Origin of the sequence: Gordonibacter faecis (assembly GCF_030077735.1) — a bacterium.
GTDB classification, from domain to species: domain Bacteria; phylum Actinomycetota; class Coriobacteriia; order Coriobacteriales; family Eggerthellaceae; genus Gordonibacter; species Gordonibacter faecis.
Window position 1 is genome coordinate 1 of sequence record NZ_JASJEU010000018.1, and the last position, 57,671, is coordinate 57,671.

38 protein-coding genes (1 of these 38 running past the window's edge) are annotated in these 57,671 nt (G+C 58.8%); 8 read left to right on the plus strand and 30 right to left on the minus strand.

The window, feature by feature from the left end:
- Nucleotides 1–662 precede the first annotated feature (662 nt).
- The gene (locus QNJ86_RS08945; RefSeq protein ID WP_283832267.1) at nt 663–2,438 is read right to left on the minus strand and encodes a DUF6020 family protein; all 1,776 of its coding nucleotides are present in this window, start codon (nt 2,436–2,438) and stop codon (nt 663–665) included.
- Between the two features lie 110 nt (nt 2,439–2,548).
- On the opposite strand from QNJ86_RS08945, the gene QNJ86_RS08950 reads away from it, so the two are divergent.
- Complete coding sequence (locus QNJ86_RS08950) at nt 2,549–2,782, plus strand: helix-turn-helix domain-containing protein (protein WP_283832268.1); 234 nt, start codon at nt 2,549–2,551, stop codon at nt 2,780–2,782.
- Between the two features lie 233 nt (nt 2,783–3,015).
- Here QNJ86_RS08950 and nagA read toward each other — a convergent pair whose 3' ends face one another.
- From nagA to QNJ86_RS08975, 5 genes are all read right to left on the minus strand, one after another.
- A complete protein-coding gene (nagA, locus tag QNJ86_RS08955) occupies nt 3,016–4,140 on the minus strand; it encodes an N-acetylglucosamine-6-phosphate deacetylase (RefSeq protein WP_283832269.1) in 1,125 nt (374 codons plus the stop codon).
- 150 nt (nt 4,141–4,290) lie between these two features.
- Nucleotides 4,291–5,028 carry a glucosamine-6-phosphate deaminase gene (gene nagB, locus QNJ86_RS08960; protein WP_283832270.1) on the minus strand — a complete coding sequence of 246 codons (738 nt, stop codon included), beginning with the start codon at nt 5,026–5,028 and terminating at the stop codon, nt 4,291–4,293.
- A gap of 99 nt (nt 5,029–5,127) precedes the next feature.
- A complete protein-coding gene (locus QNJ86_RS08965; protein WP_283832271.1) occupies nt 5,128–7,272 on the minus strand; it encodes a cytochrome C oxidase Cbb3 in 2,145 nt (714 codons plus the stop codon).
- A gap of 153 nt (nt 7,273–7,425) precedes the next feature.
- Entirely contained in the window at nt 7,426–8,052 is a 627-nt protein-coding gene (locus tag QNJ86_RS08970) for an adenylate kinase (protein WP_283832272.1), read from the minus strand.
- Nucleotides 8,053–8,185: 133 nt separating this feature from the next.
- Nucleotides 8,186–9,628 carry a helix-turn-helix transcriptional regulator gene (locus QNJ86_RS08975; protein WP_283832273.1) on the minus strand — a complete coding sequence of 481 codons (1,443 nt, stop codon included), beginning with the start codon at nt 9,626–9,628 and terminating at the stop codon, nt 8,186–8,188.
- 339 nt (nt 9,629–9,967) lie between these two features.
- On the opposite strand from QNJ86_RS08975, the gene QNJ86_RS08980 reads away from it, so the two are divergent.
- The 4 genes from QNJ86_RS08980 to QNJ86_RS08995 all read left to right on the plus strand — a co-directional run bounded on the left by QNJ86_RS08980 (nt 9,968) and on the right by QNJ86_RS08995 (nt 13,418).
- Complete coding sequence (locus tag QNJ86_RS08980) at nt 9,968–12,217, plus strand: molybdopterin-dependent oxidoreductase (protein WP_283832274.1); 2,250 nt, start codon at nt 9,968–9,970, stop codon at nt 12,215–12,217.
- 2 nt (nt 12,218–12,219) lie between these two features.
- Nucleotides 12,220–12,552, plus strand: coding sequence for a 4Fe-4S binding protein (locus QNJ86_RS08985; RefSeq protein WP_283832275.1), 333 nt, complete (start codon nt 12,220–12,222; stop codon nt 12,550–12,552).
- A gap of 69 nt (nt 12,553–12,621) precedes the next feature.
- On the plus strand, nt 12,622–13,011 hold the full coding sequence (locus QNJ86_RS08990; protein WP_283832276.1) for a SpoVA/SpoVAEb family sporulation membrane protein: 390 nt from the start codon (nt 12,622–12,624) through the stop codon (nt 13,009–13,011).
- A gap of 11 nt (nt 13,012–13,022) precedes the next feature.
- Entirely contained in the window at nt 13,023–13,418 is a 396-nt protein-coding gene (locus QNJ86_RS08995; protein ID WP_283832277.1) for a SpoVA/SpoVAEb family sporulation membrane protein, read from the plus strand.
- Nucleotides 13,419–13,845: 427 nt separating this feature from the next.
- Here the strand turns inward: QNJ86_RS08995 and secY are convergent, their stop codons facing one another.
- The 19 genes from secY to QNJ86_RS09090 form a co-directional block, all read right to left on the minus strand.
- Nucleotides 13,846–15,129, minus strand: coding sequence for a preprotein translocase subunit SecY (gene secY, locus QNJ86_RS09000; RefSeq protein WP_283832278.1), 1,284 nt, complete (start codon nt 15,127–15,129; stop codon nt 13,846–13,848).
- Complete coding sequence (gene rplO / locus QNJ86_RS09005; RefSeq protein WP_283832279.1) at nt 15,123–15,572, minus strand: 50S ribosomal protein L15; 450 nt, start codon at nt 15,570–15,572, stop codon at nt 15,123–15,125. The genes secY and rplO overlap by 7 nt, the downstream gene beginning before the upstream one ends.
- Before the next feature lie 234 nt (nt 15,573–15,806).
- Nucleotides 15,807–15,998, minus strand: coding sequence for a 50S ribosomal protein L30 (gene rpmD, locus QNJ86_RS09010; protein WP_283832280.1), 192 nt, complete (start codon nt 15,996–15,998; stop codon nt 15,807–15,809).
- Nucleotides 15,998–16,525: a 30S ribosomal protein S5 gene (gene rpsE, locus QNJ86_RS09015; RefSeq protein ID WP_283832281.1), complete on the minus strand. Its 528-nt coding sequence runs from the start codon at nt 16,523–16,525 to the stop codon at nt 15,998–16,000. Before rpsE ends, rpmD begins: the two co-directional genes overlap by 1 nt.
- A gap of 15 nt (nt 16,526–16,540) precedes the next feature.
- A complete protein-coding gene (rplR, locus tag QNJ86_RS09020) occupies nt 16,541–16,909 on the minus strand; it encodes a 50S ribosomal protein L18 (protein ID WP_283832282.1) in 369 nt (122 codons plus the stop codon).
- A 39-nt stretch (nt 16,910–16,948) separates the two neighbouring features.
- Nucleotides 16,949–17,491: a 50S ribosomal protein L6 gene (rplF, locus tag QNJ86_RS09025; protein WP_283832283.1), complete on the minus strand. Its 543-nt coding sequence runs from the start codon at nt 17,489–17,491 to the stop codon at nt 16,949–16,951.
- A gap of 19 nt (nt 17,492–17,510) precedes the next feature.
- Complete coding sequence (rpsH, locus tag QNJ86_RS09030; protein ID WP_283832284.1) at nt 17,511–17,909, minus strand: 30S ribosomal protein S8; 399 nt, start codon at nt 17,907–17,909, stop codon at nt 17,511–17,513.
- 107 nt (nt 17,910–18,016) lie between these two features.
- Nucleotides 18,017–18,202 carry a type Z 30S ribosomal protein S14 gene (locus tag QNJ86_RS09035; protein WP_041239446.1) on the minus strand — a complete coding sequence of 62 codons (186 nt, stop codon included), beginning with the start codon at nt 18,200–18,202 and terminating at the stop codon, nt 18,017–18,019.
- 66 nt (nt 18,203–18,268) lie between these two features.
- A complete protein-coding gene (rplE, locus tag QNJ86_RS09040) occupies nt 18,269–18,814 on the minus strand; it encodes a 50S ribosomal protein L5 (RefSeq protein WP_283832285.1) in 546 nt (181 codons plus the stop codon).
- A 270-nt stretch (nt 18,815–19,084) separates the two neighbouring features.
- Complete coding sequence (gene rplX / locus QNJ86_RS09045; RefSeq protein ID WP_430623045.1) at nt 19,085–19,405, minus strand: 50S ribosomal protein L24; 321 nt, start codon at nt 19,403–19,405, stop codon at nt 19,085–19,087.
- Nucleotides 19,406–19,421: 16 nt separating this feature from the next.
- On the minus strand, nt 19,422–19,790 hold the full coding sequence (gene rplN / locus QNJ86_RS09050) for a 50S ribosomal protein L14 (protein WP_283832287.1): 369 nt from the start codon (nt 19,788–19,790) through the stop codon (nt 19,422–19,424).
- A gap of 48 nt (nt 19,791–19,838) precedes the next feature.
- On the minus strand, nt 19,839–20,099 hold the full coding sequence (rpsQ, locus tag QNJ86_RS09055; protein ID WP_283832288.1) for a 30S ribosomal protein S17: 261 nt from the start codon (nt 20,097–20,099) through the stop codon (nt 19,839–19,841).
- Between the two features lie 26 nt (nt 20,100–20,125).
- Nucleotides 20,126–20,320 (minus strand): 50S ribosomal protein L29, encoded by a 195-nt coding sequence (gene rpmC / locus QNJ86_RS09060; protein ID WP_283832289.1) that lies wholly within the window; start codon nt 20,318–20,320, stop codon nt 20,126–20,128.
- Entirely contained in the window at nt 20,321–20,743 is a 423-nt protein-coding gene (gene rplP, locus QNJ86_RS09065) for a 50S ribosomal protein L16 (protein WP_283832290.1), read from the minus strand.
- Nucleotides 20,744–21,457: a 30S ribosomal protein S3 gene (rpsC, locus tag QNJ86_RS09070; RefSeq protein ID WP_283832291.1), complete on the minus strand. Its 714-nt coding sequence runs from the start codon at nt 21,455–21,457 to the stop codon at nt 20,744–20,746. It abuts the gene before it with no gap.
- A 5-nt stretch (nt 21,458–21,462) separates the two neighbouring features.
- On the minus strand, nt 21,463–21,804 hold the full coding sequence (gene rplV, locus QNJ86_RS09075; protein WP_283832292.1) for a 50S ribosomal protein L22: 342 nt from the start codon (nt 21,802–21,804) through the stop codon (nt 21,463–21,465).
- Nucleotides 21,805–21,817: 13 nt separating this feature from the next.
- On the minus strand, nt 21,818–22,090 hold the full coding sequence (gene rpsS / locus QNJ86_RS09080; RefSeq protein ID WP_087192272.1) for a 30S ribosomal protein S19: 273 nt from the start codon (nt 22,088–22,090) through the stop codon (nt 21,818–21,820).
- A gap of 23 nt (nt 22,091–22,113) precedes the next feature.
- On the minus strand, nt 22,114–22,944 hold the full coding sequence (rplB, locus tag QNJ86_RS09085; RefSeq protein ID WP_283832293.1) for a 50S ribosomal protein L2: 831 nt from the start codon (nt 22,942–22,944) through the stop codon (nt 22,114–22,116).
- A 286-nt stretch (nt 22,945–23,230) separates the two neighbouring features.
- Nucleotides 23,231–25,234 (minus strand): YgiQ family radical SAM protein, encoded by a 2,004-nt coding sequence (locus tag QNJ86_RS09090; protein ID WP_283832294.1) that lies wholly within the window; start codon nt 25,232–25,234, stop codon nt 23,231–23,233.
- A gap of 179 nt (nt 25,235–25,413) precedes the next feature.
- Between QNJ86_RS09090 and QNJ86_RS09095 the strand changes: the two genes are divergently transcribed.
- The gene (locus tag QNJ86_RS09095) at nt 25,414–26,304 is read left to right on the plus strand and encodes a DUF5996 family protein (RefSeq protein ID WP_283832295.1); all 891 of its coding nucleotides are present in this window, start codon (nt 25,414–25,416) and stop codon (nt 26,302–26,304) included.
- Nucleotides 26,305–26,352: 48 nt separating this feature from the next.
- Here the strand turns inward: QNJ86_RS09095 and QNJ86_RS09100 are convergent, their stop codons facing one another.
- From QNJ86_RS09100 to QNJ86_RS09110, 3 genes are all read right to left on the minus strand, one after another.
- Complete coding sequence (locus QNJ86_RS09100) at nt 26,353–27,270, minus strand: diacylglycerol/lipid kinase family protein (RefSeq protein ID WP_283832296.1); 918 nt, start codon at nt 27,268–27,270, stop codon at nt 26,353–26,355.
- A 208-nt stretch (nt 27,271–27,478) separates the two neighbouring features.
- Nucleotides 27,479–36,286 carry a leucine-rich repeat protein gene (locus tag QNJ86_RS09105; RefSeq protein ID WP_283832297.1) on the minus strand — a complete coding sequence of 2,936 codons (8,808 nt, stop codon included), beginning with the start codon at nt 36,284–36,286 and terminating at the stop codon, nt 27,479–27,481.
- A gap of 657 nt (nt 36,287–36,943) precedes the next feature.
- Nucleotides 36,944–44,653 (minus strand): leucine-rich repeat protein, encoded by a 7,710-nt coding sequence (locus QNJ86_RS09110; protein ID WP_283832298.1) that lies wholly within the window; start codon nt 44,651–44,653, stop codon nt 36,944–36,946.
- Between the two features lie 779 nt (nt 44,654–45,432).
- Here QNJ86_RS09110 and QNJ86_RS09115 point away from each other — a divergent pair.
- Together QNJ86_RS09115 and QNJ86_RS09120 are read left to right on the plus strand one after the other, a co-directional pair.
- The gene (locus QNJ86_RS09115; protein ID WP_283832299.1) at nt 45,433–46,017 is read left to right on the plus strand and encodes a hypothetical protein; all 585 of its coding nucleotides are present in this window, start codon (nt 45,433–45,435) and stop codon (nt 46,015–46,017) included.
- Nucleotides 46,007–46,162, plus strand: a complete 156-nt coding sequence (locus tag QNJ86_RS09120) for a hypothetical protein (protein ID WP_283832300.1) — start codon at nt 46,007–46,009, stop codon at nt 46,160–46,162. Before QNJ86_RS09115 ends, QNJ86_RS09120 begins: the two co-directional genes overlap by 11 nt.
- Before the next feature lie 259 nt (nt 46,163–46,421).
- Here QNJ86_RS09120 and QNJ86_RS09125 read toward each other — a convergent pair whose 3' ends face one another.
- Both QNJ86_RS09125 and QNJ86_RS09130 read right to left on the minus strand, forming a co-directional pair.
- Entirely contained in the window at nt 46,422–55,349 is an 8,928-nt protein-coding gene (locus tag QNJ86_RS09125) for a leucine-rich repeat protein (RefSeq protein ID WP_283832301.1), read from the minus strand.
- Nucleotides 55,350–56,001: 652 nt separating this feature from the next.
- On the minus strand, nt 56,002–57,671 hold the 3' portion of the coding sequence (locus QNJ86_RS09130) for a hypothetical protein (protein ID WP_283832302.1). It continues 295 nt past the right edge of the window; 1,670 of the gene's 1,965 nt are visible here — the last part of the coding sequence; the start codon falls outside the window, past its right edge; its stop codon occupies nt 56,002–56,004.

Below are 57,671 nucleotides of genomic sequence, written 5' to 3' on the forward strand. Positions count from 1 at the left end.
TACACCGCCACGACATCGTTTCCCGGTCCGTCGCTTACATGCGGTATATAGTCGGCATAGTAGCACGCGATTTGGGAATGTGAAGTGTCCCCAATCTTCCCTAACCCCGGCAGAAGCGAGCCAATACTTCCCTATTCCCGCAGGTAGAATATGCTCTCTACCCCACAACAAGCGATATCTCCAAAACCTCCCCGCCTCCACACTTTCTCCATATAATATGACGCGCTTTCGCGAGTTGTCTTCAATGTGGGACATGTTTGCACGCCGTCCAACCAGAGCAACAACAACGAAGCCCCTAGCCCCCTCTTGTCATCCTGAGTGAGCGAAGCGAGTCGAAGGATCCCGTGCGGCGGCAGCTGGGAGACTTCCTGCTGGCGCCACACGGGATCCTTCGACTACGCGCCTACGGCGCTCCGCTCAGGATGACAAAGGGGATCGGGAGCCTTTCTGTTGTTGTTCGGGATGAAGGTCGTAGCTCATTCGTGCGCAGCGCGAAAAAACGCAGGTCATAATTACATTCTCCGCCTTCGGCGGAGAGGGCGTTTCATGAAGCGCCCCTACGAAGGTTACCTTTTTAGTTATGTTTATGATACTTGGAGGAGCCCGCGTCGTAGTGATAGGGGGGGCATCATCTCTTGGCGTAATCGGTAGCGCGAAGCGCGTCACACTTTTGGTGGCGTGGGTGGTTCCTTCTCCCCTTCTCTTGGTGCCTTTATCGCGAAGAGGGTTACAGCTACAAGCAGGGGGACGGCGGCGATGAAGGGGTAGACGTAGCGAGCGGCGGCTGTTGGGGAGACGAGGATGATGAGAAACGACACCAGGATGGGCGTGAGCACCCACAGGTGGTGCCGGGCTTTGTAGATAAAGAGGCTGGTCACCGCCGCAACCAGCCAGCCACCGTAGAGGCCGGACGTGAAGAGGATGCCCAGCGGCATTGAGGCCATGAGGTCATACATCCTGTTCATCACCTGGGTCATGGCTTTGCAGAACGGCGGGGAGTCCAGCACGATGTTGGCGGGGCCCTCGAATTCGGCCATCTCGGGGACGCAGAAATCGCAGGATAGGGACGGGAGGTCGTAGGTGCGCACGGGAGCCAACAGCGGGTAAATGAGGTTGAGCGCGGCTTCCGCGTAGATGACGGGGTGGCGCACGCCGAGGGCTGCCCACGTTACCAAAAACGCGCCGATTTCGCCCGTGGTGGCGGTTTGGATGAAGCGCTTTTTCACGGGGTCGGCGAGCGTGGGGTTGAGGTCTTCGGCTGCTTCGCGCACGGGCAGCACCGCCTCGATGGACGCGCGTTCTTGGGCGGATAGGTCGTCGGGGCGCTCGGCGTAGACGGTGGCAACCTGCTGGAGCGGCAGGCTGAGCATTTCTTGCTTGCCACCAGGTACGACACCGAACGCGGGATATGCCAGCGCGGGCACCAGGACGGCGCAGACCACCCAGGGGACAAGCGTGACCAGGGCGGTTCGCACGCGCTGTCCGCTGCACGCGCAGATGAGCGGCACGGCCGAGAGCAGCATGAGCCAGCCGCCCGCCTTCTTGGTGAGCACGCACAGGGCGCACGCAAGGACAAGCACCACCAGGTAGCCGCGCGCGGGCAGTTCCCTTCCCTGCACCCGCGCTCGGAAGAATTCCACGTAGCAGAGGAAATACACGGCGAAACAGGGTGCGAACAGCATGTCGTTTTGCAGGGTGACCGCGTTGCGCGGGATGGCGGGCATGAGCGCAACGAACAGCAAGCACGCGAGGCGTATCGGTGCCGGTACGCCCAGTTTCTCGCCATAGCAACAGCCGACGGCCAGGGCGGCCGCCGTTGCGAGGCAGAGCAGCATTGCATAGAGCCAGAAACCCAGCTGCTGGGAGCCGAGAAACGTGCCGAGGCGCCAAAAGAGGCCGTACACCAACGTGGTGAACACGGGTTTGTGGTCAATGAACTGGGCATTGTATACCTGGTCGATGCCCATGGGTTGGTAGCTCACCGGCGCGGGCGTGGCGAATTGGAACAGCTGCCAGACGCTGTCCCAGTCGCCGTAGCAGGGAAACGCGAATGCAATCCAGGGAAGCCAGAGAAGCACGATGACGCCCGTTGCGCGCGCCACGCCACGCGGGGTGAATGAGAGGTCGAGCACACGCAGTGCGCGCGGCGTTGCGGTGCTCGCGCGGCGCAGGAGCGAGGGGGCGGCTCGCGCGGCTGCGTAGAGAAGTGCCGCCAGCAGCAGGCCGAGGGGGATGGCCGCCGGTACGGCGCAGACGAGCGGTGAGGGCACGGGGATATCGCTTGAGGTGAGCGGGCGCGCCAGCAGGTCGGCCAGCGCATACGTATAGGCTAGGACGAAGCCGAGCGAGAGCGACCACGTGAGGCGGTACCGCGAACACGGGATGCGTTCGGGAGCGCGCGCCTTGCGTGCGTGGGTCGTGCACCACTGTTTGGTCATGGGATGGCTTTCTGATTTGCAAACTTTTAGTTTGCATAGTACCACCCGTTTGATAAATTGCAAACTCTCTGTTTGTAGAATATGCTTTCATCAGGGGTTATTGTCTCTGCATGCAAACGGAAAGTTTTCAATCATTTCAGAAGATGCTCGGTGCACGCATCCAGAGCATTCGCAAGACGCGCAAACTCTCACAGGAGGAAGTGGGCCACCTGCTGGGTATGGATCGCGTCTCCATCGGCTACATTGAACAGGGCAAACGCGCGCCCAAGTTGAGCACCTTGCACGCGCTGTCAAAGGTGTTCGATGTCGATATTCGCGAGTTTTTTGATTTCCCGGGGAAATGAAACGAAGGGCGCGCAGAGTGCGCTCTCTTTGGGAGCGATGTTTCGGCGGGACTCTATCCTCGTTTTATTTTCGCGCTTTGCGCGAAAGGGCGATTCGTGAATCGCCCCTACGAAGTTTACCTTTTAGGTAATATTTATGTGTGAAGGTATTACATTCGTCATGATGTTAGAAAGGGCAATACCTTGTGGCTTACTAGATAGTGCGTAAGCGCGTCACATTTTGCGCCAGCGCGTTACGCCTCGAGCAGCTTGCCGCGGAGGATGATGTGGCGTATCTCTAGGTTCTCGTCCAGCACTACGGCGTCGGCTATGTGACCGGGGGCGAGGGAGCCGCGGTCGCGCAGGCCCAGGGCGCGCGCGGGGTTCGTGCTGGCGGCCTTTATGGCACTTGGCAGGGGAACGCCCATATCCTGCACAGCAATGCGCACGCAGGACATGAGGTCGGTCGCCGAACCCGCAATGGTGCCGTCGGCCAGCGTGGCGCGGTTGCCGCGCACGGTGACGTTTTGGCCACCCAGGTCATATTCGCCATCATCCAGGCCCGTGGCGCGCATGGAGTCGCTGATCAGAATGATGCGGTCGTCGCCGAACGCGGCCATAAGCAGGCGCACCATGGCAGGGTGAATGTGCACGCCGTCAGCAATGAGTTCCGCCGTCACCTCCGGGCAGTCGAACGCGGCGGCAATGGGGCCGGGCTTGCGGTGGTGCAGCGGGGGCATGGCGTTGCACAGGTGCGTCATCTGGCGCGCGCCCGCCTCGATGGCAGCGCAGGTTTGGTCGTAGGTGGCCTGCGTGTGCGCCACCGACACGCGTACCTCGTCCGCCACGGCGCGAATAAACTCCAGCGCGCCTTCCACCTCGGGCGCCACGTCCACCAGCTTCACAAGACCCTGCGCGCGCTCCTGCAGCCGGCGGAACATGCCCTCATCCGGTACGTGCAGGTAGGCGGGATTTTGCGCGCCAATGTTGTCGGGCGAAAGATAGGGGCCCTCCATGTTGATGCCCACAAGCGCCGCGCCGTCAGCAGGCGCGCTGTAGGCGGTGGCCGCGTCCATGAGCGGGCCCAGCACGTCCTCGGGATACGTCATGGTAGCCGGGCAGATGGCAGTCACGCCGCGCGATGCCTCAAAGCGCGCGATGGCGTTCAGCGCCTCGGGCGTGCCGTCGCAGAAGTCAAAGCCCGCACACCCATGAAAGTGCAGGTCAATCAACCCGGGAATCACGTAGCAGCCCGTCGCGTCCACGACGGCGCCCTCCCCCGCCGTGCCCGCAGCCAACACGAATCGCCCGTCTTCAATGGCAACGTCCCGTTCGGCAAACTCGTCGCCCGTAAACACCTTTCCGCCCGTGATACGCATGCTGCGTCCTTTCGCATTCATCCCGCGCCCCAGCAGCGCACTGCCACCGGAAGTCGTTTTCTCCACCATACCAGCACGACGGCCCCGGTGAAACACCAGGGCCGTCCTCATCATCGTTTCGTCAAAAGACGCCGTGCGCCCGGGCGCGCTTTACACCAGGTCGCGGCAGAGCTTGCCCGCCTCCGGGTCCACGATTACCGTCACGTCGGGGTGGAACTGCAGGATGGACGCCGGTACCTGCGGCGTCACCGGGCCGAAGAACGCGCGCTTCACGATGTCGGCCTTGTGCGCACCCTCCACCACCATGAGGATGGAGCGCGCCGCCATGATGGTGCCGATGCCCATGGTGTAGGCCTGGCGCGGCACGTCGTCGATGCAGTCGAACAGGCGGCTGTTTGCCTGGATGGTGCTCTCCGTGAGGTCGACGCAGTGCGTGGTCTTCGGGAAGGTGTCCTCCGGCTCGTTGAAGCCGATGTGCCCGTTCGGCCCCAGGCCCAGCAGCTGCAGGTCGATGCCGCCCGCAGCCTCGATGGCTTCCTCGTACGCGGCGCACACGGCGTCCGCGTCGGGGTTCGCGCCCTCGGGCACGTGCGTGCGCGCCTGGTCGATATCCACCTTGTCGAACAGGTGCTGTTTCATGAAGTAGCGATAGCTCTGGTCGTGCTCCGGCGCGAGGCCGCGGTACTCATCCAAGTTGAACGTGGTCACGTCGGCAAACGACAGCTTTCCCGCTGCGCAATCGGCCACCAGTTCCGCGTACAGGCCGATGGGCGTGGTGCCCGTGGCCAGGCCTAACACGCACGCAGGGTCGGCGCACACCCAGTCGGCGATGTGGTCGGCGGCGCGACGGCTCATGTCCTCGGCGCTGTCGGCAATGATGAATTCCATGGAACCTCTCTTCTCTCGCATGCGGTTAGTGAAAGGCCGCGCCGCAACTGCGGCGGAACCGTGAGCGCTCCCCGACGGGCGCGCGTGTTTACTCGTTCGCTACGTCCAAAACTGCGCTGTCTCGATGACGTTCTGATACGCCCACGGGTACACGTCGGAGTACCACCCCGTCTCGGGCACAAAACACACCAAGGCGCTGTACAAAACCGATATCGCCACCAGCGCAAGCAGCACTTTCATCAGCAGATTCGCCGTCTGCGAGCGCGGATCCAGGTTTTCGTTCACAATGAAGGCCAGAAGCACCACCGCCGCCAGGAACATGAAGCTGAAGTCGGCGAAGTAACGTTGCAGGATGCCGGCCATTTCCGCGTCCAGCAGCGCCACCACCACGCCCGAGGCCAGCAGCACCACGATAACACCCATGATAGTGCGCGTGGAGCGCTGGCGCACGCGCAGCGACAAAATGCGCTTCGCGAACGGCAGAATCCACAGAACCGGCAGGCACGCCAGGATGCCGCCGAACGTGACTTCCTTGATGGTTTGCCCCATGTAGGTGGTGTCAAACGGCGCCGGCTGCACGAACGGGAACACGCCCGTGACGCTGGGCGGTTGCAGGAAGTACGCGAACAGCGCGGGTGCCAGGCGGCCCAGCTTCCAGCCGCGCTTCGTCATGTCGTTCACCGTGAGGTTGTAGTTCGCGCCGAAGTCGGTAAGCGACCCGAAGCGCGCGTAGTTGTACCCCATGAGGCCTGCCGCCACCACCACGTACGGCGCCACGAGGCACGCGAACTCGCGCGCGCCGCGCGGCGTGAACAGCCGCCGCTCAGATATGTAGGCGCGCCAGAACAGCGGGAACGCCAAAAACGACAGCACCACCAGCTGCGGACGACATCCTACCACCAGCGCCATGCAGAGCGACCCGGCCAGGTACCACTTTTCCGGCCCCGACGAGCGCGCTGCTGCCACGCGTCCGCGCATCCAGAAATACAACCCCCACACCGAAAACGCCAGCCCCAGCATGATGGGCAGCGAATAGAACGTCGGGAATTTCAGCAGATACAGCACGCCGCAACACATGACAAGCGGTATCTGCAACAGCAGGTAGAGGCCCAGGCTCACGCGCTTGAAGTGGTAGCGCGCGAAGCGGTCAAGCAGCGCCGAGCACCCCAGCACAAAGGCAATGCACGCCAACAGCACCCCTATAGCCGTGGGGAAGTTAGCTCCCGTGAGCAGGTAGAACGGTAGGTAGAACAGCACTACCGGCACCACGCCGAAGTAGACGTAGTAGTGCCCGTCGTGATACGCCACGTCGAACAGGTACGGCTCGCCCGTTTCCTTCTGCGCCTCGTCGCGCGCGCCCTTGTCGTAGGGGTCGGACATGTCCTGGAGCCACTGAGGCGGCTCTTCTTCCAGGTAAAGTTGCCCGTGCGCCATGGCCTTCGCCAGCTCCGCGTACTGCTGGGCGTTGTCGCCGCCCACCTCGAACACGTTTACAATGCTGTGGCCATCCCACGAGCCGTTGTTGTAGTCCTTCGTGGCCACGCCCACGAGGTTCGACCCTATGAACAAAAACGTTGCCATGAGGTACACCTCGATGACCACCGCGGCGATGATGGCCGCCTTCGATTTGCGCGGTTCGTCCACAATACCAATGCGATAGATGGCCGAGCGCGGCCGGAACGCGAACGCCAGCGCCAGGATGCCCACCGTGGCAAAGAAGCGCCCCGTGTTGAAGTCGAACGGATGGCGCGCGTTGATGCAGATGTCCGAGAGCTTGATGGGATAGCCCACGTCGTCGCCCACGATGTCGATGCGCAGATTGTTGACCAGGCCCGAGGTGTTCAGGTTGATGTACTCACTCTGGTCGGACAGCGTGGACACCGCCACATCGGGCACGCCCACCGTGTACTCGGTGGAGTCGAAGTAGGTGTGGTGCGCGTCGTCGGTGAACTGGATTTTCACCGTGAGTTCCTGCGCAGGCTGGCGGTAGTCGAAGTTGAGCCACACGTTGTGCACCTCAACGTTGAGGTTCGAAAACTCCAGCGTGTGGTTCACCGCCGTAAGTTTGTACTGCTCGTCGGCCGTTTCTTGCAAGTTGAGACGACTGTTTAGGCTGATGGTGTTGTAGTTCGCCGTGAGAAAGTAGTTGATGTTGAAGACGAACGTCTCCAGCAAAAGCGCAATGAGCACAAGGGCGAACGCGCTTTTCACCAGGTGTATCACCGCCGGCCGATGCGCCTGCATAAAGCGACCGTAAGCGTAAGATATGTTCTGTCGAACCGTAGGCATACTGGTTACGAATTATACGGCACGAGGGGGCGCGCAGCAGCCAGAAAACAAAAGCGGACGAACTGGATGTCCGTCCGCTTTTGCAGGTTTACGTAGTTCCGCGAACTGCTAGAGGCCGAGAGCTTGCTTCACGTCGGCGTACACCACGTCGGGGTCGCGGTCGCCGTCGATGGTGACCAGCAGATCGCAGCCGCGATAGTAGTCGATGAGCGGCGCCGTGGACTTCTCGTACACGTCGAGGCGGTTGCGCACCGTGGCCTCGTTGTCGTCATCGCGCTGGTACATTTCGCCACCGCACTTCGGGCAGGTCTTATCCGCGGCGGTACCGATGTAGTTGCAGTCACGGCACATGCGGCGCGAGGTGAGGCGCTTCACGATAACCTCGGAGTCCACGTCCACCAACAGCGCGGCATCCAGCGGGCGCTCAAGCTTCGACAGCTCGGCGTCCAAGGCCACGGCCTGGGCAGACGTGCGCGGGAAGCCATCAAGGATGAAGCCCTTCTCGGTGTCCGGCTCCTGCAGACGCTCCGTCACAAGGCCGATGATGACGTCGTCGGGCACAAGCTCGCCAGCGTCCATGTACGACTTGGCCTTCTTGCCCAGCGGCGTGCCAGCCTTCACGGCAGCGCGCAGCATATCGCCCGTGGAAATGTGCGGCGTGCCGAACTCTTCCACCAGCTTGGCCGCCTGCGTACCCTTACCAGCGCCCGGCGCCCCCAACAACACAATGTTCATGTGATTTCCTTTCAACCTGTAATCGGTAAGTAGTATTGTAGCAAACCCCTGCGCACAGCAATCATATTTCAGAAGAAAGACAGCGAGCGCCGGTGCCGAAACCCTGTTTCAGGCGCGCAGTGCGTACGGGAACTCATCGCTCATCGCGCACTTTCAGCAACTCTTGTCGCGAATTCACACCCATTTTCTGGTAAATGTGGTAGGTATGGGTTTTAACCGTATGCGGCGACAAAAACAGCTTTTCAGCCACCGAGTTCGTGTCATAGCCTTGCAAGAGCAACACCAGCACCTCACCCTCACGACGTGACAGTTCGTACTCTTCGGCAAGCACCTTTCCTTTCGCCAGATTGCTATCAGCCGATGTGATTTTCAACCCATCGTCTTTTAGTACGTCACCCGGCGTGTCGCGCGGCATGACGTCAATCTTCCCGCTGGCAGCCACCATGACAAACAGCAGCACTGCAAGGAAAAACGGCATGACGAAGGCATAGTCACGCGACAGATCGAAGAAATTCATGAGTGTGAGATCAATGGCACCCGCCGCCACCATGCCTGCTTGGATATAAATCCTCCCGCGCGTGATATTTTTGATGGGAACAAGATGCAACTTGTCGGTGAGTTCAAACAGAAAGCAGAACGTGGCCGCATCAAACGCAGTCAGCAGCATGAGAAGCAACAAATACATGATCCACTTCATGGGGCCTGATACACCCGTCACCACCATAAGAATGAGGGCAACGGCGGGTAGCAGCACCGTAATAAACGTGTCGAAGGAAAGCGTACGCTTTGAGCGAACATCGACCACAAGAAGGCCCACCACGCCCAAAGCAAGCGCCAAACCGGTCAGAGGATAGCTGACATAAACCGGCAGGTCGGGAGCCATACAAGCGTAGATACCCACACCAAAGACCGCCCCGTAAATAACAAGAACCACGTTACTCTTCCTGAGAGAACGTGCCACTTCTTGCGTCAGAGGACGCTCATGGCCCGATGGCTCTGGGCGGAACTGGTGCGTGAATACATAGCAAACAAGTGAGAAAAACGCCAAAAGCAGCGCGATGAACATACCCGCAGACGCTGCCACCAGGGCTGTGAGCACAAAGAGAGCAGCACCTATGATGATAGACAGGTACAAATAGCGGCGGATAAGCTTCATATCCAGATACATGAAGGCTTCGGCCCACAAGATATGGAATGCTCCCTGCCACATACCCGCAGCAAGCATGGCCACTGCACTGGGCCACCCTCCCGCATTCACTGATCCGTCAAGGGCGCACGTGACCACCATGAGTGCAAGTGCCCCGTAGGCACCAAGCGCAAGAGGAATGCGGAAGCGCTTGGTACCCAGACGGTCAAACAACATATACAGCACCACTTCGAACACGACGATGCCGGCAAGATACCCTATACGACCCACATCGCGCTGGAGCGATGAGAGCGAATCTAGCGGCATAAAAATAAAGCTGTACGCAATGATATACATGACGGCCCAGCACAGACCGAACCCAGCGACCACGAAAGGCGCGCAGTGGTGATACGCGATCCCGCCCGCTTTCGCTTGCGCCTTTTCCGACATGAGCGCCCCCCTTTCGACGACTACAGCCACCCCTTCCGAGTCGGCTGCGCTACCGTCGCACCGCGAATGCGCTTCATTATACGATTCACACACCGGCGCTGCCGAACAATTACAGAGAGTGCATCACTGTATGGGAATCTAAGCTGCATATTACCTGATCATACGCGCGTATGAATTTCTTCATACTCACTTTGAGCGATACGACAAAACGTATGAAGAACCCTTTTCAACCAGAACGAGCGAAGCCTCACCACCTGAACCGCACCTAGAATCGAACACGCTTTGCAAGCACTGAGCAGAGCGAGACGAGCGAAGAAGAAGGCACGCGGAAGGAGCAGCATGAGCAAAGACGGATACAATCTCGTTGAGCACGAGAAGCCGTACCGCTACGACGAAGATGGCCTGCATGTCACACGCGGGAGTGCCTGGTCAGGGCCAGGATGTCACATTGGGTGCGGTGTGCTTCTGTACACCGACGATGAGGGCAAGCTGGTTAAAGTTGAGGGCGACCCAGAGAACCCTTACAACAAGGGGCGCTTATGCAACCGCTGTTTGGCGCTGACCGAAGTGGTGTACAACCCCGACCGCGTGACGACGCCGCTCGTGCGCGACCCGGCGCGCCGCGGCGAGAACGCGTGGGAGCCCGCCACGTGGGACGAAGCGCTCGACCTCGTGTATGAGAAGTTCACCGAAATCAAGGAGAAGTACGGCGCCTGGTCTATCCCGTTTGTGCAGGGCACGGGTCGCGACATCGCCGCGTGGATCACGCGCTTGGCGTGGTCGTTCGGCAGCCCCAACTATATGTTCAACATGTCGGGCATGGCATGCTACCTGCCGCGCGTCGCCGGCTGCGCCGCCACAACCGGCAACTTCTGGGTGGGCGACTTCTCCCAGCAATACCCCGACCGCTACGACAACCCAGAATGGAAGCCTGCCGACTACATCATGGTATGGGGTAACAACCCTCTCATTGCGAACTCTGACGGATTCTATGGCCACTGGATGGTAGACGTCATGAAGCGGGGCTCGAAGCTCATCGTCGTTGATCCGCGCCTGACGTGGCTTGCTCACAAGGCAGAATGGTGGCTGCAAATTCGCCCCGGTACGGATGCAGCACTCGCGCTGGGCATGCTGAACGTCATCATCTCCGAGGACCTCTATGACCACGACTTCGTGGATCGCTGGTGCTACGGCTTTGACGAATTGGCAGAGACCGCTGCCGCTTATCCGCCCGAGAAGGTAGCGGCCGTCACCTGGGTGCCCGAGGAAAAGATTGTTGGCGCCGCACGCACGTGGGCGCACGCTGACAGTGGCATCGTGCAGTGGGGTTTGGCGGTAGATACCACAAAAGAGTCGTTGCCCGCTGCGCAGGCTATCGGCGCCCTGTGGCAAATCTGCGGCTTCTGCGAGCGCCCCGGTTGCATGATTGTGCCCCCTGAGATTCTGGCCTATTCCGGCGGCTTTGGTGGCGAACTGGTGACGCCAGAAATGGACGCGCATCGCATTGGCCTGGACAAATACTCACTCTTGAAGTTTGGCTTCCAGGTGGCATCGTCTGACGAGGTCATGAAGACACTCGAAACGGAGAAGCCCTACAAGTTGCATGGCGCATGGCTACAAACGTCGAACTTCCTCACCTGCACCGCACCCGATCCAGAGCGGTCGATGAAGGCATGGCGCACCCTGGATTTCATTGTGGTGGTAGATCTATTCATGACCCCCACCGCCATGGCGCTGGCCGACGTCTTCCTACCCGCTTGCACCTACGCCGAGCGCGACGGCATTCGCGTAGGCGACGGTGCACAGCGAGGCGAGACCATCAACAAGGTATGCCAGGTGGGCGAATGTAAATCCGACATGCAAATTAACTTGGAGCTGGGGCGCCGCTTCAACCCCGAAGCGTGGCCGTGGAAAGATGACAAGGAAATGTTCAGCTCCGTTATCGAATGCACCGGCTACACGTTTGAAGAGCTGCAGCAGGTGGCTCCGGCCTACATCCCCTTCGAGTATCATCGCCACGAAAAGGGGTTGCTGCGCCCCGACGGACAGCCCGGCTTCAACACGCAAACGGGTCGCATCGAGCTGTGGTCAACGTTCTACAACAACGCCGGCCTCAGCCCTGTGCCGTACTTCGAGGAGCCCACGGAAAGCCCTGAGGCAACGCCCGACCTGTACGAAGAATACCCCTTTGTGCTTACCACCGGCGCCCGCAACTGGTTCATGTTCCACTCCGAGCATCGTCAGGTCCCCCACCTGCGTGCCGGTCGTCCCTGGCCGCTTGTGCAAATCAACCCGAAGGCCGCCGAGAAGATTGGCGTACACGATGGCGAGTGGGTGTGGCTGGAGAACAGCCGAGGACGCTGCAAGCGTGTTGTGGAATGCACGAACATCATGGACGAGCGCGTAGTCATGTCCGATCACGGCTGGTGGTTCCCTGAGGCTCCTGGCGAGGAAAAGGATGGCTTATTCGGCATGTTTGATTTGAACGTGAACAAGCTTCTGAACTCTTACGTGCCCGGCAAATCGGGTTTCGGCGCCAACTACAAGTCCATGCTGTGCAAGATCTACCCCGTGAAGGACGGTGAATAACCATGACGGACTACGGAATGCTCATTGATTACGAGTGGTGCACCGGTTGCCATACCTGCGAAACCGCTTGCCAGATGGAGCACCATTTGCCCGTGGGACAATTCGGCATCAAGCTGGCCGAGGTTGGCCCCTATGAGTACAGTCCCGACCAGTGGCAACTGGCCTACGTACCCATCCCCACCGATCAGTGCGACTTTTGTGCTGCGCGGCTGGCCAAGGGGAAACTTCCCAGCTGTCAGCATCATTGCCAGGCGCAGTGCCTTGAAGTAGGGCCGCTCGATGAGCTTACCAAGAAGGTAGCCACCAAGAAGAAGGTTGTGCTGTTCCACAACTAGCACCAGTAGCGTTCGCGGGGCCGCGCCAACACCTGTGCGCGGCCCCGCCGTTTGAAGGGATGGAAATTCATGAGCAAAGTGAAGGGATGGGTACTCGCTTTTGCGGTTGGCGGCCTGTATGCCGTCATCGGTCAAATCATCTGGACCGCTTTTGCCGGAGCCCTGGGAGCCGACTTCCCCTATCTGGGACAACTCACGTTACTGGGTATGGGTGTAGTAGCACTTGTGTTGTATATCCCAGGTATTCACCAGCGAATTGCAGCAGTAAGTGGCTTCGGCTCAATCTTGCCGTTCAACGGCTTCGCCGGTGGTGTCGCAGATGCGTACGAAGGTGCCGTTGCTGAAACTGGTCAGGCGAGCAAAGGCGTGAGTGCGGCCATCAAGCTGGTGCTGCTTGTTATCGGCATCGGCGGACTTGTAGATGTGATTGTTGGCGCAATCGCGTTTTGTGTGGCGTAGAAGGGACTCGTATGGAATTCATCATGGCGTTTTTGGTTGGTGGCGCTCTTTGCCTCCTGTTCCAACTCATCTTGGACGTAACGAAAGCTCCCGTGCCCTACATTCTGCTGGTTGGTCTTGCCGTGGGAGGTATTCTTACGCCCTTTGGCATCATGGACGTGTTAGCCAACTGGGGAGGTGCTGGCTTTACCATCATGGTAGTAGGTGCGGGACAGGCGATGTGCGCAACAACACAGGCCGCGCTTGCTGGCAATCCCTGGCCACTGTTATCCGTCATTGGGGTGTTTTTGGTTTTGACCGTTGTCGGGCTTGTGTGCGGAAGTTGCCATCGCGCGCTGCACCCTTCGAAAGCTTCGGCGAACGCAGCTGAAACAGGGACTCAGCAGGCAGCTAAGAGCCACCTGTAGAAAAGAGACACGACGCTCGCATCGCGCGTCGTGTCTCTTTCTGCGCCACCTACGAGATCGAGTAGACAAAAGTTTTGTTTGAAAGGATTGCCTATGTCGTGCGGATACGCCTGCGTGGGCTGTGGTCGCTGCCGCGGCACACCACGCAAACTGAACATAACCACCGTATGTTTCCGCTGCGGTCACGACAACCCCAAAGGTTCCACCCACTGCGAACACTGCGGCCTCGAACTCCCCCGCCCTCCAAAGCCGCCCACAACTCCTCAAACACCGAAGCCGTAGAGAAGAAAAACCTCCTCTACGGCTTCGGCCGCTCTATAAAAACTTCTGCACTGTTTCCCAGTAAAACCAAAGCTATTCAAAGCCTTCACGCATAAAAAACGCCCTGATCGGTGTGTTGATCAGGGCGTTTACTTCTTACGGAAGGCTACTTAAAGAAGCCGTCGTAGTTGTGCATCTTTAGTTGGCTCTCCACCTTGCTCATGGTGTCGAGGGCCACGCCTATCATGATGAGGATGGACGTACCACCGAATGCCTGGATAAGCGTATTACCGGTGAAGAAGAACACGATGGACGGAACCACTGCGATGGCGGCGATAAAGATGCCACCCGGCAGCGTCACGCGGTGCAGCACGTTCTTGATGTAGGTAACCGTTGCCGTGCCCGGGCGCACGCCGGGGATGAAGCCGCCCTGCTTGCGCAGGTTGTCGGCCGTTTCCTCCGGGTTAAACACCATGGAGGTGTAGAAGTACGCGAAGAACACAATCAGCAGCACCGTGAGAATCCAGTTAATCCAGCCCGTGGACATGGCGTTCGCCACGTTCGTCAGCCACTCAATGTTGAAGAGGGCCGCCAGCTGCGCCGGGAAGTAAATCAGGCAGCTTGCGAAGATGATGGGGATAACGCCCGCCGCGTTCACCTTCAAGGGGATGTACGTGGACTGGCCACCCATCATTTTGCGACCCTGCACGCGCTTGGCGTAGTTCACCGGGATGCGGCGCTGAGCACGCTCCACGAAGATGATAGCCGGGATGCAGGCCAGCACCACAAGGATGATGAGCGCCGTAATGGCAATGCCCATGCCCAGATCAGCCGTCAGGTTAATGGACGAGAAGATGGCGGAGGGCACACGCGACACGATGCTCACAAAGATGATGAGCGACATGCCGTTGCCAATGCCACGCTGCGTGATAAGCTCGCCCATCCACATGATGAACGCGGTACCAGCCACCAGCGTGAACACCACAACGAAGTCGGTCAAAAGCTCGGGCACCTCGGTGCTGAACACAACGCCGTACGCCTGCGACTTGAACAGGAACAGGTAGCCGATAGCGTTGATCAGGCCCAGGCCCAGCGTCAGGTAACGCGTTACCTGCGTGATCTTCTTGCGGCCCGACTCGCCCTCCTTCGCCCAGCGACCCACCGCCGGGATGACGCCCTGCATCAACTGCATGATGATGGACGCCGTGATGTAGGGCATGATGCCGAGCGAGAACACGGAGAAGTTCGACAGAGCGCCGCCCGTGAACAGGTCGAGCATCGTCATGGACACGCCACCGCTCTGCGTGAACTGATTCGCGAACTCGTTAAACGGGATGCCCGGCACCGGCACGTACGCGCCGAAGCGGTACAGCGCGAGGATAGCCAGCGTGAAGAGAATCTTCTTACGCAGCTCCGGTACCTTGAATGCATCGATGATAGAGCTTAGCAAGGCTCTTCGACCTTTCCTCCGGCTGCCTCAATTTTCGCCTTGGCCGAGGCAGACACCTTATCAACCTTGACCGTGAGGGCCTTGGTGATGTCGCCATCGCCGAGCACCTTCACCAGCGCGTCGGCATGCTTGATGATGCCCTTGGCCTTCAGGCTCTCGCCGTCCACCACGTCGCCGGCCTCAAACTTCTCGTCGAGACGGCTCACGTTGACGGGCAGGTACTCCACATGGTTGATGTTCTTGAAGCCCGGCAGCTTCGGCAGACGACGCGCGAGCGGGGTCTGACCACCCTCGAAGCCAACGTTCTTGCCGCCACCAGCGCGGGACTTCTGGCCGTTCATACCGCGGCCGGACGTCTTGCCCGTGCCAGAGCCATTGCCGCGACCGACGCGCTTGCGCGCCTTGGTGGAACCTTCTGCCGGCTTAAGATCTTTCAATTCCATGGTGATACTCCTTTAGATTCGCTTTTCCGGACTCCTGTCCGGCGCTGGCAGCTCGCCGCCAGCTAACTACCAAAAACAGCTTGATCGACGCTGCGGATACCCGCAACGCCAATCAAGCATTGTACCTTATCGAAACGAACCTCGGTGAATATTTTCAACACCCCACAGGTTCGTCAACACCTCACCGATTCGCAGCGTCGACAAAGTACGGCGACCGTAAGGCCGCCGTACGATTTAGATCTCCTCTACCTCGACGAGGTGCTTGATCTTGAAGATCATGCCGCGCACGCTGTCGTTGTCAACCTGCTCGACCGTACGGCCGATCTTGCCCAGGCCGAGCGCACGCAGGGTCTTGCCCTGGTCAGCCTTGCGGCCGATGGAGCTTTTTACCTGGGTGATGCGCAGCGTCTTTTTCGCGTCTGCCATTACTCCTTCTCCTTCCAGCCGTAGATCTGCGCGACGGACAGGTCGCGGCGCGCAGCCACTTCTTCCGGGCTCTCCATGTTCTTGAGGCCCTCAGCGGCGGCCTTCACAATGTTCATGGCGTTGCTCGTGCCGAGCGACTTGGTCAGCACGTCGGTGACACCGGCGAGTTCCATGATGGCGCGCACCGGACCACCTGCGATAACGCCGGTACCAGGCGTAGCCGGCTTGATGAGCACGCGGCCAGCGCCATAGACACCCAGAATCTCATGCGGCAGCGTCTTCTCGGGCGTCAGCGGCACGGTGAACATGTTCTTCTTCGCGTCCTCGACACCCTTCTTGATGGCGATAGGCACTTCCTGCGACTTGCCCATGCCCACACCCACGCGACCGTTGCCGTCGCCGACAACCACGAGCGCGGTGAGCGCGAAACGGCGGCCGCCCTTGACGACCTTGGACACGCGGTTGATGTAGACGACGCGCTCCTGGAGCTCGGGAACCGCGGCGTCGTTTTGCTGTTTACGAGCCATAAGCTATAACCCCTTCTAGAATTTCAGGCCGGCTTCGCGAGCTGCATCGGCCAGAGCCTTCACGCGCCCGTGATACAGATGTCCGCCACGGTCAAACACAACCTCCGTGACGCCGTTTTCCTGCGCCTTCTTACCGACGATCTCGCCGAGAGCAGCAGCGCCTTCAACCGTAGCGCTCTTCTTGCCCGTCGCCTTGAATTCGGGGCCCAGCGTGGACACACCGCACAGCGTCTTGTGAGCGACGTCGTCAACGATCTGGACATACATATTATTGTTACTGCGCGTAACGCACAGACGCGGGCGAACCGGCGTGCCGGAAACCTTGCCACGCACGCGGCGATGGCGGCGAGCCAACCCGGCTTGTTTCTTCTGAAGCTTGTTCATGATTATCCCTTCGATCTCAAACCGTGTAGAGGCTCAACGTTAGTCGCCCTTGGCGGCCTTGCCCAGCTTGCGACGCACGAACTCGCCCTCGTAGCGAATACCCTTGCCCTTGTAAGGCTCCGGCTTGCGCCACTTGCGAATGTTCGCGGCCACCTGGCCAACCTGCTCTTTGCTGGGGCCAGACACGATGATCTCGGTTTGGCTCGGGACCTCAAACGTGATGTTCTCCGGCGCCTCCACCAGCACGGGGTGCGAGAAGCCGAGCTGCATCTCCAGGTCCTTGCCCTTGAGCGCGGCACGGTAGCCAACGCCAACAAGCTGGAGCTTCTTGGAGAAGCCGTTCGAAGTGCCCTCAACCATGTTCGCGATAAGCGTGCGCACGAGTCCGTGATAGGCCTTGGCCTCGCGGGAATCGTCCGGGCGCTCGACGATGATCTCATCGCCCTCGCGCTTGATGATCATGATTTCGGGGAAGCTGCGGGTGAGTTCACCCTTGGGGCCTTTAACCGTCACAGTGGTGCCATCAATAGTCACATCAATGCCAGCAGGAACGGTGATGGGCTGTTTGCCGATACGAGACATATCTACCTACCTCCCTTTCCTACCAGATGTACGCGATGACCTCGCCGCCAACGCCCTTTTTGCGGGCGTCGCGATCGGTCATCACGCCAAGGCTCGTGGATACGATTGCAGTGCCAAGTCCACCGAGCACGCGGGGCAGCTCGTCCTTGCCAGCGTAGATACGCAGGCCGGGCTTCGAGATGCGCTTGATGCCGCGGATGGTTTTGGCCTTCTTGTCGCCGTACTTCAGTACGATTTCCAGCGTTGCACGAGGCTCGCCGTCAATGACGTCATAGCGCTGGATATAGCCCTCTTCCTGCATGATGCGGGCTATCTCGACAAGCTTCTTGCTCGACGGCATGGACACCGTCGGCTTGCCGGCAGAGTTTGCGTTACGCACGCGCGTAAGCATGTCTGCGATGGGGTCGGTCATGGTCATGGTTTGTTCTCCTTTGGTCCGTGATGAGCCGCGTGCACGGTTCGTCGGCGCCCATAACGCCTCCGCCTTCTACACGGGCACACCCTTAAGCGTGCAGGTCGTTCGGCTTACCAGGACGACTTGGTCACGCCGGGCAGTTCGCCTTTGTTGGCCAGCTCGCGCAGACACACGCGGCACAGGCCAAACTTGCGGTAGTAAGCACGGGGACGTCCACAACGCGTGCAGCGGTTATGCTGGCGCGTCGAGAACTTCGGCTCGCGCTTGGCCTTGGCGATCATCGATTTCTTAGCCATGCAATTCCTTCTTTCCTATCCTCGACCCGCGCGCCGGCGCGGGTACAAGTTCGAACGGGGTGTGCCCTACTTCTCCTTGAAGGGGAAGCCCAGGGCGGACAGAAGCGCGAAAGCCGAATCGTTGTCTTCGGCCGTCGTCACGAACGTGATGTCCATGCCGCGCGTGCGGTCGATCTTGTCGTAGTCGACCTCGGGGAAGATGAGCTGCTCGGTGATGCCCATCGTGTAGTTGCCGCGACCGTCGAAGCTCTTCGGCGAGATACCGCGGAAGTCGCGCACACGGGGAAGGGCGGTGGCCAGCAGGCGATCGAGGAACTCCCACATGCGGTCGCCACGCAGCGTCACCTTGCAGCCGATAGCCTGGCCCTCGCGGACATGGAAGCCAGCGATGGACTTCTTGGCGCGCGTGATGCAGGGCTGCTGGCCCGTGATGACGCGCATGTCAGCCATGGCGGCGTCGAGCAACTTGGAGTCGGACGCAGCAGCGCCCACACCCATGTTCACGACAATCTTCTCCAGGCGCGGAACCTGGTTGATGTTCTTTACGCCCAGCTCTTTTTCGAGCTGCGGCACAATTTCGGTGCTGTACTTTTCCTTCAAACGAGGAGCCATGTACTCTTTCCTTTCGATGAATTAAACGCAGGATTTCCGACCCTGCGTCCCTCGCCGCTCAAAAAGCAGCAGGGGTCATAATACCACTAGTCAACGCGAACTTCACTGGTCGTTTGTAACGTCAGCGAGGGCGGCTGTGGTGCCCCGAATTCGCGGGATCGCGAAGGCGAAGCGTACTTTGGTACGTGAGCCTTCGTGATCGTGCGAAGGCGGGGTGCCACAGCCGGCCACAGCGTCGACCAGTTCCGTTGGCCGTCAGGCCGACGGAACCTATTTAATGTCTTTGCCGCACTTCTTGCAGACGCGGGTCAGCTTGCCGGCCTCGTCGCGCTTGCGGCTCACACGCGTGGGCTGCTTGCACTCGGGGCACACGAGCATGACATTCGACACATGGATGGGAGCCTCAACCGTGGAGATGCCACCCTGCGGGTTCTGCTGCGTGGGGCGCAGAGCCTTCTTGATCAGGTTGACCTTCTCCACCACCACACGCTCCTTCTGCGGAAGCGCGCGCAGTACGACGCCCTCTTTGCCCTTATCCTTGCCGGACAGAACTTTGACTTTGTCGCCCTTCTTGATATTCATACCACTCATTTTACGCACACCTCCCCTACAGCGTTTCCGGTGCCAGAGACACAATCTTCATGTACTTCTTGTCGCGCAGCTCGCGAGCGACGGGCCCGAAGATACGGGTGCCGCGCGGAGCTCCATCGTTGTTGATAAGCACGCAGGCGTTCTGGTCGAACTTAATATAGCTGCCGTCGGCGCGACGAACTTCCTTCTTCACGCGCACGACGACGCAGCGCACGACTTCGCCTTTTTTGACGTTGCCGTTCGGCATTGCTTCCTTCACGCTGCAGATGATCACGTCACCGAGGCCCGCGTAACGGCGCTTGGAGCCGCCGAGGACCTTGATGCACTGCACCTTGCGAGCGCCGGAGTTGTCGGCCACTGCGAGCATGGTTTGCATCTGAATCATTGCTGTAACCTAACTTTCCTCTGACGAGCATGCATGCGAACACGCAGGCTATTTGGCCTTTTCCACGATCTCGATCAGACGCCAACGCTTCATCTTGGACAGCGGACGCGTCTCCATGATGCGCACGGTATCCCCAACGCCGGCTTCGTTGTTCTCGTCGTGGGCGTGGAACTTCTTCGTGGTGGTCATCATCTTGCCATACACCGGGTGCGGCTTGCGCTCTTTGACCTGCACGACGCACGTCTTATCGTTCACAGCGCTCACCACGACGCCCTGGCGGACCTTGCGGGAGTTACGATCTTCACTCATGTGTGTATACCTTCCTTATCCGCGCTCTAGGCGTTCAGCTCGCGGGCGCGCATCTCGGTTTGGATGCGAGCGATTTCCTTCTTAACCTGACCCACGCGGGCGGTGTTATCGAGCTGGCTCGTGGCCATCTGGAAGCGCAGATTGAAAAGCTCCGCGCGCGCTTCTTTGAGTTTCGCCTGCAAATCGTCGGCAGAAAGCTCACGGATCTCTGCTGCTTTCATTTATTCCTGCCCTTCCGTTTCCTTGGAAACAATCTTGCACTTGATGGGCAACTTGTTGATGGCGAGACGGAGCGCTTCTTTGGCGGTCTCCTCGTCGACACCGGCGATCTCGAACATGATGCGGCCGGGCTTCACCACGGCGACCCAAGCCTCGGGGTTGCCCTTACCGGAACCCATGCGGGTTTCAGCAGGCTTTTGCGTGATGGGCTTGTCAGGGAAGATGGTAATCCACACCTTACCGCCACGCTTCATGTGACGGGTCATGGCAATACGAGCAGCTTCGATCTGACGGTTGGTGATCCAGTGGGATTCAAGAGCCTGGATGCCCCACTCGCCGTGATTCAGACGGGTGCCACCCTTGGCCTTGCCCTTCATGGAGCCACGCTGCACCTTGCGGTGCTTAACGCGCTTAGGTACGAGCATTTACTTCGCCCCCCTCTCGTTGCGGTCGTTGCGACGGGAACGGCTCGGACGGGAGCTACCCTCAAGCGCCGGCTGAGGCGCCTTCTGGCCGGGGAGCACTTCTCCGTGATACACCCACACCTGCACGCCGATGGAGCCCATCGTCGTGGCAGCGGTGGCGAAGCCGTAGTCGATCTTCGCGCGCAGCGTGTGCAGCGGCACGCGGCCTTCGCGATACCACTCGCGACGGCTCATCTCCGCGCCGCCCAGGCGGCCGGAGCACTGGATACGGATGCCCTTGGCGCCCGACTTGCGAGCGGACTGGACAGCCTTGCGCATGGCGCGACGGAAGGCCACGCGGCCCTCGAGCTGCTCAGCGACGGACTGCGCGATGAGCGCGGCGTCAAGCTCGGGGCGCTTCACCTCAACGACCTCGATGGAGACAGGGCCGTTGGCCACTTTCTCCAACTTCTTGCGAAGCGAGTCGATCTCGGCTCCCTTCTTGCCGATGACGACACCCGGGCGGGCCGTGGTGACGATGACCTTGATTTTGTCGCCAGCGCGCTCGATCTCAACCTTGGAGACGGCGGCACGGGCGAGGTACTTGTCCAAAAACTTCCTGATGGCCAAGTCGTTTGCCAGGTTCTTAGCGTAATCCTTGTCGGCGTACCAGCGGCTGCGCCATTCCTCGGTGATGCCAAGGCGGAACCCGGTGGGGCTTACTTTCTGACCCATGCGGCTTATGCCTCCTCTCGCGGTGCAACGATGATCGTGATGTGGCTCGTGCGCTTACGGATGCGCGACGCGGAGCCCTTGGCGCGCGGACGGATGCGCTTGAGCGTGGGGCCTTCGTCAACGAAGGCGGCCTTCACGATGAGCGACTCCGGGCGCACGTGGTGCTGGTGCTCAGCGTTCGCCACGGCGGAGTTCAGCGTCTTCTCGACGGCCTCCGCGACACCGCGGTTCGTGAACGCGAGGATCTCGCGGGCCTGGATCACGGACTTACCGCGAACCTGATCGACTACGATACGCGCCTTGCGGGGCGAAACGCGGACATAGCGTGCAATAGCTTTAGCTTCCATTGTTCACCCCTTCTTATCGCTTGCCCTTGTCGGCGGAGTGACCCTTAAACGTGCGGGTCGGGGCGAATTCGCCCAGCTTGTGGCCGACCATGGATTCGGTGACGTATACCGGCACGTGCTTGCGGCCATCATGCACAGCGATGGTGTGGCCCACCATCTCCGGGAAGATGGTGCTGGCGCGCGACCAGGTCTTAACGACGTTCTTCTCGCCCGCAGCGTTCATCTTCTCGATACGATCAAGAAGCCGCGGCTCGACGAAAGGACCCTTCTTCAAACTTCTACTCACTATTACTCCTTAACGTGCTCGCGCTACTTCTTGCGACGGCGGATGATCAAGCGGCTCGAAGCCTTCTTGGGATTGCGGGTACGATGGCCCTTCGTGGGAACGCCCCACGGGGTGACCGGGTGACGACCAGCGGACTTGTTCTTGCCCTCGCCGCCGCCGTGCGGGTGGTCGACCGGGTTCATAACGGTACCGCGGACGCTCGGGCGGATGCCCTTCCAGCGGTTGCGGCCCGCTTTACCCACCTTGATGTTGGCATGCTCGGCGTTGCCGACCTCGCCCACCGTGGCGCGGCACGTGATGAGCACGCGGCGCATCTCGGAGGACGGCATGCGCAGGATGGCGTAGTCGCCTTCCTTACCCATGAGCTGGATGCTGGTGCCAGCGGAACGCGCGATAGCGGCGCCCTTGCCCGGCTTCAGTTCCACAGCGTGAATGAGCGTACCAACGGGAATGTTGGCCAGCGGCAGAGCGTTGCCCGGCTTGATGTCGGCGTCAACGCCGCTCATGACCGTGTCGCCCACACGCAGACCCTTCGGGTGCAGGATGTAGCGCTTCTCGCCATCGGCATAGTGCAGAAGGGCGATGCGAGCCGAGCGGTTCGGGTCGTACTCGATGGTAGCGACCTTCGCGGGCACGCCGTCCTTGTTGCGCTTGAAGTCGATGATGCGGTAGCGGCGCTTGTTGCCGCCGCCCTGATGGCGCGTAGTGATACGGCCATTGTTGTTGCGACCCGCCTTGTTCGACAGCGGCGCAAGCAGAGACTTCTCCGGCTTGTCCGTTGTAACTTCGGCGAAGTCCGAGACCGTTTGGAAGCGTCGGCCCGGGCTTGTCGGCTTGTACTGTTTGACTCCCATTACTGTCCTTTCTTTGGATCTTTGCTCGCACGCCTCTCCGTACCCCAAAGACCCCTTGTCGCTTCGTGGATCCCGATTGCCGCTGCGCCCTGGGGAGGCTTGACGCAGGCGACGCCGGTTTGCCACGCGTCCGGGTGTATCCATGCATGACCAGACGCAACCGAGAATTATAAACCCCTCGAAGTCATCTATCAAGAGTAGATTTATCCACACAACTTGCGCACAAGTTGAGAGGGGGGTGCGGAGGGGGAACGCTTCTCCCCCTCTTCCCTCTTCCTTACACTATTTATATATGGTTGCGGCGCTTGTTGGGGCGTGGCTTGGCGGAGCGGGAGTTGGACGGAGTTTTTGTTCCGTCTTTTTTGGGCTTGGTGGGCTTTCCGCCTGGGGTTTTGCTTTTGGGTTTTGGCTTGCTTGGGCGGGGGGCGGCGGCTTTGCCGGTGGCTTTTTGGTGGGTTGAGGTGTCGCGGGTTTTCGCGTTGGCGGGTTTTTGTGGGCGGATGAGGCACTCGGGGCCATAGCCTATGAGGTCGGTGCGGCCGGCTTTGCGCAGAGCCTCCTGCACGAGGGCGCGGTTCTTGGGATCGCGGTATTGGATGAGCGCGCGCTGGAGCGCTTTTTCGTGCGGGTTTTTGGGCACGTAGACGGGCTGCATCGTGCGCGGGTCCACGCCGGTGGCGTACATAACCGTGGACATGGTAGAGGGCGTGGGGTAGAAATCCTGCACCTGCTCGGGCATATAACCGAGGTCGCGGCAGTATTCGGCCAGCTCAATAGCTTCGTCGAGCGTGGAGCCGGGGTGCGAGGACATCAGGTAGGGCACGAGGTACTGCTTCTTGCCCAGCTTTTCGTTGGCTTGCTCGTATTTCTGTACGAATCGCTGGTAGATGAAGTTGCGCGGCTTGCCCATGTAGGCCAGCACGGCGTCGGACACGTGCTCGGGCGCCACCTTCAGCTGGCCGCTCACGTGGTGCTTGCATAGCTCGTTGATAAATTCATCACCGTGCGCTTTGTCGGCGAGCGCGTAGTCGAAGCGGATACCCGAGCGCACGAACACCTTCTTCACGCCGGGTAGCGCGCGCAGGCGACGCAGAAGAACCAGGTAGTCGGCGTGGTCGGCCTCAAGCTGGCGGCACGGGTCGGGGAACAGACAGCGCTTGTGCGAGCACGCGCCGCGCGTGAGTTGCTTGGCACACGCCGGCGCGCGGAAGTTCGCCGTGGGGCCGCCCACGTCGTGGATGTAGCCCTTGAAGTTTGGCTCGTCGATGATGTGCTGCGCTTCCGCCACCAGCGAGTCGTGACTGCGCGCCTGCACGATGCGCCCCTGATGGAACGTGAGCGCGCAAAACGAGCACTCGCCGAAGCAGCCGCGACTGCTGGTGAGGCTGAACTTCACCTCTTTGAGGGCGGGCACTCCCCCTGCCTCTTCGTACATCGGGTGATACGTGCGCGTGAATGGCAGGCGATAGACGGCATCCAGTTCCGCTTGCGAAAGCGGCTCGGATGGCGGGTTCTGCACGACGAATTCGTGGTCGGAATAGGGCTCTACCAGGCGCTTTCCGGTGAAGGGGTCGCTGTTTTCGTACTGCACGTTGAAGCTGCGCGCATACGCCAGCGGGTCGGCTTGCATCTCGGGGAACGAAGGCAGCGTGACGGCATCGTAGACGTGTTCGAGCGAGCGGGCGCGGTAGGCCGTGCCGTTGATGAACGTGAGGTCCTCGATGGCAAGCCCCGCCGCCAGCGCGTCGGCTATCTCCACGATGGAGTGCTCCCCCATGCCGTAGGACACCAGATCGGCGTTCGAATCTAGCAGGATGGAGCGCTTGAGCTTGTCCGCCCAGTAGTCGTAGTGGGCAAGCCTTCGCAGGCTGGCCTCGATGCCGCCCAGCACGATGGGCGTGCGCTTGAACGTGCGGCGGATGAGGTTCGCGTACACCACGGCCGCGTGATCAGGCCGCATGCCGGACGCGCCGCCCGGGGAGTAGGCATCCTCGCGGCGGTGCTTTTTCGCCACGGTGTAGTGATTCACCATGGAGTCCATGTTGCCGGCCGACACGAGGAAGGCCAAGCGCGGCTCGCTGAGGGCCGCAATGCTGGCGCTGTCGCGCCAGTCGGGCTGAGCGATGACGCCCACCTTGTAGCCGTGGGCCTCCAAAAGGCGCGTGATGATGGCCATGCCGAACGAGGGGTGATCGACGTACGCGTCGCCCGACACGTACACGAAATCGAGCTGGTCCCAGCCCCGCGCTTCCATATCGGCGCGGCTAACCGGCAGAAATCCCTCGCTCATGTGGCTCCCTTGTGTTCATGCCCGCACGGGCGGCGGGCGTCTTGACGTTCTGCCATCCTAGCGGAAAAGGAGGGCCGTCGCCACCCGGTCGACCGGAGCCACACGATCCGGCAACGGATTGGCGCGAAAGGGCGCGAACGCGGCGCACCTTCCCTACACTGAGCGCCGAGGTGATACACATGATGGTACAAACATACAGCCATTGGCGCGACACGTGTTTCGCGCTGCATGCATTATCCCAGATGATGGGCAAGACGAAGCTGGCCTGCCTGCCGCTTGAACCCGAGTGGGCGCAAGTGACGCTCAAGCCCGCGGCGGGCGGGTTCTCGACCGGGTTCATTCCGCACGGCTCCGACGGCTTTGAGGTGGAACTTTTGCTGGAAGACCCACAGGTGCGCTCCGTGGCAGCCACGGGCGAGGAAGCGTCGTTTGCGCTGTGCGGCGGGCTTTCAGTGGCCGACTACTACGAGCGCTACTCGTTGATGCTGGAGGCAATAGGCCACCCGGTTGACATTAACCCCACGCCGCAGGAGATGCCAGTACGCGCGCCCTTCTTCGCGCAGACGCAGCCGTTGACGTTCGATGCCGCGGCGGCGAAGAACTACTACGAGCAGTGTTTGCTCGCGCAGGTGACTCTGCTTGACTTCACGGCGGGGTTCCGCGGGAAGAAGACGGGGCCGGCCCTGTACTGGGGCACGTTCGACCTGACCAGCGTGCTGTTTTCCGGCAAGCCGTGCCCGTACGAGGGCGACGGCGGCTACGTGGAGCGCGTGGCGCTTGACGAGCAGTGCATGGAATTTGGCTTTTGGCCGGGCGACGAGACCTTCGACGACCCGGCGTTCTTCGTACTGGTGTACCCGTTTTTGGGCGCGTCCGCACCGCGCGTGGAGGTGCCAGGCGCCTTCTTCGACGAGAAGGGCGCGAAGTACGTGCTGCGCCTTGAGGATGTGCTGCACGCGGATGATCCGAAGAGCCTCGTCATGCGCTTCTTCCACGACGTGTTTGTGGAAGCCTCGGCGCTGCAGCGGTGGGAGCGGTTTGACTGGTTGACGCGGCCGCTGCCGCGGTAGCGGCGCGCGGCGCCGAAGTGCGGGCGTGGCGCTGGGGCGGGCCGGACGCTACTGTGGCATGAGGACGCGCAGGGCGGCGGGTTCGACCGCTACGTCAAAGCTGCGCGACTCGATGGGTTCGCCGTCCATCTGGGCGGGCGGTGCCTCATCGAACTCCACGTGCAGTTTGCGTATGCGGAGCAATTCGATTTGCTTGAAGCCCGTGTGACACCCGAACTTTGCCGCCAGGAAGATGACAGCCGCGCGGAAAATGGTGACCGGCGGATGGGCGATGCAAATGTCCAGAAGTCCGTCGTCGATGCGGGCGTCCGGACAGATGCGGAAGCCGCCGCCGTAGGTGGGACCCACTTGCACGGCGAACATGATAGACTCCCCCGCCACGGGCGCGCCGCCGTCGAACGAAGCCCGGTACGGGCGGGCGAACAGGTGATGAAGCAGCTGGTCAACGCCCGCCTCGGCGTACAGGATGGTGCCAGTGCGACCCGTGCGCTTGCGGCGCTCCACGGTGTCGAGTGCGATGGCAGCATCGAGGCCGAACGAGAGTGTTTCCACGAAGTAGTGGCCGTTGACGGTGCCGACGTCGGCCGGGTGCGCCTCGGCGGTAAGCAGTTGAGCCACGGCCTTGTCGACGTCGGTCGACATACCGAGTGTGCGTGCGTAATCGTTGCCCGAGCCAACCGGCACGATGCCGAACTGGGGCCGCGCTTCGGCGGCCAGGCGCATGAGGCCGTTCGCCACCTCGTGAATAACCCCGTCGCCGCCAAGCGCGAGTACCGTGCGATAGTCGCTGGCCGCGGCGGTCAGGTCAACGGCATGGTGCGGGCGCTTGGTGAACTCGACCGCAAGCGCGTCGTCGCCGAGAGCCGCGCGCAAGAGATCCGCCGCGCGTTCAGCCGCAACAGCCCCCCGGCCATTCTGCGCAGCCGGATTCGCAATAAGCAAAGTCTTTCCCAGCAGGGTAGGCATTTCGTTCTCTTTCACCAAACAAAGTAAACACCACCCCCCATTATACCCCCTGCCAAAACCACCCCACCACGAGCACGCTTCCGCAACTAAAGTGTGACGCGCTTACGCGCTACCGATTACGCCAAAAGCACCCCGCATCAAGTGTGTCACTTCTATTGTGACCTCAATCTCCCCATGCCAGCTGATGGCGGCATGGGGAGGTTTTTGTTTAAGCGGGTCTCACTTGGAAGGTGAGGCGGGCTAGGTCGGTTATGAGGCCGTCGCCTACGTAGGTATAGGTGGCTTCAGCTGGGGCGTTCATCTGGATTGACAGGTTCAGCGTGCCGGGAGTACTGGCGCTGGTAGACGCGGGAAGCGTGAAGCCGGTGGGCTTTGTGGCTCCGAAAGTCAGCGACGTTGAGGTGTCGGGGTCGACGGCGTCTTTCACCACTATCTTTGTTTTGTCAAGCGAGACCGCGTCAATCAGTTGTTCAGCAGCACCCATTTTGGTGCATGAGATTGTGCTTACCGCAAGCGGGACCGCAGAGTATGACTTGACCTGCGCAAGCGCGGGCTGGATGGCACCTGAGGCATCAAGCACCATGACCGCAGAAGTGGGCGCATCGAAGCTGATGCGCATCACTAACTTGCCGTAGAGTACCGTATCAGCCGACACCGAGGCTGAACCATCGGCATCGAAGATAAAGCGCGTGGTACACTCGGGATCCTTGTACCAGCCGTCGAAGCCGTAGCCGTAGGGCGCAGGAGCCGCCGGTGCGCGGAAGGTTCCGGTAGCGTCGGTGACTATCGTAGTGAAGTCATTCCAGTTCAGCGTTGGGCTAGCAACCTCATCAGCCGACACCACGCGCGTCTTGAACGACACTTTCTTAAACCCCTCCGGCAACAAATCATTTTTGCTCACAAGCTTGCGGTGGTGCTTCTGCAGCCAGTATTCCGATGTCGCAGCCGCATTGCTTCCGGCAACAACCGAGAGCGCCGCTAAGTCTCCACCGGCGTAAAAAGTTATGAGCGGATTGCTAGCCGTATGGTCGTTCGTCGTAAACAGTGGCTTCGCATGATCAACCTTATCTTCAAGCCCGGTAAGCACAAAAGAAGATGGTAGTGAGGTAAGACTGTAGCAGTCCTTAAACAGGTGTGAAACATCAGTCAACACAGAAGGATTTTCAAATTTGAAGCCCTCAGGCAAAGACGAAAGCGACCTGCAATGTTCGAACATACTTGCAGCATTTTGCATCGACCCCGGAATCTTGAAGGAAGATGGAAGGGAGGTAAGAGACGAGCACGCATAAAACAGACCCGGAGCTTCCGTTGCATTTTCCGGGATCTTAAAGCTCTCTGGCAAGCTTTTTAAGCTAACACAATTGCTCAGCATCCAACCAACATCGGTTACTGTTTCGGGAATGGAAAAACCAGCAGGAAGAGACTCGATTCCACTAAACTCTAGCATTGCATAGACATTATTTACAGAAGAAGGGAGAGTAAAGCCTGATGGAAGCTGCTTGAGGCTTGCGCAATGGCGAAACATGCTTCGCAGGTTCTCAGCACCGTTAGGAATAGCGAAGTCGGAGGGAAGAGTCACGAGCGCAGAGCAGTTGTGGAACATTCTCCAAAGGTCCTTAGTTCCTTCCGGAATGAAGATTCCCGTTCCATCGACAAGCTGGGGCATTTCACAGAACCAAGCGAGCAAACTGGATGTTTTTATATTTTCATCCATTACTACTCTTTTTACTGAAGATCGTAGAGGGCCCCAATAGTTAAGATAAGCAGGAGAATCAACAGAGTCGTGCCATAACGGCGCAATAACTTCTCCCGGAGCATTCCAGATGGACAGCGTGCCGTCGGTGGTGAGGTGCCAACCGGCGATGGTGGGGTCGGTGTTGGCGGCATCGCTCTCAGTAGGCAGCGCGCCGGAAGCGGTGGCGTAGGCGCCATAGAGTGCGTAAGGCTCCTTGGTCAGGCCGTTCTCGGCAAGGCTCTTCGTGAAGTCGAACAGCTTGGTGCAGGTGGGATCGGTGTACCAGCCAGCGAAAGCTTTGCCGTCCACTGGCGGCGCGGCGAGTTCGGCTACCATGCCGCCTTCGGCCGACAGTGCTTTGGTCCAGGGTGTGTCACCATAGGTTCCGTCCGCACCTGACAGGAAGAATGAAACGTAGCTGCGGTTGCTGGGCACCGCACTTACCAAGTCACGGTGGTAGGTGGTGCGCCAATAGGCCGCCGCGTCGGCAACGTCCGCACTCACCTTGAGGTTCTCGATGTTGCCGGCATAGTAGGTGACCAGGGGGTTCTCGCCGTAGATGCCAGCGTCCAGTGCGAACATGGTGTCCTTGCCCGAAGCGGTGACGTTCCTCAAATCGAGGGAAGCAGGTAGTGAAGTGAGTGAGATGCAACCTGAGAACATCTGTCTTACATTGGTAGCCGTATTAGGAATGGTGAAACCTTCCGGCAGCGCAGTTAGAGAGGTGCAGTTGATGAACATGCTATACATGATCGCATTGCCTTCAACCAACCGGAAGTTATTCGACAGCGACGTGAGCTGCGCGCACCCTTCGAACATAAGCGATACGTCTTTCAGCCGATCATGCAGAACAAAGCTTTCGGGCACACTGGTGAGTGCCGTGTATTTGAACATCTGATCGGCCTTAGTTACGAACTCAGGAATAGTGAATCCTTCTGGCAACCACGATAGCTTATTACACTCACCAAATAGGCAGTGCCAGTTTGTGCAGGTCTCGGGAAACCGAAGGTCGAAGCCATCCGGAATCCTGTCTAACTGCGTACACCTGAAGAAGAGCCAGACTGCCGCCGTTGTCTCACCGGGAATGCGTACTCCACTTATGTCACGCAGGTTATCCATGCGTTGGAACCAGGCATTGATGTTGTATGCCCGCAGGTTGTCAGACATAAGAATACTCTTCACGTCTCCACGATGAGCACCCCAGTGTTGGGTCATTGAAATATCGGTATATTCCCACGACCACCCTAGATTCTGAATTTTGCCGTCGCCCAAGATCATGAGGGTGCCGTCGTTGGTGATTTGCCACCACGCTTCGCCCGTGTCGGGGTCCACGGGCAGCTGGCCTTCTCCCACCGCTTTGTCGCGGCCACCGTAAATGAAGCGCTTGCCGTAGACGGTGACATCGCTGGTGGCGGGAGTGGCGAAGTCGAAGGGTTCGAGGCAATCGGGGTCGGCGGACCAGCCGGTGAAGCCCTTTTCGGATTGCAGTTCGGCCAGTTGCGGCACGATGCCAGCGGCATCGGTGAGCACGGTGGCGTAGGTTTTCCAGGTGCCGTCGTCGTTTGCCAACTTGTAGGTTACTTTGTGGCCGCGGCCAGCGGGGTCGGTGATGAGCACGCGGTTTTGGCTTGCCCAGTCGAAGGTAAGGACTGCCTCGTTGGTACCGGAGTAGTACGTGGGCAGCGGTGTTGTGGTAGTGGCAGGGTCCACGTAGAAGGGAGGAAATGCGCTCGTCGCGTCGTTGGCAGCAATATCCGCTGGGAAGTCAAAGCTTTCCGGGAAATACGTGAGTTTATTGCAGCCGTTAAACATAAACTGCATGCCCCGATCGGTGTCGGTGGCAGCGTCGTGGCCGAACTGGATATCAGCAGGTACAGAGAAACCCTCCGGCAGTGCGCTGAGCTGGGAACAATCGAGGAAGAGGCCCGTTACGTTCACCCCACCAGAGGGGATAGTGAATCCATCTGGAAGGGAGGTTACCTTTGTGTTCTGGAACAAAAAGCTGGCGTTTTTGATGCTGCTTGGCAGCAGGAAGCCATCAGGTATCTGTTGGATCGGGTTGTTCCTGAGCAGGCACTGTGCCGATTGCAAAGTTGAGGGTAGGGTGAAGCTTGCCGGAAGCGAAGTCAAGCGAGCATCGGCAAATAGATAGCTTGCGTCGAGCGAGCCTGCGGGCAGCGAAAGCCCCTCCGGCAGTGAGGTAAGCGAGTTGTCGCCCTGGAACATGCCCTTGAGACTAGTGGCGCTCTGGGGCAGGTGACCTTGGCTAAAGTCCGTAAGATTGGTCATATTCCGAAACCAGTAATCGGTCGCTTCGGCGTTAAAGGAGGGCTGCATGGCAATGGCGTTCACATTGACACGGAAAACGCCCCAGTATTCAGAAACGGCTGGTGTGGTGGAGAAATCTCCGAAGATATCCTTCCATCCGAAGTCGGCTACCTTGCCGGTGCCGCGCAGGTAGAGAGTGACTTTTCTACCTTCCGACCCCTCCACCTTTCCGAGTGACCACCAGGCAGAGCCCTGGTTGTCTACCGTGGGTAGGGCTCCTGAGCTGGTAGCGGTGTTGCCGGTAGCCGCAGCGGCGTAACGGCCATAGAGTTGGTAGGTGCCGTCGGCGGCTGCTTCGACGCCGTTTTCAACCAGCGACTTTCCGAAGTCGTAGCGCTGCTTGCAGTCTTGGTCGGTGTACCAGAGTGTGAACACCTGGCCCACGCGTGCGGGAGCGGCAGGTTCGGGCATGAGGCCGGAGGCGTTCGGCACAAAGGCAGTAACGGTTTCCCACTGATCAGGCGCTGTGGCGGAGGGCACTTGGAACTGCACTTGACCGGTGGTGCTCGGCGTGACAAGGACGCGGTTTTGGGCAGTCCACCAGGCAGTCCCCTTCCCAGTGAGCGCAGTGTCGGTGCCTGCATAATAGAGCGGGAGCGGCGAACCAGCATTGGAGCACGCAAACATCGCTCCCGTGTTGGTGGATTCGGGCATGGTGAAGTTCTTCGGCAGTGAGGTGAGGCTAGAACATTCGTAGAACATGCTGGTCATATTGAGGCCCGTCGCCTCCGTAGGAATGGCGAAGTTCTCAGGAAGGCACTCTAGCGAGCGGCATTCATACAGCAAGTAGTCAATACGCTCCGCCCCCTTCGGGATGGTGAAACGCGCAGGTAGTTCCCGGATGCCAGCACGCTGGAACATAGCCTGACAACTGCCGGTGAGGGTGTCTGGGAGCACCACGCCGTCGGGCAGATATTCCAAGCTGTAACATTGGGCAAACATGCCTTGGGCAACGGTCAATTTCGAGTTGGCAGGGATGGCGAAACTGCTGGGCAGCGTTTTGAGCGCGAAACAGTCGATGAACATGTTGAGCGTTGTTTCCACACTTGCCGGTATGGTGAAGCCCTCAGGCAGGCTGGTGAGTTTTTGGCAGTTGGCGAACAAACGATCAACCGAGGTCACGCCTTCGGGGATGAATACACCTGACGCGTCTACAAGTTCCGTCATGTTCATGAACCAAAGAGCCATACTTTCGGCTTTGAGACCGGGGGTCATGACGACCTTTTTGACCAGAGGACGCAGGTCTCCCCAGTAGCCGCTTTGATTCTGGTCAGAATCGTTGTTGCGGTACCAGCCCAGGTCTTTGATGACGCGGCCGGGGGTGCAGCTGATGTCGAGAACGCCGTTTTCGAGTTTCCAGGAAGCAAGGCTCTCGTCCGAGACGTCAGTATTGGAGTTTGCACCTTCTGCGTAGCTAGGTAGCGCGCCGCTCGAAGGGGCCACTGTGACTGTCGTTTGGCCTGTGGCGAGCACCGTTCCGTTTTCGCCTGCATTCGCGCCGATGTAGACCATGCTTGCCGTAGCAGTAAACGTACCCGGTGCCTGTGTGATCGGAGCGATGTTCAAGATGCGACCGTCGGCGGAAGGCGTGAACGTGGCCAGTTTCTCCGCGCCTTCCGAGTACGTCCAGCGAACTTCGATGTTATTCGCGAACAGAGAATCCTCCGGAATGGAAAGATTCGTGGAAAGCGTGGTTGCTCCCCCGTCGCTCGGCACGCCATACGAAGCCGGAAGGCCCACGTCATGCTTGATGGTCGTGCCTTCGTTGCCTTCCCAGGCGGCAGGATCGCTACAGTAGATTGCCACGTTAGTCATTGACACCCCGTTCCAGGGCGAGGTAAGAGCAGCTGAGTCTATCTGCTGGCTACCCGCCGGAGGAAGACAAAGGATTTCGGACCCGCGGTATCCTCTGAATGCTGAGTGCAATACCTCGGTTACGCTTGACGGAAGCACTACGCCCTGGATACCTTCCCTATCTTTGATGGAACTGTCTTCGATTCGCTGAGTGCCTGATGACACTTCAAAAAGCTGGTCATGGCGGGTGCCGGTATCGATAAGGCTTGTTCCATCTTTGGAGTACAGCGCACCGTCTACAAGTTTGTAAAGGGAATTGCTGCCAAGCTCGATAGTTTCCAACGTATAGCAGCCCACAAAGAGAGCGGCGAGCCTTGCATTGTTAGCCGACATGCCTTTGATGGTATCGGGCAGAACCACTTTGCGCAGGTTACTGCACAGCTCAAAGCAGAGCACACCCATGTATTCAACCGAAGGGGGAACGGTGAACTCTTGCAGGTTGTCGCAATCGCGGAAGGCTGAGACCCTGAGGTCCTGGACACCTGGCATGACGGGAGTCTCGGACAGGCCGGACTGGTTAAACGCCAGCGACTCAATGATTTTGACCGTTTCGGGAAGCGTTATGCACCGCAAGTTACTGCAGCCGGCAAATCCACTGCTTGTGACGCTGGTGACGGTATAAGTGGTGTCGTTATTTGTCACTTGATCAGGTACAACGACGGAGCCTTCTGGCTTTTTTGCGGCGTCAGCCGAGGCACCGACAGACACTTCGTAGGTGTTGGTAGACGCGTCGGCCTTGGTGATGGTGTATCTGAACCAGGTGCCATCTTTGCCTTGCTCGAAGGGGTCGTTGGCCGCAAGGGGCGTTATGTCGTTGGTTGTTTGTGCGGCAGTGGGTGCGGGTGTTTGCTGTTCGAAGGTGGTGCCGAGCAATGGGTTGGGTGCGACGGATGAGAGGTTCATGGTGCCGGTGAGCATTTGGGGAGTTTCGGCGGGGTTGGAGGTGGAGGTTGTGGGCTCGTTGGTGGGAGCTTCGAGCGATTCGGGCGTGGTGGTGTCGGTTACGGGCATCCCGGGAGTCTCGGGTGCCGGGACAGTTACCTCGACTGTGCGGGTGGCGCGCGCGAGTTCTTGGGCGTCGAGGGTGAGGGTTGCGGTGACCTCGGAGGTGCCGGGGGCTTTGGCGGTGACCTGGGCGGTTTGGTCTACGGAGAGCGGGGTGGCGGCGTAGGAGAAGGTGAGGTCTGTGGGCTCGGGCGACTCGCAGAGGGCACCTTCGAAGAGGTTGGCTTGCTGGCCTACCTCAAGTTGCAGGGGCTCTTCGGGAAGAGTGAGGCCGTAGGGCATGAGGTGGTTGTTGTTGGCGAGAAGGCCCAGGTTCCAGGGGTAAGTGCCTTCCGCGCTGTACGGGCAGTAGACGGAGAGGTTCGCGCAGCCGGCGAGGGCGTCGTCGGCTACCTCGGGGGTGCCCGGGGCGACGATGCGGGTGAGCGCCTCGCAGTTTGCGAAGGCGCGCGGGCCTATGGTTGCGATGCTGGCGGGAAGCCACACGTATGTGAGAGCGGTGGCTTCGAAGGCGCGTTCGCCGATAGTTTGCAGCGCGGCGGGGAGTTCGACGCTTGCGAGGTTGGCACAGCCGGCGAAGGCGGCTTCGCCGATGGTGGCAACGGCGGCCGGAAGGTTCACCGTTTCGAGCGCTGCGCGGTTTGCGAACGCGTTGGGAGCGATGGTGCTCACACGGTAAGACACGCCGCTGATCTCAGCGGATGCGGGGATTTCCAGATGTGCGGCAGGATCTTCTGCACCTTCCCAGGCAACAGCGAGGGTGTAGTCAGCCAGCAGGGTGAACACGAAGCCGCTGGCGGACGCCTGGGAGTCAGTGGTTTCCGGACGCGCGGTTGCGCCGGGCTGAGCGGGCTCGGCGAAATGCCGGAAGCCGGCCACTTCCCAGACGGCCTTGCGCGCGGCGTAGTCCTCCCCTGCCGGAAGCGCCACGGTGGCGGCTGCCTTGGTTTCGTCGGCGAAGGCCGTGGGGTCGATGGTGCGCACGGTGCCGAGGGGGGTCACGGACGCGAGGTTCGCGCACCCGGCGAGGGCCTGCGGGCCGATGACCTCGGTCTCGGCGGGCAGCACGAGGGCCGTGCCAATGCCGGCCGGGCAGAACACGAGCGTTGTGAGGTCGCCGGTGTAGAGCGCGCCGCCGAAGGTTGCGAAGGCGGGAGTGGAGGCGGTTGAGCCTGCGGGTTCGCCCTCCCCTGCAGCGGCGCGTTCGCCAGCAGTGGCGTCAGCGCGGTCGCCGCCTTCCCCACTTTCACCATCGTTCGAGGTCACGGCCACGGACGTCACGCCCGCGCAGCCCGCGAACGCCTGGGGCGACACATCAGTTGCGCTGGCAGGCAGCACAGCCACGCCGCGCTTGCCCTCAGGACAGCGCACGAGCTTCGCGCCCGCCTTGTCGAACAGCATTCCGTCGAGGGAGCTGAAGTGCTCACTTGCGGCCGCCACCTCAATGGACGCAAGCGACGGGCAGCCGTCGAAGGCGTCGGGCGCTACGTCGCGCACGGAGGCCGGCAGCGTGACCGACGTGGCATCGGCGCACGTAGCCAGGGCGTGCGAACCTACGGCCACCACGGCGAAGGTGTCGTTTCCGCCGGTCACCGTTGAGGGCACGGCGATATCGCCCGCCGGGGCCGCAGAGGCTGCGCCCACCAGCTTCACGCTAGTGCCGTTCGCCAGCACCTCATACTTCAAGCCGTCGCGCACGATGATGCCCGCCACGGCCGGGGCATCGTCGCCCGCAAGCGTCACCTTGCCGGCGATCTGGCCGGAAGGGGTGAGGGTGGCGGAGGCGTCGCCGGGTGCCGACGCAGGCACCGACCCCGTGGTCGGCGTGCCGGATATTGCCTGTTCAATCGGCACTTTCTCGGAAAGCTGCGCGCGGTTTTCCGTACCAGAATCTGTCGGATTTTCCGCAGCGCCTTCCCCTTCCCCACCACCTGTAGGCTGGTTGGGGTTCGCGGCAGACTCGCCATCCGGCTGCGACTGCGACTGTGCAGAGGTGCCCGCTTGGCCGCCTCCCGTTGCTGTGTTCTGAGTGGTTTGCGCGCCTGTGGCCGGGCCGTTCGCCGCGTAGGCGAGCTGCGCCGTAGCGCCGTCCATGAAGATAGTCGTCGACAGGACGCACGACAATAAAAGCGCGCACGCCGTCCTGCCGACCCGTGAAGGTCGGATTTCCCGTTGCATTGTTCTGTCCCTTTACTCCTGTTAGTGCATTTCCCGATGCTGCACTAGCCCTGAGCGTCGCATTTCCCGTACGACGTGGCCCTCAAGGCTTCCTCAGGGCGCTGCATTTCCCGTACAGCGTACCTCCCCGAGGCTATGCCAATGTGCGGCATATAATCCGCATAGTAGCACGCGCCGGCGGTTTGTGAAGGGCGTGCGGAAGAACCCTGTTCTCGGGAAAGCCGAGAAAGCGCGGACCAAGAGGCGACAAAACCGCAGGTAGAATATATCCCTCTGGAGAATCATGGAGAATTCGGGCGACTTTGCGGGAATTCATATTTTCTTCATACTTTATGATTGCGCTTATATAGTGCATCACGTGCGGAAACATGCTAAAATACCAAGTGCGATGCTCCCACCCATGGGCATCGTCTATGGCTAAGGTCGGGCTGTCCTCATCAGCAGCCCGACCGTTTTTGTTTCTTGGGTTCTTTGGTAACACCCCCCATTCTGGCACGAGTTCCACAACAAAAGGCCGCCTTCCCGTTCGGGAGGCGGCCTCTTGGTTGTGAGTTACGTCACAGCGGCCCTACCCTATCCCAGGCCAACCGTCCATTGGAGGCGGGCTACGTCTTCTATGGGGGTTTCGCTGTAGTTGACCTGGGCGTTGCCCAGATCGAGGGTGAAATCTCCCTGTGCAGTGCCGGGATCGGCGTAGCCGGTTGCTGCGGAGAGCGACACCGACAGCGGCAGGGTTCCGCCGTCCAGCTTCAGCTTGCCCTCATACCCGAGGTTGATCAGGGCTTTCACGGCATCGCGATCGGCCGGGCGCGGCAGTAGCGCCGTGGCTCCCGTGCCATAGCCGGACGTCACGCCACTCACGGACACGGCGGCTGGCGTGTAGGACGCAAATGTCAGCCCCGCCTTGGACACGGTGCCCGCCGCATCAATGGACACCTCCACGCCCAGCGGCACCTGGTAGCGCAGCAACACAGGGCCGAATTTGCCGTACACCGTGGCATCTTCCGACAGCGCGGCGCCAAAGTTGAACGGCTGCATGCACGCCGGGTCGCGATACCAGCCTACGAACGGGTAGCCGAAACGCGAGGGGTTCTTGGGACTCACCACCAGCCCGTCGGCGCTGGTCAGCGCAGAAGCATAGGTCACCCACTTGCCCGGCTTCGCCTCGTCGGGCGTGAGGAAGGTCACCAGGTGCACACCCTCAGGCAGCGGGTTGTTGGGGTCGTTCGCTACTACCAGCTTGCGGTTCTGGCCCTGCCACGCGAAGCTGCGCACGGCTGAGGATTCCGGCCCGGCGAAATACGTCAGCGTGTCAGGGTTCGTCGCCATGAACGGTTCCGTCGACTTGTTCGCCACGTCCAGCGGGAAGTCGAACGAACTCGGCAACACCGTGAGCGCGTCACAGCCCGCAAACATACGCTCCATGCCACCTACCACCAGGTCGGATGCGGACGGCGGCACCTTGAAGCCCTCCGGTAGCGTCGCCAGCGAGGTGCAATCCGCGAACATGTACGAGCAATCGGCTACGGCATCGGTCACACTGAACTCTTCCGGAAGGGACACCAGCGCCGAGCATTCCGAAAACATATACTTCATCTGGGATGTTTTGTTACCCAGCTTGAAACCGGCCGGCAGCGACGCCAGATTTTGACACCCCGAGAACATCCACGAGACGCTGGTGGTGGAATGCGGCACGGTGAATCCATCCGGCAGCGCTGTGATGCCACTGCCGCCAAACATCGCGTACGCGGTGGTCACCGTGTCGGAAAGCGCGAAGCCCTCTGGCAGCGTTTTCAGCGCAGTGCAGTGGCGGAACATGCCCTTCACCGACTTAATGCCCGATGGCACCGTGAAGCCCGCGGGGAGCGATTCCAGCGAAGTGCAGTCGTTGAACAGCATGGTAAGCGACGCCGTACCCGTGGGAACGAAGATGCCGTTTGCGCTTGTGAGCTGGGTCATTCCAGCAAACCAGTAGTCGAGTGATACCACCCTGAGCGAGGCATCCATATCCACCGACCTCACCAAACCCCGCACAGGGCCCCAGAAGCCTTGAGTGTAGGTGTCCTCACTTTGGTACAGCCTGTCAATGATGCTACCCTCGGCGCACGTGAGGTGCAGCACGCCGTCGGCGGTAAGTTCCCACGCGCCTTCAGTTCCGGCTACGCCGTTGCGCGTGGTAGGCAACACATCAGAAGAGCGGTAGTAGCGGCCGTACAGGGTGCTCACGGGGTTGGGCGCGGTTTCTTCTTGATCGGTGATGCTTTTCGCGAAATTGAACGGCTGCGTGAGAGCGCTATCAAGATACCAGCCGATGAACGCGTGGCCCTCGGCCACGGGAGCGGTCGGCTCGATGAGCAGGCCGTTCTCGCCCGCCACCTGCTTCTGGAGGGTTTTGGTGAAAGCGCCCTCGGCATCCGGCAGCAGGAAGGACACCGCGCGCTCCGCGGGCACTGCGGTGACGATCTCGCGATTCCACTGCGGCCAGTTGGCGTACTGCACAACGTTGCTTGAGGAAGGGCCGCCGAAGTACGTCTTAGTCATGGCGTCGCAGTAGAACGTCGAGGTTCCGCCCTGATTCGCCTGGTCAATCGGGAAGGTGAAGCTATCGGGCAACGAGGTGAGCGAAGTGCACCCATAGAATATGCCCTCCATGCTGCCCACGTTGTTCGGGACGTAGAAACCCTCCGGCAGCGCCGCGAGTTTCCGGCAGTTTCCAAACATGTAGCCTACTTCGATCTTCGACACCTTGCCGTCCGGAATGCGAAACCCAGCTGGAAGAGAGGTCAGCTCAGCACACCCGCTGAACAGCGAGGTAGCAGTTTCCAGACTATCGGGCAGCGTGAAGTTCTCCGGCAGCGTGGCTAATTTCGTGTCCATAAACATGCTACCCGCCCATTTCACGCTGGATGGCAGGGTGAAGGCGGACGGCAGCGCCTCAAGCGAGCGGGCGCCATTGAACAGCGAAGTTGCGTCTTCCACCTTGCTTGGTAGCGAGAAGCTGGGCGACACCAGGGTAAACGCGTCTGAGTTGTAGAAAAGGTTGTGCACGTCGGTGCACTCCTCGGGCACGAACACGTCTGTGACATCGGTCAAAAGCGGCATGCGTTCGAACCATGCGCGCATGCTTTGCGTGCGCAGGCTCGGATCCATGTGCACGCTGGTCACCTGGCCGCGCAAGGGGCCCCAGAAGCCCTGATTGGTGGTGTCGAGACTGTCCCATAAAGGGGTCACCAGGCCATCGGCCACCACATCGAGGGAAAGCGAGCCATCGGCGGGGTTAAACGTCCAGGTGACTTCGCCCTCGTTGTTGAGCGTGGGCAGCGTTCCGGAGTACGCCGCATACTTGGCGTACAGGGGGAAGTCGCTGGTCACCGGCTGCGTGAAGTCGTACGGTTCGCCCGTAAGCTCCGAGTTCGCATACCACGCCTCGAACACCTGCCCCGGCTTCACCGGGTCGGCGGGACGCGCCACAGCCTCCCCCGCCACCACCTGCGCCGTCGACGTGGCGGGCACGCCACCCTTCGAGTCAAACGTCACCGTATGCAGCACCGTCCCGCCCTCGCCATTCACGTGCAGGTTCAGCACGGGGTTGGGGTAAGCCTTCTTGTAAGCCTCCCACGTGGACTTGCGGTCAGGCGATGCCAGGTACACGTCAATAGGACCAGGGACATTGGAGAACACTGAGTTCCCAATATCAGTAACATTCCCCTGCACATAAAGGGTTTTCAGATTCGTATCTGCGAACGTAAACTGACCTATACTACTCAGATTCGCAGGTAGCACTATACTTTCGAGAGACGTGCTGCCAGAAAAGACATTATGGTGAATGCTTTTCAGGGAAGCTGGTAGATACACGGTCTTCAACTTCGGGCAAAAGGTCATTGCATTCATGTATATCTCGGTAACCGAGTCGGGCAGCGCCACAGCTTCCAAATTTTCGCAATATCCAAACGTTGTGTCCTCAATGACTTTAATAGTGCTTCCCTCTTCGAATGTAACACTAACCAGGGAATCACAGTTATAGAACACTGTGCGACCTATTTGTTTAACGGATGCAGGCACGCACAACTGCTTGATCCTTGTCGCTTCGAAAGCATCAGAACCAATAGTTTTAAGCAAGCCATTCTCGGCAAAATAGATATCCTCAAGCGTAGAATCCTTGAAGGCCTGCGCACCAATTACTTCCAATGCGGTGGGGAATTTAACTGAACGAATGGAGGCTTTCATGAATCCTTGGAGTGCAATCTCCTTCACCGGATAGGAGCGGCCGCCGTATTCGGCGGTTTCCGGAATGACCACGTCACTAGTCAGACGCTCCGGGTCTCTGGCTGCAATTGACAAGCTTTCCCCATCGCTGCGCATGCGGAAGATAAAATCGCCCTGCTCAACATTCTGCGACCACGAGGCGTAGAGCGGCAGATTACGCTGAACAGGCGTGGCGAAATCCCAGCGGTTCACCAAAGCTTGTTCGGTATACCAACCATCCACCGAATAGCCCGGACGCGCCGGAACGGCCGGAACAGGAACGGTGTCCCCTGCAGCCACCTGGTACTCCAATACGGTGTCCGCATCATCGTTCACGTGGAACTGCACCGTGTAGAAGGCCGACTGGAAGATGATGTGATCGTTTGGCACTCCAGAACCGAAGCCCTCCCAACGCGTTTTCTGTTCCGCAGACGGCACATACACTCGGAGGGTATCCGCCGGTGCTCCTAAGAAAACGCCAGCTGGTTCAGCAGGTGTAATTTTACCTTTTATGATGACTGTTTCGAGCGACGCGCATCCATAAAACAAGCGACGCTCAAGAGTAGCTACGCTTTTACCCAGCACAATCGTCTTGAGCGCAAAGACGCTCGCGAAGGCTTCTTGCCCGATTGTGGTCACCTTGTCTGGTATATTCAAATACGTGAGAGATGAGCTATTGGCAAAGCACGAATATCCAATGCTTACCAGATTACTGGGGAGAGTAACGCTGGTCAGGGCGCGGTCGGCCGCGAAAGCAACTCCGTCGATGATCAGGGATGGACTGCCTTCTTCGAACGTGACAGACGTTAGCCCTGCACAACGAGAGAACCCGTTAAGTGCCACCCTTGTCACCGCATAGGTTACACCATCATAGGGGACCGAAGCGGGAATTGTTAGGTTACCCTCGGGGCCGTCGGGTTCAAGCGAACTTTTCGACACCATCACCGTGCCCTCGCGCCCCTCATGGGTGAGCACGACGTAGTGCAGCATCTGACCGCTCGGAGCCACCAGGTCGAACTCTTTGATACTCCACTTCGCGAAGAGTGTGGTGTCCGCCGTTACCGTGTCGGAGTTAAAATCCCAGGCGTTAAGGTAACTTTCCTCCTTGTACCACCCGCCAAAAGTATAGCCCGCACGAGTGGGGTCGGTCGGTTCAGTGAGTTTGGTGCCGTCTGCGACCGTGAGTTTTTCAACTGCCGAGCCGCCGCTGGTTTGGAAGGTGACCTCATGGGTAATCTGCGTCCACTTCGCGTGAAGCGTAGTGTTTTTGGTTACAGTATCATTCTCAAACGACCAGGCGTTTTGACATTCCGGCTCTTTAAACCATCCGCCAAAAATATATCCATCCTTACTGGGATCACCGGGTTTGATGAGTTTGGTGCCGTGCTCGACGGTGAGTCCTTCGATGGCTGAGCCGCCATTGGTTTGGTATGTGACGTTGTAGGTGTTTTTCTTCCATTGGGCGTAGAGATGGACTTCACCGCTTTCGGCCAGGGGACGTGCAAGCGTTGCGCCGTTCGCGTAGGAAGTTCCTGTGCCGCCCGCTTCAGTGGTCCAGTGGTCGAACGTCCACCCTTCGCGTTGGAACGAGTTGGGAGCAAGCGAAGGCGAAGCCGCGTCGTACTTCAAACTTTGACTGGTCGTAGCCGTGTTGTCCCCGTAGTTCGCGTGGTAAACGATGTTGTAGGTGTTCGCTTGCCAGACGGCAAATAGTCTAAACACCGCATCTTGAGTGTTTTCCAAATTGAGTACTGGAGCCTTGTCAGCGTACTCAACTTTCGGGTCAGAAATGGTCTTTGACCATCCTGCAAACGTATACCCTTTTCTCGAAAAGGGATTGGGAGCAAGGTTTTCCTGTTTGTCGTAGGTAAGGGTTTGCGTTGTGGTCATATCATAGCCATCGCTCGTAATTCCACCCGCAGGAGCAAAATAGACGTTATAGGTGATTGGCGTCCAATAAGCGGTGACGTTGATCCAGCGCTCTTCCCCACTGTCCGTAACTACCTGAGTGACAACATTTGGTTTTATGGCATGCTGACCAGAATTTCCCGTGACAAACTTAGTGCCATCTGTGTGATACCACCCATCGAATATATACCCCGCTCTTGGTGCTGGGTCAGGGATCAATCCCGCAAAGGGATTGTTAAGCATCCAAAAGTATTCTCCACTGTCAAGAATACTTGCATTTGTATCAAGTGAAACAGGAGCAAGTTGAGGGCTTCCGCCATTCATGTCGAAAAAAACTCGCCAGGTATGAACACCTTCGGCCGTTCCTCCCCAACCATATAACTCAATTTCCGACATCTCAGCGGCTGGCAACACTTCCACCGGGCGGCTCGCGCGAGCGAGTTCTTGACCATCAAGGAAAAGGGTTACTGTTACTTCTGAGCTACCTTTTGCCTTGCCGGCTGCGGTGCCGTCGGAGGCAACAGATAGGGGTGCGGCGGCGTAGGAGAAAGACAACTCGCAGCCTTCGGGGGCTTCGCAGATTCCTCCTTCGAAGAGGTTGGCTTGTTGACCGACCTCCAACTGAAGGGGTTCTTCGGGGAGGGTCAGGCCGTAGGGCAGCAGGTGGTTGTTGTTGGCCAAGAGGCCCAGGTTCCAGGGGTAGGTGCCATCTTCGTTATAGGGGCAGTAGATGGAGACGTTTGTGCAGGTGGCGAGGGCGTCTTCGGCTACTTGGGGCTCGCCGAGAGACACCACGCGGGTGAGGCTCTCGCAGGCGGCGAAGGCGCGCGGGCCTATGGTTGCGACGCTGGCGGGCAGCCACACGTCCGTGAGGGCGGTGGCTTCGAAGGCACGCTCGCCGATGACCTGCAGGCCGTCGGGAAATTCGACGCTTGCCAGGTTGGCACAGCCGGCGAAGGCAGCCTCGCCAAGAGAGGTCACGGTGGCCGGCAGCTTCACGCTAGCAAGCGAGGCGCGGTTCGCGAAGGCGTTTGCGGCCACGGTGCTCACGCGGTACGACACGCCGTTGATCTCGGCGGACGTGGGAATCTCTACCTCGGCGGCGGGATCTTCCGCACCTTCCCAGGCAACCGCAAGGGTGTAATCATCAAGCAAGGTGAACGCGAGGCCGCTAGCGGCGTTGGGGTTCTCGGTGTCGGAGCCGTTGGCGTGCGGGCGCGTGGTCGCGCCGGGAGCGGCGGGTTCGGCAAAGTGCTGGAAGCCCGCCTTCTCCCACACGGCCTTGCGCGCGGCGTAGTCCTCTCCCGCTGGCAGCGCCACCACAGCGGACGTCTTGGCTTCGTCGGCGAACGCGGTGGGGTCGATTTCGCGCACCGTGCCCAGAGCAGTGATGGACGCGAGGTTCTTACAACCCGCCAGCGCATCCGTGCCGATGCTTTCCGTTTCCGCAGGCAGAACCACTGCCGCGCCCGCGGCCGGCGGGCACACGAGCAGCGTCTTCAAGTCGCTGCTAAACAGCATCCCATCGTGCGTTGAGAGTGCGGCGCCGCCGTCCCCTACGCGGACGGACGATAACCTCGGGCATCGGGAAAAAGCCGAGGCGGGGACAGTACTCGTCCGACCAGGGATAACGGCGGCGCCCTCCTTGTCCTCGGGAATGGACAGGAGTTGCGAGAGGTCTTTGGTGAACAGCATGTCGTCGTGCGAGGCGAAGGTTTCGCTCGTGGAGCTGACGGTGATGGATGCGAGCGAGGTGCAGCCGGTGAAGGCGTCGGTGTCGACTTCGCGCACGGCGGCGGGCAGCGACACGGAGGTGAGTTCCGGGCAGCGTGCGAAGGCGCGCGGGCCGATGGCGACCACGTCGTAGGTGGTGGTGCCACTGGTGACAAGCGCGGGCAGCGCCAGGTCGCCCGTGGGCGGCGTGGCGGAGGCGTCCGTGAGTTTGACGGAGGTGCCGTCGGCGCGCACTTCGAACACGAGGCCGTCGGCGACAATGGAAGTTATGGTGTCTGCGGCGCCCTCCGTTGGCAGCGGAACCGTGCCCGCCACCTGGCCCGACGCGGTGCCGGGGCCTGCGGTAGACGCGGAGGGGGCGTTGTTGTTTGTTGAAGGCTGCGGGTTGAGCTGCACCTGCTGGGTGAGTTGCCCACTGGTAGAGTTGCCTGAGTTTGGGGAGGAAGGTTCGCCGGAGTTCGTGGCGTTGCCGGGGGCTCCTGCGGTTCCGGATTCGCCGGCATTTCCAGCGTTGCCGGGGGTTCCCGTTCCGGCGTTGTCGGCATTGCCGGCGTTGCCTAACCCGCCAGCTTCGCCAGATACGCCACCATGGGCGTCGGAAGGATTGTTTTCTTCGCTTAGAGGCTTAAAATGCCCCCCCCCCCCGACAGGTTTTGGGTTTGGGAGGCGGGGTCGGCCGCAAAGGCACGACCCGAGGCGGCGCCCGCGGGCACCAACCCGGCCGACAGGGCTAGCGACAGCGCAAAAGCGCACGTCACCCTGCCGAACCGCGAGGTTCGGTTTTTACACATCTTCTTGTCCCTTTACTCCTCTGCGTCCCATTTCCCGATAGGACGCGTTTCCCGAGTAGCGCGCACCCCGAAAGGTGCGGCATGCCCGGCATCCTAGCACGCGCAAGCCGCGCGCGCAGAGCGCAAAGGAGCCCCCTCCCCCGCCACCAACCTGCCAAGAAACCCTCGTTACCGCAGGTAGAATATATTCCACACACTGTCGAAGAGGACTTTTGAGAAGCCCCTAATTCTCCACTATTTCTACATATAATCTGTGCATCAAGAAGTGAGATAGCCAACTAGGCAAATTGGCTTAACACGAATGAGTAATATGTTATTCATTTCCAACCACCACAACCATCGCGGCGAGTGATAATATGACTAAAATGGTCAAAGGAGAGCCGATTGAGTAAGCGCACCGAAAAAGTTGATATTGAATACATCAACTCCGAAGCGTATAGGTGCGCCTTCGATTTTTTCGAAGATGCGACGCTTGGAGATGTTATTTGCGAGGTAGCACGCGAAATGCTCAAGCATCGCACTGGTACCTCGCTGGAGGATTTTGCGGCAATAAGCATTAGTAAAAAACACGTTGTGACACGGCTTGTTTCTTCCAAAACGCATAACGAAGCAGTTCTAACAAATGAAAATAGACGCGCAATGAGTGTGGCTAAACGTGGTGACTTGGTAACGATTCACAACCATCCCGAAAACATGCCACCCAGCTCTGCTGATTTTCGTTTATGCCTCGTACGCTCCGTACGGTACGGCATTATTGCAGGTCACAATGGGAGCGTGGTTAGATATCGTATTGTAGATCGCGAAAAATTTCTGATGGCTGTCGAAAGTCGAACCATGAAAGAACTCGATGGATTCATACTTCGGAACGTGGTATATTACGGCACAAGGATTGGAGATGCTTATATTTCATCAATGCTTGAAAGGAGGTTTGGAGTATCTTATGAACGGATCGACACCTATGATGAATGAGTTTAGGGAAATTTTTGACGCGGATATGTTTGATTCGGAGGATAGCCTCCATCTTCCTGAACTCTCTTTGGAACAGACTGAAGGCCTTGAGCCTGATCCTGAACTTGTCGCCCTCATTGAAGAGGCACAAAAGGCTGTAGCTTAATTAACCAAGGAAACTAAAAGCCCACTTCGGTGGGCTTTTTTGGTATCTGACTCACTATCCGAAAGACATCATCTGACTAGCGATTTTCCGCAACACGATCGTATTATGACGCCTCCTTATTTCAGGTTATGGCATAACCTGAAATAAGGATCAGCGCTATTTCGGGATATCGTGCAAAAAGCGGAGTGTAAGTTAGGTTTTGAGGTGTGGGGCACAAAGATTGTCCCCGCCTGCGAGAAGGCAGGCGGGGAGAGATTTGCTATTTGGCTAGTTCGAAGGTGAAGGTTATGTCGGCTAGGCCGGTGGAGAGGCCGTCGCGGTGGAAGAGGACGTCGGCGGGGTTCAGGCCTTCTACGTCGATGGAGCAATCCAGCACGCCAGGGGTTGCGACGCCCGTTGCGGTGGGGATGGTGAAGGTATCATCTCGCGTTGGCCTGGAAATCCCTCCATCCAGAAAAATGACCAGTGTTCCCTTCCCTATTGGCGGCCTCATTACCAGAGACAGATCCGCAAGAGCGCTCGGTTTTACTGCGGTGTCGGCCTCGATGTTGGGGGTAGCTACCGCCTGAGACACCCACACGGGAGCGGCGGTCTGAGACGTCAGTCGCAGGGGCGCTTTGGTGATAGTGCCCGACGCGTCAACCGTGATCTTAGCGGAGGCGGGCGCCGTTGCCTTCAGGATGGGAGCGGTGAAGCGCGCGTACAGCGTCATGGTTGGTGTGTTCGGCTCGATTGTGGTGCCGAACACCACCTCTTTACCTTCCCCATCGAACCAGCCCTCGAAGGCCACGCCGTAACGCGATGCCAGCTGCGGGTCGACCAGCGTGCTGCCTCGCGCCACCACCACGCTTTGCCACAGCGTGTAATTGGAGTTGCCGGTAGTATCGGGGATCATGAAGTTTACTGTGCAGGTGCCCTCAGGCATGCTCGTGCCACCATTGGTAACCACCAGATTGCGCTTATAGTTATCCTTCCAGTAGGCCTCCGCCGCAGTCGCATCGCCGCCATCGACGGAGAGTTTAGCCAGATCGGAGCCTGCATAGTAAGTGGTAACCTCAGTGGCATCAGCAGCAGGGGCAAACAGAGTCTCCACGCCTGAAACGCCCTGCAGCCCCGTCAGGTCAAGGGATGCTGGCAGCGAAGTTAGCGATGAGCAGCTTTCAAACATGTTAAAAACAGTAGCGACGCGGGATAAATCTCCAATAGAGAATCCCTCAGGCAGTGTCGCAAGCGTCGCGCATCTGGAGAACATGAACGAGAGATCGATCTTCTTTTCCTGGTTAGTGCTTGCTGGAATGGTAAACCCAGCCGGCAGCGAGGTTAAAGCCGCGCAACCCCCGAACATGGCTGATGCGTTAGAGAGGCCCTCTGGCAGCAAGAACGAACTCGGCAGCTGCTTTAACTTCGAGCAATTCCAGAACAGATAGTGTGCATTGTTCACCCCTTCTGGCAAGGCAAAACCTTCCGGAAGAGACTCAAGTTCGAAGTTCTCGCCGAAGATGATGACAGCCTCTTTAAGGTGCGGCGGAAGTTTGAACCCGTCAGGCAGGGTTTTGAGTTTGCACCTTCTAAACGTACCTGTCATATCGGTGACCGAATCGGGCAGCGTAAAAGTTTCCGGAAGGGCAGTGAGCGACGTGCACACATTAAACGTATGGTCGAGTGACACCGTGCCCTCGGGCACGTACACCCCATCAAGGCTTGTCAGCTTTTGCATTCCAGAGAACCAATAGTCCATGTCTCCAGACACTCCATCGTCACCACCAACAAGGAGGCCGTCACTCATCTGGACTTTTTCAACCTGCGCCCTAAACGGCGACCAGTAGCCAGTCGTTGGAGAGCTATGAGCATTGCTAGGAGTCTGGAACAGCTTCTTTATTTTCGCGCCAGGCACGGTGGCCTCAATCTTCAGGACATGGGTGTCCTGGTCGTACAACCACTGCGCTCCCTGACCCTCGGTGCCGTCGGGATTGATGGTGGGTAGCGTGCCGCCGGTTGTTTCGTAGAGTGCGTAGAGGTAGATGTCCTCGCCGAGTGTTAGCGGGAATGTGGCGGGATTCGTGCATTCCTCGTTCAGATACCAGCCTTTGAAGGTTTGGAAGGCACGGGGTGCAGCGGATGGCTCAACAGTAATGATGTTGCTTTTGTTCGCGTACAACCTCTTCCACACCGTGGGATAGGCACCCGCGTCATCGGGCAGCCTCAGGCTAGCGATGTGCTGGCGATTAGAGTCATCGGCCTTCACGATGGTGCGGTGCTGCGCGCTCCAATCCTCAATCAGGGCAATCTCTTCATTGCTCGCGGGGAAATACGTTGGCAGTGGATCGGGATCTGGCTTCAGCGATGACCCATCCTTGAACCCGAATACGTCCCATCCCTGCTTCAGATTTTTCCGCAATTCGCCGTCCGCAGGCATCTTGATGACATTCTCAAACAGATGCGCAGGGAGCGCCGTCAGTTTGGGGCAAGTATAAAACATGAATTTCATATCGGAAGCCGTCGAGGGAATTTTGAAATCCTCGGGAAGCGTCGTAAGGTTTTTACAATACGCAAACATTGAGTTAAAGTACGCCAAGTTTTCATGCAGCTTGAAGCCTTCAGGAAGAGTGTTGATACTCGTTCCGTAGAACAGGCACCAGGTTGCGTCAATTGTCGTTGGCAAAACAAAGTCATCAGGCAAAGTAGCGAGACCTGCGCAACCTTGGAGCATTCCTCCAATATCTTTTAGCTCCACCGCTCCATCAAAGAAACCCTGCGAAAGTGTTTGCAGTCCAGTATTGTAGTAAAAGAGCCAACGTGCACTGACGCAGTTCTCCGGGAAGAAGAACCCTTTGTCGATGGTTGTGAGGTTTGTCATTCTCTTGAACCATGAGGTCATATCCTGAGCTCTGACCTTGCGCTCCATGCGAAGGGAATACACGTCGTTAAGATACGGCTCCCAATATTTATCCGCTTGCACGTCGTATTTGAACCCAAGATTGGCAACCGAGCTGCCGTTTTCGCACGCGATGTGGAGGGCGCCGTCGGTGGCGATGCCCCACCAGGCGTCTTGACCCTTGGTGACATCGGGGTTTTCGGTGGGCAGGATGCCTTCGTCTGTGTCCTTACCGCCGTGCTTGGCCCACTTGGCATAGAGCGTGGTTGCTCCTGTGACGGGACGCGAGAAGTCGAATGCCTCAAGGCAATCTTCGTCAGCGAACCAGCCAATGAACCCGTAGCCGAGCTTTTGCAGCGTGCCCAGGTCGGGCACCAAACCGTCTCCCGTTGTGAACGCAGAGGCTGACGTTTCGAACACGTTCGTATCCGGATTCATCACCTTATACTCAACCGGATACAATCCCTTATCAGCTGCCCCCTCACCTGTTGTAATGAGCGTACGGTTCTGGCTGGTCCAGTCGTAGTTGAGAACGGTTTCGTTACTTCCCGCGTAGTAGGCGGGAATGCGCGCACCGCCTTCGGCAATGTCGCAGAAGAACATGTTGGCAGGATCAGTAAGCACCTCAGCTTGAAGTTCCATATCCGCAGGCAGCGACGTCAGCTGGGTACACCCCTCGAACATATTCGCATAACCTGCATCACCCCAAGTGGCTGGCTTTGTCGCTAGTACTGAGAAACCATCAGGCAGCGCAGCGAGAGAAGAGCACCCCGCGAACATATGGTTAACGTCAGTTACTTTCTGGGGAATAGTGAACCCTCTCGGAAGGGAGCGCAACTGCGGGCAGTTGTAGAACATATAATCAGAATGCTCAGTCGACTCAGGAAGCAAGAAACCATCAGGCAGCGCCACTAACGCAGTATTGGCGAACATACCCGCAGGGTTCTTGAAGCCTTCAGGCAAGCGGAAGTTTGTCGGAAGCGCCTCGAAAGGAAGGCCATTAAACATATCGCTCGCCTCCGACAGCGTCGAAGGAAGGGAGAATCCTTCAGGAAGCGCGCGCAAGTTCGTATCAGTAAACATATCCATTGCATTGGTAACGCCCTCGGGAATGGTAAATCCATCCGGCAGAGACTCCAGCGCATAGCAGTAGTAGAACAGAAACTTAGTCGAGTTCACGCCCCGGGGAATAGAGAACTCGGACACATCAGTAAGTGACTCAGCGCCCGCGAACCAACAGTTGACGTTATTTGCGCGCAACGATGGTGTCATGGAGACACGGGTAATGTTTTTGCGATAGTCCAACCAGTGACCCGAGATTTTCGACGGATCCTTCCGATGCGCAAGACTCCAGTCTAAATTATCGACTTTGCCAGCGCCGCGAAGATACAGCGTGCCATCATCGGGGAGCGACCAAGCAGCCGAGCCCGTGCCAGCCACGCAGGGCAGCGTACCACCCAATGTCCCCGGCGATAGCTTGCCGTAGATAGTGGTGTTTGCGTTGAAGAGCTTCGAGAAGTCCACCCGCTGCGTACATTCCGGATCGGTGTACCACAGGGTGAACACCATACCAGGGCGCGAGGGAACATAAGCAGGTTCGGCAAGCAGGCCGGAAGCGTCGGTATGCACAGCCGACCAGAACATTCCTTCGCCCGCTTCGCCTGCAGTTTTTATATTGAGCGTAATGGTGCTCGCGCCCTCGGGCCTATTCGCTGGCGTAATGAGGGTGCGGTTCAGCACAGACCACCACTCGTCCGATTGCCTCAGGAGTACCGAATCGTTACCAGCGTAATAGAGCGGCATTGATGTATCACTGTAAAAGATTCGCTCCGAGCTGGCGGTCTGAGGCATGCTAAATTTCTCAGGAAGTGAAGCCAGACTGTTGCAGCGCCTGAACATATAAGATGCCTCTGTGACCGTTTCGGGGATCTTAAAATCTGCTGGCAAACTGGCAAGGCTGGAACACTCTTCAAAAAGAGATGTTACATCCTGCACGTTATCAGGAAAAACAAAGTTTGAGGGTACTTCTGTAAGCGATGTCCATCCTCGGAAAAAACCAGCCATTTGCTCGACAGTTGACGGGATATGAAAACTTGCCGGAAGCCCGGTCAAATTTGGATTATAGCCAAACAAATAGCCGCAGTTTTTTATGCCTTCGGGCAAATTAAACCAATCAGGAATTGATTTAAGCGATAAACATTTATTAAATAAGGCATTTATAACTTCGATATTCTGAGGAAATGATAATTCTGCTGGAATCGAGGTAATACCCGTTTCAGCAAACATGTTGTTCGCATCTGTCACTCCATCAGGTATTTTTGCAGCCCGCGAGATATCTACCAAGTTCGGCATGCTTCGAAACCAGCACGCTGTAGATGTATCAACGGATGCGATGCCTGTCGTGTCAACAGCGGTTACCAACAAACGAACGGGTCCCCAATATTGGGTGTTCATTTCTGCGCCCTTGTAGTCCCATGCAAGGTTCGCGATCTTTTCGATGCTGTGGATGGTGAGCGTGCCGTCGCTGGAGAGCGTCCAACCAGCTTTTTCCTCATTGGTATTGGGAGAACCAGGGATGTCATTTGCCAGAGGCAAGGGTCCACCCATGGGCGAGAACTTTGAGAAGCCGTAACCTTCCCACTCTCTTTTCATATCTTCGTACGTTTCACTTCCATCTTTGGACTTGGCAGGTAGCACGATGGTTGCGCCGTCCCTGGTTGCAGGATCGAACACTGCTAGCGAAGTCGATTTCAGGGCATCAGCCAAGTGCGACAGAGAGCTGGACGCATGTATGGTTAAGATATTCGAGCATCCTTGAAAAACCTCATTTTCAACGACAGTCAATTTCGAAGGCAGCGAAAGACTACTTGCATTCACGCAGTCCAAGAATGCATGAATACCAAGACTTTCCAAATTCTCGGGAAGATTGACCTGCGTGAGGCCGGTACCTTTAAACGCCGCATATTCCACACGCTTCACCGTCGCTGGAAAGTCGAAAGATTTGAGTGCTGCACAATTGATAAAGCTCTGATCACCAACAACTTCAAGCTTTGAGTGAGCGCCAATTTCAACTGTATCCAATTTTTTACAATTGAGAAAGGCTGCACGACGCAAGATACGAAGGCTATCTGGCAGCACCACATGTGTTAGGGATGCGCAGTTACTAAAGGCGTCCGACTCCATCACCTCAAGAACAGAATCTTGTTCAACAATCACTTCTTTAAGTGCCTTGCACCTGGAGAAGGCATGTACCCCCACGGTGCGGATCGTTTTTGGCAAAACCAAACGTTCAAGATCTGACGCAGAGTGGAAAGCGCCAGGTTCCACTTCAGAGACCTCACGTAGGAGTCCTCCAATTTCATAACTTTCAGGAATACGAAAGTCGCCAACAACAAGCAAAGGGTCGATGGCACCCACAGAAAGCGTGCCATCCTCCTTAAGACAAAACTTCAAACCAGATGCTTCGTCGTATACTTTCTCGACCCACAAAGCGCGAAGCTCCAAATTATCCGTTATCGGATCATTGAAGTTCCATTTAACATCGCTACCAACAACATACCAACCTTCCAGGCCATACCCATCCCGCGAGATCGAGGGCATATCCATAGGTTTGCCTTGGGGAACAGAAAGTTGCATAGTGGCCGGATATCCACCCGCCGCGTCAAACACCACGTTATACGTAGCATCGGAGTTTTCTTGCTCCACGATGTTTTTAAGCAAGAAATCCGACCCTGAGTTTATCCAGGTCTCCTTATCACCAGCGGGAACTTGCACTTCAGTCTGAAAAGGAACAGTACGGTAGAAAGAGGTAGTAGAAAAGGTAGTAACATTGCCTAGCACATTGATGGTTTCAAGGGCTGTACAGCTGTCGAAAAGATAATCAGGTAGAGCAGTTACTCCCTGCCCTAATGTGACCTGACGCAAAGCGCAGTTGTAGAGGAACAATCCCTCACCAAGAGAAGTAACAGAATTTGGTATGGTAAGTGACTTAAGGCTCATATTTCCTGCAAGAGCATTTTGCTCCAAGGTGGTTACGCCTTCAGGAATCTCGACGTACGTCAGATTTTCGCAATTGTAGACGGCGCGATAGCCAAATGATTCAAGGCGTGAGTCTGCAGCAAACGTGAGAGAGGTTAGGTTTCCGAAATCATTGAATCCACGCTCAGCAATACGCGCGACGGAATACTCAACCCCGCTGTTGGTAACTGTGGCAGGAATCACCACATCACCCGGACCGTCCAGGTTGCGTTCGCCAATTCTTACAGCCGCTACTTCTACGGATGGGGTATCACTTGCAAGGATCGTGAAGATAAGCATCTGACCTGATGGAACGCGCTGTTGGAATGACTCGCCGGTGGTGAGTGCTGCGGTAAGAGAGATGTTGGACTCGTCCTCAAGGGAGAGATTTGCAAGAGCAGCGTCGTTGGCGGGTACTTCGTTTGAGGTCAACGTGTGGGTTTCGTTGATGTGTGGAGTGTCGTTGGTTGAGTCTTGTTCGGAGCTGGAAGAATCGGGAGTGGCAGGCACCGGAGATTCGAGTGCCTCAGGCGGCTCGGGAGCGGCCGTTACTTCTACCGTGCGGGTGGCGCGGGTTAGTTCTTGATTGTTGAGGGTGAGGGTTGCGGTGACCTCGGAGGTGCCTTCGGCTTTGGCGGTGGTGGTGCCTTGCTCGTCAACCGAGAGGGGCTTGGCGGCGTAGGAGAAGGAAAGCTCCACGGGACTCGGAGCTTCACAGGTGCCACCTTCGAAGAGGTTGGCTTGCTGGCCTACTTCGAGACTGAGGGGTTCTTCGGAAAAGGCCAGGCCGTAGGGCAGCAAGTGGTTGTTGTTGGCGAGAAGGCCTAGGTTCCAGGGGTAGGTGCCTTCTGCATTGTAGGGGCAGTAGACGGAGAGGTTGGCGCAGCTCGCGAGGGCGTCGTCGGCCACTTCGGGGGTGCCTAGGGTCACAATGCGCGTTAGTGAATCGCTAGAGGCGAAAGCTCGCGGTCCGATGAATTGTACGCTCGCAGGGAGCCAAATGTTTGTGAGGCTCGTGGCTTCGAAGGCGCGCTCGCCTATTTCGAACAGATTCCCGGAGAGTTGAATGTCAGTGAGGTTGGCACATCCTGCGAAAGCGGTTTCACCGATGATAGAGATGCTTGTAGGGAGCTTCACGCTCGTGAGTGAGCCGCGGTTGGCGAAAGCGTTGGCGGCAATGGTTGAGACGCGGTAGGAAACGCCGTTGATCTCGGCGGATGCGGGGATTTCGAGGTTGGGCATGGGGTCTTCGGCACCTTCCCAGGTGACTGAGAGGGTGTAGTCATCAAGCAGCGTGAACATGAGGCCGCTTGCAGTTTCAGCGTCGGCTTCCGGGCGTGATGTTGCGCCTGGTTCGGCAGTTTCGGCGAAGTGTTGGAAGCCGACTTGTTCCCAGACGGCTTTGCTCTCCCTTGCTGGGAGGGCAACTTTGGCAGTAGCTATGACTTCTTCGGTGAAGGCCGTCGCGTCGATCTCGCGCACATTCCCGAGTGCGGTGATTGAGGTCAGGTCTTTGCAGCCGGCGAGGGCATACTCGCCGATAGTCTCAGTCTCAGCAGGTAGCACGACGGCGTTCCCGATAGCCGGCGGGCAGGAAACGAGGGTCTTGAGGTCTTTTGAGAAAAGCATCCCATTGAGCGTGGTAAATGCGGCGCTGCCATCCCCGGCAGTGAGTGAGGAGCCCATAAGATAGCATCGGGACAATGCCTGGGCGGGAACAGTAGTAGTAGAACCGGGGATGTTGGCAGCACCCTCCATGCCCTCGGGAATGAGCAGGAGACGCGAGTAGTCTTTGGTGAAGAGCATGCCATTGTGCGAGGCGAAGGCCTCGCTCTTGGCGCTCACGGCGATTGATTTGAGAGAAGAGCAACCAGCAACTGCGTCGGGGTCCACCTCGCGCAGGGTTGCCGGGAGCGACACGGAGGTGAGTTCCGAGCACTTCGCGAACGCATCCTTCGCGATGGAAGTTACCTCGTAGGTGGAGGTACCGCTGGTGATGGATGCCGGAACCAACAAGTCGCCCTTGGGCGGTGTCGCAGCCGAACCCACAAGGGTCGCGGTTTTGGTGGTGTCGTCGATTTTGAAAACAAAACCATCGCTTACGATAGACACCGCATTGGCATCAGCCGGCAACACGACTGTGCCAGCTACCTGGCCGGACACATCAGAAGTACCCGCAGCTTGCGCAGGAGTACTTTCGTTTTTGTTTTCGTTGGAAGGTTGGTCGAGTGGGACCTGTTGGGAGAACTGAGCAGTATCACCACTCGAGTTCGAAGAATCAGTAACTTCCTCCACGCCAGAAGCGTCAGAGGTTTCCGGGGCTAGAGGCTCAGAAAGCCCCCCCCCCCCCGGAGGTTTTCGGATTCAGCAGTGCCCGCAAAAGCAGGCAGAGTACCGGTCGTCAGGGCACACGCAAGCGTCACTGCGCACGCAGCCCTGCCGAGCCGTACAGCTCGACGGTTGAAATTCATTCCCTTGTCCCTTTACTCCAAAAGCCAGTGCATTTCCCGATGCACATACCCCACAAATGCGGGATATGTTCGGCATAGTAGCACGCGACGAGGGATTGTGAAGGGCGGCGGCGCTCCCCCATCACGAGAAAGAGCGCGAGTGCCCAAGGTCATAACCGCAGGTAGAACATATTCCCCAGCCATGCTGTAGCTAATCAGCCACAAGTCCTACGAATTCACAACTTCTTCACAACTTACCCCTCTTGTCATCCTGAGTGAGCGAAGTGAGTCGAAGGATCCCGAGCGGCGATAAGCAGGAAGTCTTACGGTTGGCACCGCTCGGGATCCTTCGAATACGGCGGCTTCGCCGCCTCCGCCCAGGATGACAGGGGGGGGATGCCTGCGGTGCTTCGCAGCAAAAAAAGGGGGGGGGGGTAGCGCCTGCGGCGCTTCGCGCCTCTGCTAGGATGACAAGGGGGTTGCTTTAAGTTTTATGCCTAGGATTTCTTGACGATGACCAGGTCGTCTACGCTGATGCGAAGTTGGTCTTCGTAGGATTCGCGGTCCAGTTTGTTGGCGGAGACGTCGAGCGTGGCGCGGACGGTGGAGCCGTCAACCGCACCTTCGCGATAGGCGGCGCCGAAGTCGCGCTGCATGTCGGCGAAGAAGGTTTCGGCGGCAGCGGCGTCGGGGAAGCCCACTTCCAGCGACGACGTCTCACACAGGCCATCGCGGCCAAACGTCACCGTTTCGGTGGTGGTGCGCTGCTCATCAGCGGCGCTCGTGGTGGTATAGCGATACACCACAGTGCCGGAGAGGTCGCGCTTGTCATCGGACGTGGTTGCCCCCTTCGGGTTGGATGACCCTGAATTACCCTTGTCGTCCGAGGTGCCCTTGTTCGTTGTTGAGCCGTCTTTGGTGACGGGAACCTCCTTGTTAACCGGGTCGCCATCAGGCGTTTCCGTTTCATGCGACGCCTGGTTGTCGTCACCGGAGTTCTGCTCTGTGATCGCAGACACCCCCGGACCGGACGACAGCATGTCGAACAACCAGCTCGACTGGGACACCACAAACACTGTGCCGGCAAGGGCCACAGCACCCAGTACGCATCCCGCCGCCACCTTCAGCTTGAAGCCGCGACGATGAAGCGTCTCAGCTTCCCGCATGCTTTCCTTGATGCTGGCCGGGGGCTCGTCGAAGAGAGCACTCGACTCCGCGTCGGCGGGCGCTCCCGCCTCGCCTTCCTCAGGCGTGGGCTGGGTGATCTCGGAGGACCCGCGCGGGTGCGCATCTACGTCAGGCGACGAAGCGCTAGCGGTGGCGTTTTCCGGCGTGGCGGCGGAACCAGCAGCGGCCTCATCCTTCAAGTCTACGCCGAGCGCAGCCCCCAGGCTCTCAACGCTGAGCGCGCCATCAAACGCGGTCCCAGTTTGCGGCGCAGTGGATGCAGGTGTGGGCGACGCTTGCGTAGCCGCCGATGTCCCCGGCGCTGCGGCGGTACCGTCCGCACCCTCTTCCAGCCGCTGACGCGTAATCTCATCCAGCCGACTTTCAACCGACGCCCGCAACTCCTCCAACGAGCGGCGCCCATCGGGAAAGAGAATCTGTGCTGGAGCAGCCAGCGAGCGCTCCACCAACTCGGGCTCGACCGCATGCTTGCCACGCACGGCAGCATGGGCCGGAACGCTAGAACTTTTCGCCGGCACCACCATACCAGCACACGGCGATTCCGCCGCCTGAGCAGGCACTACTGCCTGCGCACTTGGATTTTCCACCGGTGTGGGTGCCGCCACGGACACCTCTGCCGTCGGCACACCGCGCACAGATTCGGGAAGCACAATCGGCTGCGTCGACTCAGGCGAAGATGCGACCGGAGCTGGCTCGGCAGGTTCCACCAGATCAACGGTTTCTGCAAGGCGCGCCAGCACCTCTCCCGGCGGCGACACTGCCAACGCGGGCCACTCCACCAAATCAGCCAGGTTCGCAGAAGGAGCCGCTGACGACGCGACAAACGCCTCAGAAGGCACCGCAGACAACGCCTCAGCAGGCGCTCCAGAAGCCGGCACCGGCTTAGCCGGCACAACAACTTCCTCATGCCACACGGGCTGTTCGGCATAAACCGCCTCTGGCACTTCAGCAACCGGAGCAGGCGCCGCCACTTCATCCG

Excerpts from the sequence above, each read along its gene's own strand:
- QNJ86_RS09100 (WP_283832296.1), bottom strand. The coding sequence starts at position 27,270 with ATGCCTACCCTGCTGGGAAAGACTTTGCTTATTGCGAATCCGGCTGCG.
- QNJ86_RS08965 (WP_283832271.1), bottom strand. The coding sequence starts at position 7,272 with ATGCAGGCGCATCGGCCGGCGGTGATACACCTGGTGAAAAGCGCGTTC.
- rpsE (WP_283832281.1), bottom strand. The coding sequence starts at position 16,525 with ATGGCTCGTAAACAGCAAAACGACGCCGCGGTTCCCGAGCTCCAGGAG.
- QNJ86_RS08980 (WP_283832274.1), top strand. The coding sequence starts at position 9,968 with ATGAGCAAAGACGGATACAATCTCGTTGAGCACGAGAAGCCGTACCGC.
- QNJ86_RS08985 (WP_283832275.1), top strand. The coding sequence starts at position 12,220 with ATGACGGACTACGGAATGCTCATTGATTACGAGTGGTGCACCGGTTGC.
- QNJ86_RS09095 (WP_283832295.1), top strand. The coding sequence starts at position 25,414 with ATGATGGTACAAACATACAGCCATTGGCGCGACACGTGTTTCGCGCTG.
- QNJ86_RS08995 (WP_283832277.1), top strand. The coding sequence starts at position 13,023 with ATGGAATTCATCATGGCGTTTTTGGTTGGTGGCGCTCTTTGCCTCCTG.
- nagA (WP_283832269.1), bottom strand. The coding sequence starts at position 4,140 with ATGCGTATCACGGGCGGAAAGGTGTTTACGGGCGACGAGTTTGCCGAA.
- rplB (WP_283832293.1), bottom strand. The coding sequence starts at position 22,944 with ATGGGAGTCAAACAGTACAAGCCGACAAGCCCGGGCCGACGCTTCCAA.
- QNJ86_RS09120 (WP_283832300.1), top strand. The coding sequence starts at position 46,007 with ATGATGAATGAGTTTAGGGAAATTTTTGACGCGGATATGTTTGATTCG.
- nagB (WP_283832270.1), bottom strand. The coding sequence starts at position 5,028 with ATGGAATTCATCATTGCCGACAGCGCCGAGGACATGAGCCGTCGCGCC.
- rpmD (WP_283832280.1), bottom strand. The coding sequence starts at position 15,998 with ATGGCAGACGCGAAAAAGACGCTGCGCATCACCCAGGTAAAAAGCTCC.
- QNJ86_RS08990 (WP_283832276.1), top strand. The coding sequence starts at position 12,622 with ATGAGCAAAGTGAAGGGATGGGTACTCGCTTTTGCGGTTGGCGGCCTG.
- rplR (WP_283832282.1), bottom strand. The coding sequence starts at position 16,909 with ATGAACAAGCTTCAGAAGAAACAAGCCGGGTTGGCTCGCCGCCATCGC.
- rpsH (WP_283832284.1), bottom strand. The coding sequence starts at position 17,909 with ATGACCATGACCGACCCCATCGCAGACATGCTTACGCGCGTGCGTAAC.
- rpsC (WP_283832291.1), bottom strand. The coding sequence starts at position 21,457 with ATGGGTCAGAAAGTAAGCCCCACCGGGTTCCGCCTTGGCATCACCGAG.
- QNJ86_RS09035 (WP_041239446.1), bottom strand. The coding sequence starts at position 18,202 with ATGGCTAAGAAATCGATGATCGCCAAGGCCAAGCGCGAGCCGAAGTTC.
- rpsQ (WP_283832288.1), bottom strand. The coding sequence starts at position 20,099 with ATGAGTGAAGATCGTAACTCCCGCAAGGTCCGCCAGGGCGTCGTGGTG.
- rplX (WP_430623045.1), bottom strand. The coding sequence starts at position 19,405 with ATGAGTGGTATGAATATCAAGAAGGGCGACAAAGTCAAAGTTCTGTCC.
- QNJ86_RS08975 (WP_283832273.1), bottom strand. The coding sequence starts at position 9,628 with ATGTCGGAAAAGGCGCAAGCGAAAGCGGGCGGGATCGCGTATCACCAC.
- QNJ86_RS09105 (WP_283832297.1), bottom strand. The coding sequence starts at position 36,286 with ATGGACGGCGCTACGGCGCAGCTCGCCTACGCGGCGAACGGCCCGGCC.
- rplO (WP_283832279.1), bottom strand. The coding sequence starts at position 15,572 with ATGGAATTGAAAGATCTTAAGCCGGCAGAAGGTTCCACCAAGGCGCGC.
- QNJ86_RS08970 (WP_283832272.1), bottom strand. The coding sequence starts at position 8,052 with ATGAACATTGTGTTGTTGGGGGCGCCGGGCGCTGGTAAGGGTACGCAG.
- rplV (WP_283832292.1), bottom strand. The coding sequence starts at position 21,804 with ATGGAAGCTAAAGCTATTGCACGCTATGTCCGCGTTTCGCCCCGCAAG.
- rplP (WP_283832290.1), bottom strand. The coding sequence starts at position 20,743 with ATGCTCGTACCTAAGCGCGTTAAGCACCGCAAGGTGCAGCGTGGCTCC.
- rplN (WP_283832287.1), bottom strand. The coding sequence starts at position 19,790 with ATGATTCAGATGCAAACCATGCTCGCAGTGGCCGACAACTCCGGCGCT.
- QNJ86_RS08950 (WP_283832268.1), top strand. The coding sequence starts at position 2,549 with ATGCAAACGGAAAGTTTTCAATCATTTCAGAAGATGCTCGGTGCACGC.
- rpmC (WP_283832289.1), bottom strand. The coding sequence starts at position 20,320 with ATGAAAGCAGCAGAGATCCGTGAGCTTTCTGCCGACGATTTGCAGGCG.
- QNJ86_RS08945 (WP_283832267.1), bottom strand. The coding sequence starts at position 2,438 with ATGACCAAACAGTGGTGCACGACCCACGCACGCAAGGCGCGCGCTCCC.
- rplE (WP_283832285.1), bottom strand. The coding sequence starts at position 18,814 with ATGGCTCCTCGTTTGAAGGAAAAGTACAGCACCGAAATTGTGCCGCAG.
- QNJ86_RS09090 (WP_283832294.1), bottom strand. The coding sequence starts at position 25,234 with ATGAGCGAGGGATTTCTGCCGGTTAGCCGCGCCGATATGGAAGCGCGG.
- rplF (WP_283832283.1), bottom strand. The coding sequence starts at position 17,491 with ATGTCTCGTATCGGCAAACAGCCCATCACCGTTCCTGCTGGCATTGAT.